Consider the following 57,671-nt stretch of genomic DNA (forward strand, 5'->3'; position numbering starts at 1 on the left):
CCGTCCCCAAACATCCATGACGCCGTCGAGCACGCCGGCAACGCCGCCCGAGCGTTCCTTCAATGTCGAGAAAAATCGCGAAAGCACGTTGTTTTGCGCCGTCGCGTCATCGGGCGCCAGCACCGCGGCAGAGATAGCACCGCGATCGCCAAGCCTAACTGCCGTGTTAAACGAGGAGTTAAGTTGATCGGGGCTGGTAATATCACCCGAAACTGCAAATGCGACCACGCCGTTGCGTCCAGGTGGGGCGATACGCGGGCGCTCGCCGGAAAGCGCTTTAATGGCCTGGTCAAACGCATTGCCTGCACGGTCGGCCTCGTCCTCGGTCTGACGCTCGAGCTCGAACTCCTTGTTGCGGCATTCGACGTAGTCTTCCAGGGCCTCTTTGAACTTATCGAAGTGGTACTCGAAGCCCCTTTCGACAGAAGTCGTTGCAATCGCAACGTACCCTAAAGACGACACACCGAAATGGCATTCGCTACACGTTTCGTGACCGTCAAAATCTGCGACGGATGCCAGCCCACCCGGCTTTCCTTTTTTGTAATTTGGACAGTCAGTCCCATAATGCAAATAGGTAACTTTATCTACTTCACTCGTGGGCCAACACGCATCGGTATAGAGTTCAGTCGCCCGCGCCTCATCTGGATTTCGCGGAAGGAAAGGGGTGTGGGCGGAAACTTTGCCGTCCTTTTCAGTTATATATGCCCGCTCGACTTCTTCGCTCGCATAAGCGAAGAACACCTTTCGTGCAGCAGAATCTGCCTGTTTTTCCGGACCCTCGCCAAGCGGTTTCTCATTTGCCAGGCGCTGGCGATAGTAGGCCTTCGCGCGATCGAGCGCCACTTGCGGTTCCCACGTAACGCTCGAAGCGTAATGTGGATTTTGAGCACCAGAGAGATCCGTTAGGCTTTTCGCACGCTCCCACATACACGAGTACTTGCCAATCGAACTCTCGTCCGACCCGCCACAATCCGCCAGCCAAGCGCGCTCTTTAGCCTTCGCCGTGTCCTCAGAAGCCTTCCGCAGCTCCTCGGCCGCACGCTCTAAATCATCTGATGTGTCTTTAATGGTATCGGTCGAGATCTCTGACCCTTTGAGCGCAGCGAAGTCCGACTCGGATGTCCTGGGCACGGCAAGCGCCGTACCGGTATAGGTCACGCTATCGGTATCCTGCGCCGACACCGCCTGCGTGGCACGCGCGGCGATCAGATACGGCAGAGCCGTCTCGATTTTCTGTAAGCCTTCCGATGCGCTTTTGGCAAACTTGTTGCGCGTTTTAATGATCTCAATCCCGGTGTCGACCATATTGCCGGCAACTGGTTCGGCACCCGGGATGAGGATGGCGACCAGGCCCGTCCCGATTGTGGCAAACCCCGCCAGCCCCAGACTCAAGATGCTCGCATCAACCACCGTGGCAGCCGTGTGATAGGACGACACTACGTTGGCACCCGCCAGCGCGCCGCTATCGGCCGCCACCTGGGTATCCCCGGCACGCGACATGCTCCATATCGCCGCGGTCGACGAAAACAACAACGTGAGCACCACTAGGATGACCACGGCAGAAGAAAGCGTGGTGTAGGCACCGTCTTCGATAAACAGGTCGACACCGGCACGGCCCATAAAGCCGCCTCGCTTGCGATGGCAGCTCGGACGGCGCGTCAAAACGCATCTAGACCAGAAACGCTTAATCCCATGCAGCAATCCACGAATCATAATCTCCCTCCAGCCATTCGGGACGCGATTGATACGAGACATCGACCTTGAGCTCAACGTAGCCGCCCTCGGCGGTACCACCCATAGCCCGCGCAAACGCACCGATCACAGGCAACGGCTTGACCTTGCCGGAAACGGACACGGCCGAGACGCCACCCGCACCGGCCCGGCCAAGCTCGATATCCCACGACAACGGCCCGCCGGCATGAAAGATCGAAACGTTGGGCACTGCGGCAAGCCGGCGGCGGGTGAACTCCTTAAGATCGTCGTCCTCCGCCGTCGTCGTGGTCATGAGCCGCGCGGTCTCGGCGGCGGCAGACTCCATGACCGCGCGCGTATAAAGCAGGCACACCGGTTGCAGTGCGAGAAGGATGAGCGTCAGAAACGTCGGCAGCAAAAAAGCGGCCTCGACCGTAGACTGCGCCCGGTCCTCACGCGCGATATCAATACAACGCGATGTCCTTAGCACCCGCAGCGGCGTCGATAACCGACGTCGAGGCAACGCCATGGGATGCCGCCCGCTCAACCAGCGCCGCCAAGCGCCCATCGGTGCCAGCACGCCAAAGCCCCGCGATCGCCAGCACGATCGATAACAGCGCCACCGTGACGATGGCGTATTCCACAGTCGCTTGGGCAACCTCTTCACGCAGAACGCCATGCATTTCACGATCCCTCCTTTGAGCTTATTGTTTGCGGGACCAAGCGCACGGCGCGCAGACGACACGAAGCATCGCCAGTATCCGCGGCAACCGTCACCATATCGACCCAGCCGCGCCCATCGCGCACGATGGCGCCCCATACGTTGCCCTTAATATCGAGATAGCCGCTCAGGGCGAGCTGGGACGTTGGCACCTCGCGGTAGGCGCGTAACATATCCGCCGCTGCCTCGGTCATCGGTCGGTCCTCGGACCATGCAAGCCGGACCGCAATCGCGTTGTCCTCAGGCAAATCCGTCGCAGTGCCAGACCGCTTGTCGAGCGTCCGCAGAAAGGTTTGCGCCGTGACAGCGACATCCGAATCGTCCGCATCTCGCATCTCATCTTTTTGAGACGCCACCGCCGAATCTGAGCCCGAATCGAAGGCGGCCCCAGGACGCTGCTGCCGCGCGGCGTTAAGCCCCCAAAGCACCGCCGCTATCGCCACGGTCAGGCAAGCAAACACCAGCAGCACCCCGATGGGGCGCTCGCCCTCTACAGGCTGTTGATGCCCTCGCTGATCGCATCCCATAGCTCTTTAACCTTGCCCTTAAATGCGACGATGGCGATAATCGCGATCACCACGAGCACGCCGACCAAGATGGCATACTCGGTGGTACCCTGTGCACTCTCCTCCTGCAGTAGCTCCTTGGCGCGTTGACGAACATGTGCCGCCCGGCAAAACGCCCAGCCCTGGACCTTGCCAGCAGCGTCAGTCATCGTGTTCATGTATTCCTCCCTACATCATCCCGCCTGCTCCCAGCAGCGGGCCCAATATGGACAGAAGCAACGCCGGCAAGATGAGCGTGCCGGTGGGAATCAGCAGCTTGACGGGCGCACGCTCGATCTCGCGCTCGACCGCAGCGCGATGAGCCGCACGGATCTCGCGACTTTGAGCGGCCAGCGTCTCGGCAAGTGGGGCACCCAGGGCGAGCGCCTGCCCCACCGTGATGGCAAAGGTCTCGAGCGCTCGCACGTCCAGGTCGCGCGCGGCGGCCAACAACTCGTCCTCACGCGTGCCCACGCCCACCTGCCACGCCATGCAGGCCCGCTCAAGGCGAAGAGCCAGCACTGACCGGCGGTTGGCGCAGAAAATCTCAAGCGCCGCATCAAACGAAAGACCGGCCGAAAGACCCAAGCGCACAACATCGATCATCTCGGACACTTCGCCGAGCGACACTCGCGCCGGGCCGCCCACTCCAACCGCGCCCTTCACTCGCGCGGTCAGGGCATCGACCACTGAGCGACCCGCGGCAGCGACCAGCACCGCCTCGCGCTTGCAGGCCCCTGCGATCTTGCGTGCATCCGCCCGATCCAAACCCGTCGCGACAAATACACTCAGGGCGCACAGGCAAGCCGCAACTGCAACCGGGGCGCTCATAGCTCCACCCGCATAATGCGTCGGATAACCACCAGGGCAACGGCATTGAGGGCAAGACCCAGCACCACAGCGCCCACGCCGGCAGGCGTCGCAAGACCGCGACGAAAATCTGCCGAAAGCAGCGCCAACACCGCGCACATGCCCGCCGGCATCGCCGCGACCATATGCGCAGACATGCGAGCCTGCGACGTCTTGACATCCAGGCGGCGCTTGAGCTCAATGCGCTCCCCCACCATGCTCGACGCCTCGGACAGTAAGTCGGCAAGCGGAGCACCGGTGCGCTGAGACACCTTAAGCGCCAAGGTCACAAGCGAAAGGCCGGGAGCGTCGATGCGCACGAGCAAGTCATCGAGCGCGTCGGTCGCCGAGATACCGCAATCGATCGCCGCCGCCACCCGCAAAAACTCGGTATGCACCGGTTCTTGCGCATGAGCGCCCACAAAGCGCATGCCCTGGGCCAGCGAATGTCCCGAGGCAAGCGACATGGAAAGTGCGGTAAACGCCTCGGGCATTGCCTCTTCTGCATCGTGTTGCTCGCGCCGGCTCTCAAAGCCATCCCGAGCGGCGCCAGCGGCAATCGGAGCAACAAGTCCCAAGGCAAACCCGAGGGGCGATAACGACACCATCGTTAGTAAAACGCAGCAGACACCGCTCGATAGCAGTAGAAATGCCAAACGCCCCGAAGCATCTTCGATCACGAGGCCAAGGCGATGCGCCGGAGCCAGCGATGTCCACGAACGGGCGATCTTTTTCAGCAGATCGTTTTCCACCAGCTCACGCGGCAGCCTCTCTGCCACCGTCTCGAGCGCCTGACGCGCCAGCTCCGCCGGCGGCACCTGCGGCACACGAGGTTCCGCCCCGCACGCCGTCGCAACAGAAAACCCTGCCAAACCCCCTACGACGAGGGGCACAGCGACCTCCATTCGTCCACCTCCTCTTGTGTGAGCGTCCCCGACCGCAGGCCTTCTGCGATAAACGGCGGCTCGCGGTCAAGCGTCCAGGTGCGCTCGGCGGCATCGAAAGTCACATAGCGCTCGAGCTCTACGCCGCCCGACGCGGCGCGACGCACCCCCGAATACGAGGAGACGAAACGCCTGCCATCGGCGTGGCGCTCGGACATCACGATGCCGTCGAGCGCCATGGCAATCTGCTCCTCGATGAGCTCGCTCGGCAGATCGATGCCATAACGTGCAAGCAATGTCAGACGCACCACGGTCTCCTGTTCTGAACCCGCATGAAGTGTGGTGAGCGACCCGTCGTGGCCCGTGTTCATGGCCTGCAACATGTCGCAGCACTCGGCACCACGCACCTCGCCCACCACGATGCGGTCGGGGCGCATGCGCAGGGCATTAGTTACTAGGTCGCGAATCGTCACCGCACCCTCACCCTCAATTGAAGCCTCGCGCGCCTCTAGGCGCACCACGTGCGGATGATGCGCAAACTTGAGCTCGGCAGAGTCCTCGATCGTCACGATGCGCTCGCCGGTGGAAATCTCGCATGACAACGCGTTGAGCAGGGTGGTCTTACCAGATCCCGTGCCTCCCGCAACCGCCAGGTCCTGTCGCAGCGACACCGCGCACGACAGCAGCTGCGCATACCAAAGCGGCAGCGACCCCAGCCCCACAAGCTCGTCCAGTGAGCAGATGCGGTCCGAGAACTTTCGGATGGTGAGAATCGGTCCGTCAATCGCCACAGGCGGAATCACCGCGTTGACGCGATAGCCCGTTTTGAGGCGGGCGTTGACGATGGGGCTGCGTTCGTCGATACGGCGGCCAAGTGGCGAGATGATGCGGTCGATAAGCACACGGATCTGCTCATCATCCTCAAACGCATGCTCGATGGGGTACAAGACGCCACCACGTTCAAAGAAAGCCGAGCGGCAGCCGTTGATCATGATCTCGGTAACGGTGTCGTCCTCGATGAGCGGCTGCAACGGCCCCAAGCCCACCACGTCATCCAAAATCTCGTCGATGATGGTCTCGCGCTCGGGCGTCGCGAGATCGGTCGGTTCCTCAACATTGAGCGCCGCCTCCACCGCGGGACGCAATTCCGAGCGGGCAAGTGCCGGGTCGATATAGGCGCTGATACGCGCCACTTCGTCGTAACCCATGCGGTCCATCACGGCGCGCTTGGTGCGTCGTTTCACCGCGCGGCGACGCCCCGCATCTACAGGCGCTGCCGCCGCTGCAGCGCCGGCAGCCTTAATCCTCGTTTGCAGACTCATCGCTGATCACCCTCGCGCGACCAGGGAAGGCGGATACGCGGGCGCTCGGTACGCGTTGCACGGTCGGCGACCATATCGCTCCAAGGGCCGACGGCGCACCCCAGTTCCACGAGCATCTCGCGCGTAGCCTCGCGCACGCTGGTCGCAAAAGCGCTGGTCTGCCCCACTGCCTCGTCAGCGCGTCCAAACGCCATGAGCGCGGCGAGATCCTGCCCGCCATCGGCGATATGAATCTTGGAGCTCAACGCACAGGCAATCTCAAAGCGCATGGCGACGTCCTCGTCTGCCCCGCGCGCACCGAACCGGTTGAACACGGCGCTCATGCGCGTGCGCGGCACACCTACTCGACTTGCCAGTTCAATGACGCGCGACGCCGATGTCGCGGACGACACCGCCGCATCGCCAACGACCAGGCAACGGTCGCTCGCCGCCACCGCAGCCGCCACGGCATCGCCCCAAAAGACCGAGGTATCGATAAAGACCACGTCGGATTCGCGACGCAGGACATCGAGCAGCAGCTCCACCGGACGTGCCATGAGCTCAGCTTGCTCGGGCGCCGCGACGGGACCCCAGAGCGTAACGCCCGGGGCGACGCGCATCGATGCGGCCACGATATCCGGCTCGGTGAGCGTGCCCGCCGCCGACGGCTCGATAAGTGCCGCCATATCGTGCGGAGCATCGACGCCTAACAAGTCGTAAAGGTTTCCAAACATCAGGTCCAGGTCGAGCACGGCGGCACGCAAGCCCAACAGCGACGATGTGTGTGCCATGGTGGCAACGATCGTCGACTTGCCGCAACCGCCCGAACCCGAAATGGCGCAGATGACCGGAGCTCGATGCGGCGAAGCGGCAGCGTCTGCCGGCGGCATCGGAGGCGGCGGGGCGGGCGTCGGTGACAGCGTCCCCGTCTCCCCCGCCGCAACTACACGCTGCGTCCAAGCCGGCATGGCGGCTTGTTCGGTCTGCGAGGCAGGCTCGTTCTGCGCAATCTGCTCATGCTGCATCAGCGACAACTCGCCGCACCCGGCAAAGCCCTCAACTTCGTCGAGTTCATCCGCCAGATTCACGCCGCGCACGTATCCCATATCTACAGCCGGGGAGTCGCCAGCATGCTGCGCCGGTCCTCCAGCGTCATCGTATACAAGGGGGTTCCGGGGGCGCCGACCATGCTCGGCTTCCGCTTTTCCATAATCATCAACACGCGGGCCTCTTGTAGCGCGAGGCGCCCCGGGTTCCCTATCAACAAAAGCATCGGGCTCAATCGTCATGCGCCGATCGGAATCAACCGCTCCCTCGCCCGCTCGCCCGTTGCCGCATATACTGTGCGCAGCGATGACCTCGGTCGCCCCTGCGCGAAACAGCCCCTCGATATCCGACGGATCGAGTGCTTCTATCAACACGACCACGCGACTCACGCGGCCTTCGGCCGTCAGGCGCGCAACAGTCTTGCGCACATCTTCGGTATCAAACAGAGACGCCGCGATGATGGCAGCTCCGCGGCGCGACGGAAACGCCCGCGCCATGGAAACCAGCCCGTCCAGGTCACCCACGCGAAGCACCTGTGCACCCGTATCACGGCCCTCGACTTCCCGCTGCAACAGCCCGTAATCGCCGCACGCGCAGCACGCAAGCCAGATCGCCTTCATCACTCGTCGCCTCCGCTCTTTTTGCCGCGCGCCGTGGCGGGAATCGTCAAGCTGACCGTTCCCTTGCCCGAGGCTCCCAGCAGTTCCTTGACGTCTTCGGGGTCAGCCGCCAGCGTCACCCATTCGATCTTGCCCTCGCGCGTGGCACCGGAATCCTCACTGGTATCGATCACGTACGCGCCGCACAGTCGATCGGTTACGCCGTCTTTTTGCACATACACATCCACGTAGCTGCCCACGCCCGTAGCACCGCCGACCGAGTGCTCGGCATCGACCGCCACCGAAACGGCGACCTTGCCCTTAGGCACCTCGAGCTTGTGGCTCTCGGCCTTGGTGTAGACATTGCAGATCACGGCGTTTTTGGGAATACGCGAAGTCGTCACGTCGCCGCGCACCTGGCGCAGCTCGGTCGCCGCGTCACGCGGCAGCAGACTCGTCAGCCATTCCTGGGTTATGACATTGGTCTCATCGAGGGTCTCGCCCACATCGATATCGCGCGCCGCGACGCATACCTCGGCGCGATCGCCACCGTACTTGGCCAAGGTCTCAGCCTGGACCTGTTCGGCTTGCGAGCGAATCGACGAGCCGTAAACCATGCAGAGCAGCGCAGCGAGCACGCCCGCGACCAGACTGATGGCGATGCGCTTGCTCTTGTTCACGGCCGCTCCTCTCATGGCAGTGCCGGGCGAATGCCCGTACCACCATTGTCTGGGTGGTCAGAGTGCAAAGCGGCGCAATCGCGATCTCGGTTTTCGATGTCAAACCAATCGCTGACCAAAAACTAACCAGCCCGTCAAGCTCGTGGCAAGGTTTTGGTCAGCACGTCAGCAAACTGCATGTTTCGAGGCTTTTTCGCAGCAAAAAAGCCGTCTCCCGAACAGTTGGAAGACGGCTGTCATAGGAAAAATCAATTACAGGTGGACATCGGGATCGAGCATTTGAGCACTCACGCGCATGGATGACGCCAGGTTTTGGAACGTTTCCAAACGCAGGCTGTCGATCTGCCCGGCGTCCTCGGCCTCGCGAACGGCACAACCCGGCTCATGGGTATGCGTGCAATCGCCAAACCGGCACGCGCGCGATGCCTCGACAATCTCGGGGAAGGCGCGCGCCAGACCCCGCTCGTGACCCACGAGCGGTAAGCTGCGCAGGCCCGGGGCATCGGCGATCACGCCGGCGTCGCCCGGCAGTGCCACCATCACGCGCGCGACGGTAGTGTGACGGCCCTGGTCGTCGCGTTCGCGCACACCGCCAGTCGCCAACGTATCGTGGCCCAGCAGCGCATTGAGCAGCGTCGACTTGCCGGCACCCGACTCGCCCAGAATCATGGCGCAGCTCCCGGCAGGCACGCAGGAACGAACCTCGTCCAGGCCGCGCCCCTCGGCAGAGGACGTCACGATCACGCGCACGTCCGGACCCACCAGGCGGCGCACGCGGTCCAGATCGCGCTCGAGCTCCTCGGCATCGCAGCGATCAGCTTTGGTGAGCACCACCACCGGTTCGGCATCGCAGTCGAGCGCCAACACCAGCGAGCGCGCCACGCGGTCGAGCAGCACCTCACCGGCACCGAGCGCCTGCACGATTAGCACGCAATCCACGTTGGAGCAGAGCACCTGACGCTCTCCGCGGGCACGGCCGCGCCAACGCTCAAAGCTCGTACGGCGCGGCAGCACGCACTCAATCACGCCCATATCGTGCCCGGGAGCGCGGCGCACCGCCACACGGTCGCCCACGGCAGGCAGCAGGACCTCGTCCTCGCCGCGCGACTTGGCAAACCCCACGGCATGCTCGGCGCGGAAGGTGTCGTCGGCAGTCGCCACCAGCGGAAACCCGCGATCCAAGCGCACCACGGCGCCAAGCTGCATCTGCTCGGGCTCCTCGGTATGTGCGCAAAAGTCGTCAAATGCCGCCTGCTGAGCTTCATCGACCGGCAGGTCATCGAACGCCGGAACATCCTGCAGCGCGTCAAGTCCCGGCACGTTTGCCAGCAGCTCCTCGGCAGACGCGGGGGCTTCGGTCGCGAGCTTCCGACGACGATCGCGCTTAGCCCGCGCCCCCGTCGTCTTTTTCTTCGCCTTAGCCTTCGCCTTGCCCACAAGCGCCTCCCAGCACCATAAATCACAACTGAGCAGGTATTTTAAATCAAAAAGAGCTGGCCGGGCAAAGCCCGACCAGCTCACAAACTTTTCCTCAGCTTACGGTCCCGAGAGGTCATCCGAAGGCCCGCCCGCCGGGAGGGGTTTCTTCTGAGCGATCCCGCAGCGCGAAGCGCGAGGACCAGCGAAGAAGAAACCCCGCAGGCGGTCGGGCCGGTGGGAAGGATGGCCTTTCGACCTACTCCTTCTCGACCGCGCGCATGATCGCCTTGTAGATCTCCATCAGCGGGATGATCAGGAAGGCCAGGCCCAGCGCGGCAAGAACGCCCTTGAGCTCAAGCGTCACGGGGCCAAAGAACATCTCGGCAAGCGTCGGCTGCACGGTCACGATCACCGTCAGCACCAGTGCCAGCGCGGCAGAAGCCCACAGCCACTTGTTCTGCTTCTTCATGGTGAACAGCGACGCACGACGGCTGCGCATATTGAAGCAGTGGAAAATCTCGACCATGTTGAGCGTGATGAACGCCATCATCACGCCTTCCTCGTCGGCATTGCCGGCGATCATATCGACGATGTGGATGTAGCCCATGTCAAAGTACACGCCCACAAAGAAGCTCGCCAGCACCAGCACGGTGATGATCAGACCCTGGACCACGCAGTCCAGGCCCATGTGACCGGCAAAGACACCGTCCTTGGCGTTGCGCGGCTTGCGCTTCATGATGTCGCCCTCGGCGTCCTCCATGCCCAGCGCGAGCGCGGGGAAGCAGTCGGTGACCAGGTTCACCCACAGCAGCTGCACCGGCTGGAAGATGGTAAAGCCGATGAGCGTGGCGATAAACACCGAGAACACCTCGGCAAGGTTGGCCGAAAGCAGGAACTGGATGACCTTGCGGATGTTGTCGTAGATGCGACGGCCCTCTTCGCAGGCACCGATGATGGTGGCGAAGTTGTCGTCGGCAAGCACCATGTCGGCAACGTTCTTGGTGACGTCGGTGCCGGTGATGCCCATACCGACGCCGATGTCGGCGCGCTTGATGGACGGGGCGTCGTTGACGCCGTCGCCGGTCATGGCGACGATCTGGTCGCGCGACTTCCAGGCCTCGACGATGCGCGTCTTGTGCTCGGGCTGGACGCGGGCGTACACGCCGTAGTCCTCGATGTGCGCGTCGAGCTCCTCGTCGCTCATGCGGTCGAGGTCGGCACCGGTAATGGCATGGCTGCGATCGGTGACGATTCCCAGCTGCTTGGCAATGGCCACGGCGGTGTCGATATGGTCGCCCGTGATCATGACGGTGCGAATACCGGCGTCGTGGGCCTCGCGGATGGCGTCGGAGACCTCGGGGCGGACAGGGTCAATCATGCCGGACAGGCCGCAGAAGACCAGGTCGTGCTCGAGCGCAGCGGGGCTGCAGTCGCTCGGGACCTCGGTGTAGGTGCGGCTTGCCAGCGCCAGCACGCGCAGGGCCTCGTCGGCCATGGCCTTGTTGGCGGCCACGAGCTCGGCGCGACGCTCCTCGGTCAGCGGAACGACCCTGTCGCCGTCGTAGATATGGGTGCACAGGCCGATCACCACGTCGGGCGCGCCCTTGGTGTACTGCTCATACTCGCCGTCCAGGGTCTCGACGACCACGGACATCATCTTACGGCCCGAGTCGAACGGGGCCTCGCCCACGCGCGGGTGCTCGGCAGTCAGGCCAGTAAGACCAGCCTTGCCGGCATCGTTGACGAGCGCGCACTCAGTCGGCTCACCAACGGCCTCGCCCAGGTCCTCGTCCCACTGGGCATCGGAGCACAGCGCCATACCGGCCAGGAACTTCTCCTTAGGCGCAGCGAGCTCGTGCTTGACGACGGTCATCTTGTTTTGGGTAAGGGTACCGGTCTTGTCGGAGCAGATGGTCTGCGTGCAGCCAAGGGTCTCGACGGCAGAGAGCTTGCGGATAATCGCCTGGCGCTTGGCCATTTTGGTCACGCCGAGCGAAAGCACGATAGTCACGACGGCAACCAGACCCTCAGGGATGGCGGCGACGGCAAGCGAGACAGCGACCATAAAGGTATCGAGCAGCGCGGTCGGGTCGGTGAGAACGTTGCCCACGCCGTGGCGGATGATGTCGACGCCAAAGATAACGACGCAGATGACGATAACCATGATAGTGAGGATGCGGCTGAGCTCGGCAAGCTTCACCTGCAGCGGCGTGAGCTCTTCCTTGGCCTCGGCCAGGGCGCCGGCGATCTTACCCATCTCGGTGTTCATACCGGTACCGACTACGACGGCGCGGCCACGGCCGTACACCACGGTGGAGCCCATGTAGCACATGTTCTTGCGGTCGCCGAGCGGCACGTCGTCGGTGCCGGCGGCGAGCTCGATCACGTTGGCATGCTTCTCGACGGGCACGGACTCGCCGGTAAGGGCGGCCTCCTCGATCTTCATCGTGGCGCTCTCGAGCACGCGGCAGTCGGCCGGGACGGAGTCGCCCGCCTCGAGCATGATCACGTCACCGGGCACGAGCTCGGCGCTCGGCAGGTGCACGAGCTTGCCGTCGCGCAGCACCTTGGACTGCGCCGCGCTCATCTCCTGCAGGGCCTCGAGAGCCTCCTCGCTTTTAGCCTCCTGGACCACGCCCAGCACCGAGTTGACGATAACGACGAACATGATGATGGCGACATCGGCAAAGTCCGCCTCGCCCTTGACCATGCCCGTGAGCGCGCTGATGACGGCGGCAACGATCAGCATGATGACCATGGGGTCGGCCATCTGCTCAAAGAAGCGCTTCCACAGCGGCGTCTTCTCGGCTTCCTCGAGCTTGTTAGGGCCTGTCTTAGCGAGGCGCGACGACGCCTCGTCGTCGCTCAGGCCGAGGTTCTCATCGACACCTTGGTCGCTGAGCACCTCCGCCGCGGCGGACAGGTATTCCTTTTGCATATAGAGTCCCCTCCTGGGATTCGGGCCACTCAGCAGATTGATGCCCGATCATAATTCCCAGGAGAAGGGCAAGGGCTCATCAAGGCTGCCGTGCTGAGCGGCAGTTGATAGTGGAGCTATGGTACCCCAAAGCAACGCGTCTAGCCAAAACAATCCATTTGGAAATATGGTCCATAAGCAACGGTGCAGACCGTGTGATGCTCCATACTGATAAAACGTTTTTTCTTCGGCGCATCATCAAATTGAAATATCGCCCAGATAGCAGCGGTTAGAACGGTTGGTAAAGTTTTTGCATATACCGTTTTCCGCAAAAAATGAACTTCTAATTCGGCATACGGTCGATTTTTTGGGGTATTCGGACGCCATTTCGTTATAATCAACTCGGTTTTATTTCTTATGGTTTATCTATCAGCGCAAGACGATGTCAGATGGAGGTCTGAATGTACAAGCGCACCAAGATTGTATGCACCATGGGTCCCGCCTGCGATAGCGACGAGACCATCCGCGAGATGATCAAGGCGGGCATGAACGTCGCCCGTTTTAACTTCTCGCACGGCTCCTACGACGAGCACCACGGTCGCATCGAGCGCGTCCGTCGTATTTCCAAGGAGCTCGGTATGCCCGTCGGCATCCTGCTCGACACCAAGGGCCCCGAGGTCCGCACCGGCCTTCTGGTCGACGGCAAGAAGGTTGCCGTCAAGACCGGCGACAAGATCGTCGTCACCGCTCAGCCCACGACCGAGGATTTCCACGGCACCTCTGAGCACATCTCCCTCGACTACCTGGCTCTGCCCTCCGAGGTCGAGAAGGGCTCCCTCATCCTGATCGATGACGGCCTGGTTGCCCTCGAGGTCGAGTCCGTCGACGGCCAGGACATGACCTGCGTCGTTAAGAACGACGGCCTGATCGGCGAGCGCAAGGGCGTCAACATGCCCAACGTCAACATCTCGCTGCCCGCCATCACCGAGCGCGATCGTCAGGACATCCTCTTTGGCCTGACCGAGAACATCGACTACATCGCCGCTTCCTTCATCCGCGACGGCGAGTCCGTCCGCGGCATCCGCGAGCTTTGCCGCGAGAACGGCGGCGAGCACGTGACGATCTTCCCGAAGATCGAGTGCGCCCTGGGCGTCGAGAACTTCGACGAGATCCTCGAGGCTTCCGACGGCATCATGGTCGCCCGTGGCGACCTGGGCATCGAGATCAAGCCCGAGCTCGTTCCGCACATCCAGAAGGAGATCATCGCCAAGTGCAACGCGGCCTACAAGCCCGTTATCACCGCTACGCAGATGCTCGACTCCATGCAGCAGAACCCGCGCCCGACGCGCGCCGAGGTTGCCGACGTTGCTAACGCCATTTACGACGGCACCGACGCCGTTATGCTGTCCGGCGAGTCCGCTGCCGGTAAGTACCCGGTCGAGGCCGTCAAGATGCAGGCCAGCATTGCTCTCGAGACCGAGAAGTACCTCCCGGCTCACGCTCCGCTCGAGGTTCCGGCTGACGCTCACGGCACCCGCGTTGTCAACAACGTTGTGGGTATGTCCGCTGTGAACATGGCCACCACCGTTGGCGCCAAGTGCATCACCGTGCCGACGACCACCGGCCGTACTGCTCGCCTGATCTCGCACTTCCGTCCCAACATGCCGATCTGCGCGTTCTCCCGCCACGAGTGGGCCGTCCAGCAGATGATCATGTACTGGGGCGTTATCCCGCACCAGGCCGAGATTACCCAGGGCACCGTCAACGGCACGATCGTCAAGGCGATCGAGACCGCTAAGGAGCTCGGCTACGTCGAGGCCGGCGACCTGACCGTCGCCACCGCTGGCGATCCCCGCATGAGCGTCCAGCTCGAGGACAAGGTCTCCTCGACCAACGTCGCTTACGTCGCTCAGGTGCGCTAAGTCGTACTTGCAAGCACACTTGCATCGCAAAGGGCCCGGAAGGCGAAGCCTTCCGGGCCCTTTTTCTGTGCCAATGCCGGTGCACGGCAAAACACACACTCATTTCTTTACCAAAAGCGCGAAATCCACCCTTCGAGACCCAATGAATAAAGTCCCAAGCGCTAAAAGTGTTCGCCCGGTGGCAAACCCACACCTTAACCGACGCTGCTAAATCGTTTTAGCAAGAGCCGGATTGACCTGCTTTTCGGAAGTATGCGGCAAATTCTGATACCTCCGAGCACACCCCGTTTTTTCGCAACAAAATGCCTGATAAACTAGCCTCAAAAGCCAGGTCTGCTCACAAGGTTTAGATTTTGCCGCATACTTCCGAATTGACACTGGCATCGCACGGTCCAAAAGCATATTTCGACCAGGAGGACGTCATGGACCTGACGCTATGCGGTCAATCCGCTTTTTACTATCACCGTATCCCGCCACAGATATTAGGCCTTTACCCTGCCATTAGCCTTGGCAATATGGATCGCAGATGTTGCGGCCTCGGAAGTCATGCAGTTGTAAAAGACCTGCTTCACGCACCGCTTCACAGGATTGTATTCACTCGGGCACAATCCGGGTCGCGAAGCCTGTTTAAATCGCACCTCCTGACCCAAGAGCCGCCTCCCGGGTCGTTTAGGCAAACCGAGCATGGGTTTGATGTCACATCGCCCGAGTTCACACTGCTCAACCTTGCTACGCAGGTCTCACGCAACCAGCTGCTTATGGCGTGTTATGAGATGTGCAGCTCGTTTGCTGTGTATACACCCTGCAAACGAGCGCAACGGCAACTTGATGAAGCTATTTCGCTTAAGCTCATTCCACCCAACTGCGGCTGGGAGCGGGTTATCGACGTCAACGGCAAGGATACCAACCTGTGGAAGCGCACGCCGCTTCTTTCCGCAGCGGATATCGCCGCGTTCGCCAAGCAGGCCGCAGGCCTGCGCGGTGTTAAGCAGCTCCGCTGGGCCGCCGAACGCATGACAGGACAGACCGCCTCGCCCTTCGAAGTACAGACCTCCATGCTTATCTCGCTCCCCCGCGACGAGGGCGGCATGGGCATCAACATCGCAAACAACGTGCGCATCCCACTCAGCGACGCCGCGCGCTCGCTGTATGACAAAACCTGCTGCTACGCCGATATCCTCATCGAAAGCGCCACCGACAGCATGGGTGTCATCCTTGAATGCCAAGGCCGCTCCGCCCACGACAGCGAAGCCGCGAGCCTCTCCGATGCCGAGCGCGCCACCGCGCTCACAAGCATGGGCTACGACGTCATCCAAATTACCTTTGGCCAGATTAAGGATAAGAAGAGCTTCGACCACATAGCCGAGCTCATCCATAAAAAGGCTGGACTTTCCTACACCCCAAAGACCAAACAGGAGCGCGCCGCCGAAGTCACCCTGCGGCAAGAGCTACTTGTCAATTGGGTTGAGCTATTCACCGCCAAGCCGGCCAGCTAGCAGCTAGCAATCAGGGGAAGCGCAGGCATATCGGGCGATTCGACGCGAGCCGCAAATCCCGCCTCGGTTAGCTCGATGACCTCGGTAAACGTTGTATCGAAAAACTCCTCGGTTAGCAGGCGATACGGCGGATGATCGGACTCGCCGGGGTTTTCGCGTACAATCTCGTGCATAACGCCGATGGTCTTGAGCACATACTCCTTATGGATGGGATACTGACCAAAACGGGTCGCCGCAGTATACAGGCGATCGGTCGCGCGCGGTATCGAAACGATGCCGAGTGTCTTGCCAAACCAGTCAAAGTCGCCTTGCTTTTTAATGCGGAATTCCTCGCACGGCTTGCCGCCGTGCGCCTCCAGGTACTGATTCACACGCGTATTCCATACGGTATCGGCCACCAGATGCGACCAAACGCCCAGCGTCAGATCGAGCAGCGACTGCGCCACGTCATCGGGCGCGAGCGAAAGCTCGCTAGCACCGGGACCGGCGACCGGCTCGGCGTCCTTGTAACGTTGGGGATAATGCACGCGATTCAGTCGCTCGCGCTCCTCGACAATCGAGGTAGCCGCGGCTGGCGCACCGGTGGGCGAACTTTTAAGCAACGGTGCCACATAGGTATCCCAGAACTCATGCTCACGAGGCTTAGGGATAGGCTCGGGCTTTGCAAAGTGCGTAATGCGGTACGGGATGGGATCGGCGATGCCAGGGACCATATAGCCCACGAAGATATCCGGAACCACGCAGCCAAACAAAAAGGCATTGCGGTCGCGCACGCTATTGGCAAGTGCACCGGTGCGCTCCAGCAAACGCTCCGTCTGAGCGATATGAATGTTCCAACTTGGCATAGCCACCCCCATAAAAAACCTGGATAACTATACCATCACGGCAAAGCCGCGCGGGCGGCTACGCACGCTCTACGCAGCAACTAGTCCGTAGTACCGCTTTCGGTTCCATACGACGGCGAAGGCGCCTCGACCACATGGTGATATCGATCGATATAGATTGCACGGGCACCCAGGCGTCGCACCAAATCCTGGTGATGCGTGCTCATCAAGACCGTCTTACCCGCCGCGACGTAGGCCAGCAAGAAGTTGACCACGATGTCGCATGAATCCTCGTCGAGCCCATTGGTGGGCTCATCGAGCACTAGGATATCGGGGTTCATCGATACAACTGCCGCCAGCGCCACACGCTTCTTTTGCCCGCCCGAGAGCTGATAGGGAGAGGCGTCGGCAAGGTCGGCAACCTGGAACAGCCCCATGGCATCGCGCACGCGGCGCTCGAGCTCGTCTGCCGGCAGCCCCATCTGCGCGGGACCAAAAGCAACTTCCTCGTCCACCGTGGCGCAGAACAGCTGGGCATCGGCGTTTTGGAACACGAAGCCCACGCGCTGGTGGAACTTCTGAGCAGCAGCAGAATCCTTCAGATACGCCGCATCGACCACGTGCCCGTCAAACAGGTATGCCCCTGCGTCCGCGAGTTCAAGGCCGTTAATAAGACGCATAATCGTCGTCTTGCCGCAGCCGTTGGGACCGAGCAGGGCAACGAGTTCACCACGATCGACCTGCAGCGACACGCCATCGACAACCGTATGCCCCGCATAGGAGAACACCACGTCGCGCAGCTCGATGAGCGGAACGACCTCGGCGCCGCCCACACCGTTCGTGCCCGCCGCACTATTCATATCGATCGTCAAAACGTCGCCCTTCCCCATTTGCATCCCCAGTCGGAACCAGCAGCGCCTACAGCACGGCGCACAACACTGTCAGCAGCGCCACGCCGGCCGCATAGGCCGCATCGCGCCAGCCAAACCTGGCGCGCGCGGGAGCCGGATACGCACCGGCAAAGCCGCGGCAAAGCATAGCCTCGTCCATCGCGCGGCTGCATTTCATCGCCTTGATAAAGGTCATGCCCATGATACCCGCGATCGAATCGGTACGCGAAAATCCCTCGGGCGCACGGCCAACGCTGCGCAGCATGACCGATTCGCACAGATCGTGCGCCGTACGACCCAGCACCTCGATGTGCTTGAGCGCCATATCAAACGTAAAGATAACTTCGTCGGGTAGATGCAGCATCTTGAGCGCCGCCGACATGCGGCTCCACGTGAGGGTCCACGAAGCGCCCAGCACCAGCGACACATTAATGAAGGTCTTGAGCGCAATCTTGAGCATGGCGCCCGTAGCGGAAGCACCCAGCAGCAGGGCAGGCAGCGCCAAAACCACTGCGAGCCCCGCGGCGCCAAGCGCCGGCACAAAGGTCGCGCGCAGCCCGCGTATGGGACGCACGGCAACGAGCACCAGCGCAATGGCCGCCATCAACATGAGGTACAGCGGGCTTTGTGTCAGGCACACGCACAGGACGCAAACGAATATCCCCACCAGGCGCACCGGAGCCGAAACGCAAGAAAGGGCGCGGTCGACCATCGACCCGCCCTCGTGCGCGCCTCCACCCAGGCGAACCCGCTCAAGCAGGCTCGCCAGGTGCAGGACGTTCTTTTGCATCACGCGATGACGAGCGCCCGTGGGCTCGTATCGCTCCTCGGCCGCAAGCCAGCTAGGCAGCTCGACCATCGCCATGGGCTCCGCTTTCCTTGACCGTCAGCGAGATCAGACGGAATGCGATGGTGAGCACCGCCACGCCAATCACGCCGGACAAGATATACATGGCAGCCTGACCGGCAAAGCCGAGACCCTGCTCCTCGGAATAGGCCTGCAGGTAATCACCCGTAGGCAGAGCGTCGGCAAAGGTCGGGGTGTCGAGACCGACCGAAGCCTGCAGGCTGTCGTCGCCAGCCTCCTGAACGGCGGTCGCGGCGCCCTCGGCGTCCCACTCACCCCAGGCGTCACCCGTGGCCAGCAGGCCCAGCGGCGTGGCCACGACAAGCACGGCAACCAAGATGAGCGTGGGGACCAGCGAGGTCTTCTTTGCAGCAGCGCCCTCGGCAGCAAGCTGTCCATCGGCGGCTTCGGGGCCGACGATAACGCTCGGCGCCGTCTTCTTGATAAAGCCGTAGATCGCGGCAGTCGCCACGCCCTCGACCACGCCGGCTACCAACATATGCGGGATCATCATGGCCGGAATGGCAATGGACAGCGGGAAGGGGCAGTACAGCGGAGCGCCCGAAGCATTCGTGAAAAGCATCGGCTGAATACCAAACTCGATTGCTGCGCACAGGGCCGCCAGGCACAGGCCGACCCAGCCGCTTACGATGGCCGAAACCGAGGTGCCCCAGCTCTTGTCGTGCAAACGGCTGTTAAGCGCGCGGAACACGATGGCTGCGGCAAACGGCAACACGAAGGCCATGTTAAAGCAGTTAGCGCCAAAGGACAGGATGCCGCCGTCGCCAAACAGCAGCGCTTGCAGCGCCAGCGCGACCGAAACCGCGATAGCCGCGGCCTCGGGGCCCAGCAGCAGCGCGATGAGTGCGCCACCAACGGCGTGGCCAGTGGTGCCGCCGGGCAGCGGCACGTTGAACATCATAAGCAAGAAGGAAAATGCGGCGCAGATGCCCAGGAAAGCCATGTGCTCGCGATCGAGCGTGGCGCGCACCTTCTTGATACAGTGAGCCCAGACGGGCACCATCGCCACCGCCATGACGGCATCGGTCTGCGGGGACAGATAATTATCTGGAATGTGCATGTACGCCTCCCGGTTATCGGCGCACGGAATTGCAACGCCGCTTGAATCACCTTTCCAGTGTTACGTAATGTCAGATTCGTAACACGCCGCGGGCTATCATAGCAAAACGGCGCACTGCCGACAAAGCAGCACGCCGTTATGTAATGCGCGTGTCATATATGCAGGCTCAACGGTGCCTTATACCGAAAACAGCAGTCACGTAGGACTCGGCAGCAGCCACCGCTGACCCATACCCCAGCGCAGGACCTAGCCGCGGACCTCGCCGTTTACGCCCTTGCACACCTTGGTGACGATCTTCTGGTGCGCCTTTTCGACCTCTTCGCTGGTAAGCGTGTGGTCGTCGGAGCGATACGTAAGCGCAAAGGCCATGGACTTCTTGCCCGCTCCGATGCGGATGGGATCGCGGTAGACGTCGAACAGACGCACATCCTCGAGCAGCTTGCCTCCGGCGCTGGTAATACGGCGCTCAAGATCCTCGCAGGTCACAGTGTTGTCGACCACGATAGCAAGGTCGTGCTCAACGGCCGGGTACTGCGAGAACTCACGGTAGTTCTCCTGGTTGCGGGCGCCCTTGATCAGCTTGTCCAGGTCGAGCTCAAAGGCAACGACAACCTCGTCAATGCCCATAGCCTCGCGCGCCTCGGGGTGAATCTCGCCAACCCAGCCCAGCACGGTACCGCCGGACAGAACCTCGGCGGCGCGACCCGGCTGCAAGAAGGCATAGCCCTCGCCCTCGACGGGACGGAAGCGAACCTTCTCGATGCGCAGCTGAGCAAGCAGCTCCTCGACAATGCCCTTGCCAAAGAAGAAGCGCAGCTTACGGTACTTCATGTTCCAGGACTGCTCGCTCCACTGGCCCGAGAGCACGCCCGCCACGGACTTGGTCTCCTTGGGCAGGCTGGCGTTCTCGCGGCCATGGAACAGGCTGCCGACCTCGTACAGGTGCACGTTGGGCGTGCCGTGGGCCTCGTTGTAGGCCACAGACTGCAGCAGACCCGGCAGCAGCGAGCGGCGCATCTCGGTCTGCTCGGCCACCAGCGGGTTCATGAGAACCACGGGGCAGCCGCGGCCCTCGGTGGACATACCAATCTTCTCCAGGTCGCCCGGGGCGGCAAAGCCAAAGGTCGTGGTCTCGTTGAGGCCGCAGGCGCGCAGGATCTCGCCGACCTTACGGGTGAGCTTCTGCTCGCGGGTCAGGCCGCCGATGTGGTTCTTGGCAGCCGGGATGGTCGCCGTAACGCGGCCCATGCCCCATAGGCGCAGGACCTCCTCGATCAGGTCGATCTCACGCGGCAGGTCGGGACGGAAGCTCGGCGGGGTGACCATGAAGTCCTCGCCGTCGCGCTCGACGGTGCAGCCCAGGCGGGTGAGCGAACGCTCGATAAAGTCGGGCTCGATGTCGGCACCGCAGATGGCACGCACGCGGGCCAGGCGCAGCTTAATGCTGTCGATGGTCTTGGGCGCGGGGAACACGTCCACATAGCCGGGAGCAACCTCGCCGCCGGCGATCTCCTCGATCAGCGCGCACGTCACATTGGCGACGTCCACGCAGCCGGTCTCGTCGACCTGGCGCTCAAAGCGAATGGAGGCGTCGGAGATCAGCGACAGATCGCGGCTGGTGTGCGAGGTGCGACCGGCGTTGAAGCAGGCGCTCTCGACCATCACGTCGACGGTGTCGTCCTCGATCTCGGAATCCATGCCGCCCATTACGCCGGCCAGCGCCACGGGACGCTCGCCGTCGGTGATGAGGCCCATGCCGGCGTCGAGCACGCGCTCCTCGCCGTCGAGCGTCGTGAACTTCTCGTCCTGCTGGGCGGCACGAACCACCACACGACGGTGGCCATCGCGCTCGGCAAAGGTGTCCAGGTCAAAGGCGTGCAGCGGCTGACCGGTGAGCATCATCATGTAGTTGGTGATGTCGACGATGTTGTTGTGCGGGCGCACGCCCAGGGCGTTGAGGCGCTTGACCATCCAGTCTGGCGACGGGCCGACCTTGACGTTGCGCACGATGCGGGCAACGTAGCGGTCGCACAGGCCCTCGTCGGCGATCTCGACGGAAAGCTCGTCGTCGGTCGCGCGGCCGGTCTCGACCTTGATAGCGGGCAGCTCAACGTGGAAATCGCGGTCGAAGATGGCGCCGGTCTCGCGGGCCATGCCGATCATGGACAGGCAGTCGGGACGGTTGGGCGTGATCTCACAGTCGAGCACGGTGTCGCTCGAGCCCACGTACTCGGCAAACGGCATGCCGCAGGGCGTATCCTCGGGCAGGATCATGATGCCGGAGTGGTCGCCACCCAGGCCGAGCTCGCGCGCGGAGCAGTTCATGCCCATGGACACGACGCCGCGAAGCTTGCTCTTCTTGATCTTAACGTCGCCGGGAAGCACGGCGCCAATCATGGCCGTGACGATGTGGTCGCCGGCCTCGAAGTTCTGCGCGCCGCAGACGATCTGCAGCGGAGCGGGGTTGCCGTCGGCGTCGAGGTTCTTGTCACCCACGTCGACCGAGCACACATACATGTGGTCGCTATCGGGGTGCGGGGTCTTGGTGAGCACCTTGGCGGTCACCACGTGGTCGAAGGACTCGCCCACGGTGTCGATCGCCTCGACCTCGGTGCCGGTACGGATATATTCGTCCGAAAGGGTCTTGGGATCCTCCGGAATATCGATCATGGTCTTGAGCCAGTCGTAAGAAACGCGCATCTAACTGGTCTCCTTTCATAAATGCGGCTTTGAGCCGGAAACTGCAACTAAGAAGAAAGCGTTCTAGAACTGGTTCAAGAACCTCATGTCACCAGTCATCAACGTGCGCAGGTCGGGCAGGTCGTAGCGCAGGGCCGCGACGCGCTCGGCGCCAATACCAAAGGCGAAGCCGGTGTACTTCTCGGGGTCGATACCGCAGTTGATCAGGACGTTGGGGTCGACCATGCCGCAGCCCAGGATCTCGATCCAGCCGCTGTGTTTGCAGAAGTTGCAGCCCTTGCCGCCGCACACATGGCAGCTCACGTCCACCTCGCAGGAAGGCTCAGTGAAGGGGAAGAAGTGCGGGCGGTAACGCGTCTTGCGGTCCTCGCCAAACATGCACTTAACAAAGTAGTCGAGCGTGCCCTTAAGATCGCCAAAGGTGATGCCCTCGTCGACGACCAGGCCCTCGATCTGGTTGAACTGCGGCAGGTGGCAGGCGTCGGCCGTGTCGGGACGATAGACGGTGCCCGGGCAGATCATGTAGATGGGCGGCTTCTGCGACTCCATGGTGTGGATCTGCACGCCCGAGGTCTGGGTGCGCAGCAGCACGTCGGACTCGCCGTGGGCGTGAGCCTCGGGGTGTGCGACGCTGCCGGGGTTGTTGTCGACCACGTAGAAGGTGTCGCGGGCCGAGCGGCTCGGGTGATCCATGGGGGCGTTGAGCGCGGTGAAGTTGTAGTAGGAGGTGTCGACCATGGGACCGGACTCGACGGTGTAGCCGATGCCGCAGAAGATGTCCTCGGCCTCCTCGATGATCTGCTTGATCAGGTGCTGGTGACCGATCTGCGGACGGATGCCCGGCAGCGTGATATCGACGGCCTCGTGCTCGAGTGTGTGCTTGAGGGCGGCGGCCTTCATCTCGGTGGTGCGCTCGTCGAGCATGCCCTCAATCAGCTGGCGCATCTCGTTGGCGCGCTTGCCCATCATGGGACGATCCTCGGGGGCGAGCTTGCCCATCATGCGCATCAGGCCAGTGATGCGGCCCTTGCGGCCGAGCAGCTCAACGCGCGCGGCCTCGAGCTTTGCGGCGTCGTCGGCGCCCGCGACGAGCTCCTTGGCCTCTTCCTCGAGTTTGACCAGATCATCAATCAGACTCATGTCTTCCCTTTCGTCTCTCGCGCTCCCCGCTTGCCGAGGCGGCTGCCGCCGTCTGACGTTGCGAAAACGCGGCCCGGTTCGGTAACAAAAAACCGCCCTCGGGCATGTGCATTGCCCAAGGACGGTTGAATTCCGCGGTACCACCTTGTTTGACCCGGCGGATGTCTGGCCCGCCGTGCCCACTCTGCGCCCCTTATCGCGAGGCTCACGGCTTCCCTACTGGGGCTTCGCCGCCGCTGGCCGCGCGCCCGTTGAGGTCGCTGCTCGGGAGTGAACGCTTGGCCCTTGCCACCGCAGGAAGGCTTTCAGCCCATGACCTTCCCTCTCTTGCCGGCGACGCGGCGGGCAAAACCCTCTCCGTCAACGCATTGGGCTATAGGATACCACATTGTGCGAGCGTATCGCCGCGTTCCGTTTTGTTCGCGCTGGGTACAAGACGGGTAGCTGTGCAAACTGGCCGTGCGCCCAAAGGCGGCGCGGCCTGCGAGATTAAGGATATGGTATGGGAAAGAAACTCGATAAGAAGGCCAAGGCCGCCGTGGCAAAAGCCGCCAAGGGCGTCAAGGCCGACAAGGCCGTCAAGAAGTTCCGCAAGCTCGAGGGCAAGCTGTGGACCCGCGAGTACCTACTCAAGATTGCCGAGTTTGACGGCGCGACCATTGCTCCCGCCAACGGTGCCGCCGCCCGTGCCGACGCCATGGGCACCCTTGCCGGCGAGCACCACAAGCTCCTGACCAGCGAAAAGTCTGTCGAACTTGTGCGCTCGCTGGCACGCGAGACCGTCGCCGGCGGAAAGATCGACGACCCGCAGTTGCTTGACGAGATTCGCGTGCTCGGCCGCGACCAGCGCGAGGCAAGCGTCATCCCCACCGAGGAGGCCGAGGCCTGGACCAGGCTCACCTGCGAGGCCGACGCCGTGTGGCACAAGGCCAAAGCGGCCAACGACTGGGCGAGCTTTGAGCCCTATGTGGACAAAATCGTCAGCCAGCTCAAGCATCAGGCCGAGCTCATGGACCCCAAGCGCGACCCATACGACGTGTGGCTCGACCAGTACGAGCGCGGCCTTTCCACCGAGAGCTTCGATGCGTTTTGCGACGAGGTTAAGGCCACGGTCGTGCCGCTCGTGCACGCCATCGGCGAACGCGGCCAGCAGCCCGCTGCCGACTTTTTGCACGCCCGCGTGCCCGAGGCCGCCCAGCGCGCCATGAGCTTTGACCTGATGAAACTCGTCGGCCTGGACCTGGACGACACCACGCTTGCCTTTACCGAGCATCCGTTTAGCGAGGGCTTCTCGGTGGGCGACGCGCGCATCGCCACGCACATCTACGAGGACGATTGCATCTCCAACGTCTACAGCATCATCCACGAGGCGGGACACGCCATGTACGAGCTGGGCGTCAATCCCGCCTATGCGCGCACCTGCCTGGAGGGCGGCACCTCCATGGGCATCCACGAGAGCCAGAGCCGCTTTTTCGAGAACACCGTGGGCCGCAGTCGTGCCTTTATGGGACCGCTGCTCGAGGTACTGCGCCGCCACGCGCCCGAGGTCTACGGCGACGTTGGCGAGGACACGCTCTACCGCGCCGTGAACATCGCGCAGCCGTCGTTGATCCGTACCGAGGCCGACGAGCTCACCTACCCCCTGCATATTATGGTGCGCTACCAGATCGAGCGCATGCTGTTTGCCGGCGAGGCCACGGCCAAGGACATCCCCGCGCTTTGGAATCGCTTTATGGACGAGTACCTGGGTATTCCCGTTCCCGACGACACGCGCGGCTGTCTGCAGGATACGCACTGGAGCGGCGGCTCGTTTGGCTACTTCCCCACGTATGCGCTGGGTAGCGCCTACGATGCCATGTTTGTGCCGGCCATGTGCCGCGACGGCGTTGACCTTAACGGCGCCTGCGCGAGCGGCGATCTGGCGCCCGTCCGAGCCTGGCTGGGCGAGCACATTTGGCAGTGGGGCCGCGCCAAGGACGCGCCGGAACTCATCAAGGGCGCATGCGGCATGGCGTTCGATGCCCGCTACTACTGCAGCTACCTGCAGGACAAGTTCACCACGCTCTACGAGCTGTAAGGCATAACCGACACGTCAACGCAAAGGGGACGCCGCGGAACCAATCCGCGGCGCCCCCTTTCCACCTAGTTGTTTAAGAACGTCCCCAATGACTACCTTACAGAGCCTCGAGCGCGTTGGCGATGCGCTTCATGGCGGCATCGGCGGATGCTTGGTCGGGCGCCTCGGCCAGCACGCGGATAACCGACTCGGTTCCGCTCTTGCGCACGAGCACGCGGCCCTCGCCTGCCAGCGCAGCCTCGGCCTCGGCGATGGCGTTCTGCACGCCCATGTTCTCGAGCGCGGCGTCCTTGTCCGCCACGTGCACGGCCACCTGCGCCTGCGGCAGCAGCTTGCACGGAGCCGTGAGCTGCGAGAGCGTCTCGCGCTCGGCACGAATCACTTCCATCACGCGCAGCGAGGTCATAATGCCGTCGCCCGTGCGCTCGATATCGCCAAAGATCGTATGGCCCGTCTGCTCGCCACCCAGGCTGTAGCCGCCCTCGCGCATCTTGGCATACACGTGACGGTCGCCCACGCCGCTGGTCACGGCGCTCAGACCGGCAAGCTCCAGCGACTTGACCAGGCCAAAGTTGCTGGCAATCGTCGGCACCACGGTACCGCCCGAGAGTCGCCCGTGCTTGTTCAGATACACGCCGCACACGTACAGGATCTGGTCGCCGTCTACCACGCGACCGCGCTCATCCACGGCCAGGCAGCGGTCGGCATCGCCGTCGTAGGCAAAACCCACGTCCAGGCCCTGCTCCACCACATGGCGCTGCAGACGCTCCATATGCGTGGAGCCGCAGTCGACGTTGATGTTAAAACCATCGGGCGCGGCGTTGATCACGCGCACGTCAGCGCCCAGCGAGTCGAACACCGGCTTGGCCACCGAGGAAGCCGAGCCGTTGGCGCAGTCGATACCGATCTTGACGCCCTGCAGCGAAAAGTTCACGCTGGCGATGAGCGAAGCAATGTAGCGGTTGCGGCCCTGCATGTAGTCCACCGTGGCGCCGATGTGGTTGCCCGTGGCCAGCGGCACCTCGCTCTTGCCATCGATGTAGTCCTCGATGAGCTCCAGTACGTCCTCGTCCATCTTAAAGCCGTCGCTGTTGACGAGCTTAATGCCGTTATCGCAAAACGGGTTGTGGCTCGCGCTGATCATGATGCCGCAATCGAAGCAGCCCTCCACGGTCTGATGCGCCACGCCCGGCGTGGGGATCACGTGCAGCATATAGGCGTCCGCACCGCTCGCGACCAGACCGCTCACCAGCGCCGCCTCGAACATATAACTCGAGCGACGCGTGTCCTTGCCCACGATGACGCGTGCCTTGCGCTCGCGGTTGGCGCCGTAATACCAGCCCACAAAACGGCCAATCTTATAAGCATGCTCTACCGTCAGCCCAACGTTGGCCTCACCGCGAAAGCCGTCGGTGCCAAAGTACTTCATGCGCTCTCCTTACAAAATAGGGGCGGACAGATTGCCTGTCCGCCCCAAAATGGTACTCGATTATCTGCGCTACCAGAAAAACCCTACGCCGACGCGCTGTCGCGAGCCGCCTGGCATGTAGGGGTCTGACGCAGCGTAAGAGGCTTGTCCCCCGCCTCGGCCGACGTGGTCAGCGTATACGTGATCGTCGTCGTCTCGCCAGCATGCAGGTCAACGGTGCCCGAATAGAAGGGGATTCCATGCCACGTAGCGGCACCAAGACCAAACTGGGTACCCTCAACCGTAAGGTCACTGATGTTGCCACCCGTCGGGGCAAACAACGAGACATTCAGACGCTCGTCGTCACGCGCGGCATCGGGCGCGCTCGCCGCAACGTAGTCGGGCAGCTTGCCAGCCTCCTCCTGCGTCATGATGTTCGTCAGGGTAACGGTGATGTGATAGGAGCACGTGCCGTCGCCGTTCTTCACGCCCTGACCAATCTGAGTGTCGGCGTTCAGATACCAGTCGAGCTTGGAGAAGCTCAGGTTGTTAAAGTAAACGCCGGCAACGGGATCGGCACTCGGATCATCCGGATCGGGCAGCGAAGCGTCAATGCTCGTCTCTTTGATGGCATTCTGCTCATCATCGTTTCTCATCCACGCGATCAGGCGGCCCTCTTCGGCACCGCGCTCAACGGCGCTGACAAGCTTCGTAACATCGACATCGCCGATACCGCCAAGGACCTTGTCGAAGGCAGCGCTGGCGACGGATGCAAAGATGCCGTCCGACTCCTCGACCGGATAGTTCCAGTACACATCGTGCATGAGGACCTTTGCGGCGTTGGTGCCGTCGACAACCGTTCCGTCGGGCAGTGACACGTTACCGACCAGGCCCAGCAGATACTGCAGGAACACCGGGTCGATACCGATGACGCCATCAACGTCCTGTCCATACTGGGACTTCCACAGCGCGGCGACACGCTGCGAGTTGCGGGGCCAATCAGGCGAATAGGTATTGCCCGAGTTGTACAGGTTGCTGTGGTTGCCGAACAGCGCCTCATCCTCTTCGTCGACGCTCTCGACCGCCTCATCCTCGCTGAGTCCAATGCGGGGAACAAACTCGCCAATCGACATCTGACCGTCGGTGACCGAAATCAGGCCCTGCGAACCGCCAAAGCCGCCGCAGGCACGAATCTCGACGTTGTTCATGGCGTACATAAGGTAGTTGCGCGTCTGGCCGTTGGCGCCGAGCATCTGGGGAAGGACGGGGGCGACCTTCTCCGCCGCGTCAACCGCGCCGTTGAGGGTGGCAAAGCCGTCCTTGGCCTTATCGACCAGCTCGGTCACCTGGGAAATATGAGTATCGCCAATGCCCTGGACCTTCTCGTTGGCGCTCTTGAACACCTTCGAGCTGCTGGAAAGCGAATCGGCGACCGCCTGCAGCGCGGACACGTTAATCATGCCGTCCTGGAACAGCTTGCCGGGCGTAGCCTGCGAAAGGTTATCGGCCATGGGAACCAGCGCATTGCTCGAGACATCGGACAGGGCGTCAATCATGGTGCGGGCCGCATTGATATCGCTGCCATACACCGGGATAAACGAAGCCGCCGTCCACAGCGGGCTCGAGGTCTCCGCCTTCATGCTGTTACAGAGCTCATCGATCTTCTTCGCGTCGTCAGGCAGCGTCGAAAAATCGCCCGACGTGACCTTGTCCTTAAGGCCACCGACGATCTCGACAGCCTCCTTCGCTTCGCTCTTTACGGTCTTTGCCGAGTTAAGCAGCATAAAGCCGCTTGCGCCAAGCGCAACGAGAAGCACCGCGACTACAGCGGCAATAATGGCGCCGGTGTGACGCTTTTTGCGCTCGCCCTTGCGATGGCGATGACGGACCAGACCGTCAGAGGTCGAACTCGACGAAGCATCGCTACCGTAGTTCAAGCCAAAATCGTAATAATCTTCCTTGGAACCCGAGCCCGCAAACTCGGCACCGCTATCATCCAGGCGGGCGAACGTGCCTGTCTCGGAGGCGCCGGTGTAAATCGTGCCGAGGTTACCCGTAAGCCCCGCGCCACCGGCAGAGGGAGTATTGTTGTCGGCCTTGCCGGCATTAACGTTGCCGGCGCCATTCGCGGCGTTGGCAGCACCTGCGTTGTTCGCAGGTACCGAAGGAGCCCCGCTCGGCTGCGACGCAGAGGTTGCACCGCCCGCAAAGACATTTCCTCTTGCACGGCCGGTCTTTTTTGCCTTTTGAGACTGCTCGTACAGAGCGGTAAACATCGCCGTCTCGCCCGGGGACACGCGCTTACCGGAACCGCCCTGTCCAGCGCCGCCCGGCGTGCCGGCCTTACCAGCCCCGTTCGGACGCGGCGGAACTGCAGGGCGGCCGCTATCGCTGCCCTTAAAGTGATTACCAGCCATAAAGAAATCCTCGCAATTGAGTCGCAATGAAAAAGTCCATAACGTTACTAGTTTATGGCATTTTGAGCATCGACAGCTAAACTCCAGACACGGACATCAATTGGCGAAAATGCGGCACAACACCTTTTCCGTCTTGGCAGCGGCGCTAGCTACACCGTGAGGAACATCATCACGATGATCATGACAAAGCCGATAAGGTCGGTCGGCAAAAACACCGTCCCCAGCATAACGGCGCTGGTGATGGTCGCCGAAACCGGCTCCACAGTTCCGATGAGGCTCGCGCGCACCGAGCCGATGTCCTTAACGCCCTGCATATAAAGCATGTAAGCAAAAAACGAGCCGATAACCACGAACACCGCGAGCGCCTCGATGCCGGCAGCGTCGAGCGCCGGCATATGCGCCCAGGGCTGCACGAAGACGCACGAGACCACGCCCGCCGTGAGCATTGCCGAGCCCGTGACGATGGGGCTGCCGTATTCGGGCAGGATCTTGGCGGGAATCACCGCCATACACGCGGCGCTGACCGCACACATAAGACCTGCTGCCAGGCCAAGCGGCGAGATATTCAGGCTGGTGGGGTCGCCGCCGGTGGCGATTAAAAAGGTTCCACCCAGAGCCAGGCCAATGCCGATGACTTCGCGAGTACGCGGCATACGGCGATCGGTCACGCAGGCGTAGCCCATGATGATAACGAGCTGCAGGCACTGGAGCACCGTCGCGGTTCCGGCGTTCGTCAGGCGCACGGCCGAAAGATAGCAAAACTGGTTGAACAGCAGGCCAAAAGCGGTAAAGAGCAGCAGCTGCTTGCGATCAGCGGGCGTCGTCCAAAGCTTGACCAGGCGTGCGCGGTCGCGCGTGACAACCACAGCCATAAAGAGCAGGCCGGCGAGAATCTGACGCACGCTCATAAGCCACAGCGTATCGACATGGTAGGTATCGAACAAAAAACTCGCGCTGGTGCCCGAGAAGCCCCAAAACGAACCGCCCACCAGCGTAGCCAAGACGCCCGTGATCATCTTGCGCGTCGAAGCGCTGTTCAGGCGGTCGCGCCATGCGCGACGGGTGTTGCGGCTGAGCTCGTCGGTGCCCTCGGGCACATCAATGTTCGATATATCGGTCATCGGCACCGAAGCCCCTGCGCCTTCGACCTGCTCGACACACTCTTTGCTCATTCCACTCCCCCGAAACAGCCTGGAAACAATTCGGCTTACCTTACCACGGCGAAGTCACCAGCTGGAGGCTTGTCCGCTTATCGGTAGGACAATTCCGCAGGCGTCTTTCCATAGCTCGATACCGCAATGGCCTTGCATTATGCGACAGCCAAATCGCGGCAGCAGGCTCTTTTGAAATGGATGCGACAAAGCCCCCGAATTCCACAATGTAAGCGATTTTTAAAAATGTTCTTGCCACCGAGTTCAGGCTCCGTTATATTATCCCTTGCGCGCTTGCGCACCCTTGATCGGGCGTTTAGCTCAGGGGGAGAGCGCTTCCCTGACACGGAAGAGGTCAGAAGTTCAAATCTTCTAACGCCCACCAAATGTTCGCAGCTCAGAGGCTATGTCCTCTGGGCTGTTTTGTTTTATGTCGCCAAATCAGCTGGCAGCTCCAACCGCCCAACTAGCCAAAAGCCGACCATCTACTTGCCGATCTATTCATCGGCATAACCAATCAGTCCGCACCGCAACTTCTCAGCAAAACGCCGCGATGTCTGCGCCCTGCGGTATCCTTGAGCCACTTGCACCTGCAGCACCAAGGAGCCGCCATGCGCACCGAGCTCGATGTCCCCTTTTCGCACAAAGAAGAAGCCAAGGCGCTGGGCGCCAAATGGGACCGGACCAAGAAGATCTGGTATGTACCCAGCGGCGTCAACCCCGAGCCCTTTGCCGAGTGGCTGCCCGGTGTTGACCGATCCGACCCCTCAGCGCCGTATATATATCTAGTACTGGGCAAGCGCGAGTGCTGGAAGTGTCACAAAGAGACCTCGGTCGCAGCCTTCGGCATTCCCTATCGAACCGATAACGACGAGAGCATCGCCATCGCGCACGCGCCCAACGAAGCCGGGTACATTGCCATCGACACGGCCAACGCCAACGCACTCGCCATCGTGCCCGCTCTTGGCTGCGTACCGGGCGAGATCCGCGACTACCTTCATAAGCGCTGCGGCTACAAGCCCGTAGGCGCGCGAGCCTCCAAAGCCCCGTCGCTCGGCAACACGTGCACCAGTTGCGACGCGCTGCAAGGCAGCCGCTATCTGTTCGAGGAGCCCTCGTCCCCGTTTGCCCTCACTGCCATCAACAAGCTGCCGGCACTGGAGTTTATACGCGTCGAAGTTGCCGGCGTCTTTGGCGTCCCGGTCACGCGTACCGACTTTGACCAGGCGCTCTTTACCTGGGCACGCGACCATCACGCCGAGTTCCACAAGCAACTCGGTGAGGGGATTTATTTGTAGAGGCAAAAGACACTCACAGCCAACTCCTCCGCATCACCTATCCCTCGTCGCCGGCGTCGTACACGATATCGAGGCCACAAACAGGGCATTTCTCCGGATACACCGGCATATGAACGCCTGTCCGTTTTCTCACTTCGTCGCTGAGTCTGTCGCGCGCATCGATAAACCGAATGTCGAGACACGGTATTTGCGAGCCGCAGCAAGGGCAGGTGACGACAAACGACGCGCAATCAACCTCTACGCTCGGAAACATATTGTTGTCTATAAGGGCACACGGCAGTTTTCCGTACTTCCCCATCGCAATATCGCCTCGCCAGCTCATATACGCTCCCCTCTCGCTATACAAATCAGGAAGAGCATGCACCGGCGGGCGTGCGCGAGATTGCATCGCCACGCGATCCGATCAAACAACACGATCGTCAAAGAATGCCAAAGCCAAATACGCTAATACGGCAGAAGCCCCGCCTTTTCACGCTTCTTTTCCGAGCGATCGAACTCAATGCGATGGGCCTCAAGAAACACCGTATCGGGTCGCCACTGACGCTCATCCGGCTGCCTTAGCGTCGCACCCGCAAAGGAAGCGTAGTCGGTCTTATCCAGCAGGTACGATCCGCACAGCCGATATTCGCCGCAAACAGGCTCAAACGAAATCAGGTGAGCATCAAATAGGGAATGAAGATCGCGCCGAAGCAGAATACCGTTGCTGGCAACCTGCGATTTGGGTCCCGAGTAATTCTCGATATGTGCAGCCTCCAGAGCTTCACTGACGCCGCAGTCCGACACCGCGCAACGGCCATCATAGGCGGCAACGAGCTGCTTGCGGAACCATTGCTGCCCCAATCGCTCGCGCCTTAACGCATAGCGGACCTTTTCGTCGTCGGTCGCACCCTGTCCGGCAAACTCAATATCGACGGGTATGTGCTTCAGATAACTCATGTCGGGCGCAAAACGAGGGTCCGGTCCGCCTTTATGAACAGGACCGTGCAGAACAAACCATCCATTTTCGGGCTCGAACCGCTCAACAAACGCAAGGCCGAGCACCTTATAGCCCACCTCGGTTGCAAATATGACTCCGACTGGGACGCCACATTCCATGCAGTTGAGCATTTTACGGTTGTAATTCTGGTCTCGAGAACCAACGGCTCCTGGCGCTTGGACCGAATACTTAATGACCCACGTACCGTCATCCAAATAGAGCGGAGGCACATCGGTGTAGAAGCTCTTTTTAGAGTTATGGACCGAAAGCGCAAAGATCTTATTGGGATCTTGCTTCACCCGATCCTGGCCCGGCCAGAAGATCCCTGAATCCCGCGTTACGGGAAAGAAGTCCGAGCCAATTCTCAAACGGTACTGATACTGAGGACTATCTTCCTTGGTGTGGTGCGGAAGGCTGGTCCAAACGCCGCCGCGCTGTTCCTCACCCAGAAACCACTCCCATGCCTCAACGTATTCGGAAGGCACGAGACTGCAGGCGCGGTCATAGCTTGGTCCATCCATCAACGGAACAGCAAGGTCAATGTCGTTCATCGCCAGCACCTACAACCATACGAACGCGAGTCATGCCCCTCAATAATATGGCCGAGAGTCAATTATTACGAGATCTCATTCCGCGATCGGCACATCGTTGATGCTCTCGGTTTGCCGCTGGCGCGCTTGTACCCCGCTACCCCACTTCCCTGTATACTGATGTAGCACGTGTTTCATCCGGGCTTGTTGGGCCGGGTCGTTCATGGGAGGTTCTTGTGGCTGTTTCGAATCCGCCTAAGGGAAGCGTTTCTTCTTCGTCCATCAAGCCGGTTACGCGCAAGGCCGTGCGTTGCCAGCGCGAGGTCGCTTGGCTTGTCACGCAGGCGGCGGGCAGGCTTGTGGCGACCACTCAGGACGTCAATGCGCCTACGCCGAGCTTTGTGTTAGCGGCGGCGCTGGATTTTGTGCGCCAATTGGAGGTTGCCGCGCAGGATGCCAACGGCCACCTCGACTACCAGAACGTTATGGCGCCCGACCTGCAAACGTTCTGCCACATGGCCAAGTTGCCTGCCGCGCCCAATGCGCTTTCGGACGCAGGCTACATGTTTACGCTCTCGGGCGCGGACCTTATCCGCGACATCTATGCATACTGCAGCGAGCTCGCCGAGCGCCACGTCTTTGACGCGGCAGAAGTCAAACCGGGAAATGTCATCAAGCTGGTTCTTAGGCTGTTCCTGATAGACGGGTTCGGGGCCATGCCGGCGTAAGCCGAGTCTTTAGCATCACCGTCGACTGGGCAACAACCGCTTTACCTTAATGGACGCCAATCGAGGGTCGATTATTGGGTCGCCTCGTCCACTAACGCATCTATCCCACGCGCTCCGACAGTCGATACTTGCGGTTGCGGCTCGTCGCCGGCGCCGTGGGCTCAAGCTCGCCTTGAGCAATGAGCGCGTTGACGCGCGACCTAACCTGGGAAATTGTGAGCCCTGTGTGCTCTGCCAGCTCGCGCGTCCCCAGCTCGCCGTAGTGTTTGAGTGCCGTCACAATTAAGCCCCCGCCATGATCGACCGGCTCGATCTTTGAACGGTAAAGTACGACCTTGAACCGATCGAATCCCGGGCAGAACAGGGGCCCGGCCAGACCATGCGCGCGCATGGCATCGATCATCATCGGGATGCCCGAGCCATTGCCCTCAGCCGGCGAACCTGCGCCATCCGGCAGCGGGACAATCGACATGAGCTTCACAAGCGTCGCGTTACGGCATCGGGAGCTGCCGTCAAACAAGTTCTCGCGAGTCTTTCCCCCGTAAAGGCCGCCAGGATTTGTCACCTCGACACGATCATCAAAGACGTCGACGGCAATCGATTGTCCACAGAACCGATCCCCGTATTCTCGATGGATTACGGCGTTGGCGATTGCCTCGCGCAGAACCTCCTCGGGAATCTCAAGCGAGTCGACACGCGAGACGCCTTGGACGGTCGAGGTTCGCCGCAAATTCTTGGCGACGGCTGCGACGGCATCCGAGATCATCTCGCCCAACGTTCCCTCACAGATTGTGCGGTCCATGAACCTCAGCGACCCCGCCATGCCCTTCTGAGTTCCCGCATGGACAGCCACGTCAATGAAGAGCTTGGGATAGAACTGCTGAGGGTAGGTGCCCACAACTAGGAGTCCAGCCTTGGTGACATTGCCCTGGGAATCAAGGATATTTAGGCGCTCCAGCTTCGTTTGTTTGTCCGGCGCGCCGCGCATTGCCCGGGGCGTCAACGAGAAAGCCCGATCTATCGTACGGTCGACCAGCGTCTCGTCGAGATTGTCCGCGCCCGCACCCGCCACCGCGTCCCGATCGCTCGGAGTCGCTCGACCGTATGACGCCAATGCGAGCACCTCGGTCGATGAAAGCGGCACATCTTTGTCATCGATGCGCTTGTAGCTGCCGCCCTGGGCGCCCCGCTCTATGACATAGCAGGGCTTGCTCGACGGATCGAGCTCCTCAATCGTAATGACGAGAACGATGACGTCCTGAAGCTCCACTCGCTCGATCGTGTATTTAGGCGGATTGGCCAGCTTTCCTCGACCGCCCGCATCACCCATGCCTGACACAAATTGGTTGAGCACTTTCTCGGTCTCGAAGTTCTCAACCGGGACAAAACCTGCGCGCTCACTCACTCCGAGCACGATGATTCCGCCGGCAGTGTTCGCGAATGCGCTCACCGTTTCCCACACATCGCGGGAAAGCGTCGTGGCGCTCTCCTTCACTTCGACGTTAAGATCATCCGAGCCCATACGCCTTAAAGACTCAAGCAGACCGGTCAGCTCGTTTTCGTTCATCTGCACGTCCTTTCGCTCGGTCCTGCGGAGAATGCCGCGGATAGATTTCCCTCGTCTCTCAGTTATCTCTCGAAATTATCTCTCATCTATCTCTCTATCTCTCGGCTTAGAGATAGAGAGATAGATGAGAGATGGAATGTCTACCATTTGCTTCATTTATACATATTTTTGCTGGTAGAACAATTGGTATTGAGACAATACCATGATTGCCTGTCTCTTTGCTGCTCAGTTATCTCTCATATTTTTCTCTCATCTTCCTGTCATCTCTCATATTAGAGACGAATGAGGGACGAGAGATACGCGAGTGATGGACGAGCGAGGATTTTCGGACGGTCGGATATCGAGAGTGGATATTTGGACGGTTTTTGGGGCTTTTGCGGCAAATTCCGTCCAAATATCCACTCTCGTTCGATAGGTATCCGGAAATCCTCGCTCGTCCGTCCGAATATCCACTCTCGTTTGGCGAGTGTCCAATTTTCCACGCTCGTGCGGCGGGCACGCGAGCCCTTCGCCCAATCCGCTGGCATCGTCTCCAGTTCGCCGCAGGGTCGCGGCCCCATATGGGTATACTCTCGAGGATTCGACTCGATTCGCCCCCGCTGGGGCGTCAAAGGAGACTGCATATGCCCACCACCTCAACCGACCCGCGCGCCGCAGCCGCTGCACTGCTGGTGCCCGGCACTACCTGCCACGGCTTTGCCGTCGAGCGCCGCGAGACCGTGCCCGAGCTCGACTCGGACGCTTACGTGCTGCGACACACTGCCTCGGGCGCTCGTCTGCTGTACCTGGCGTGCGACGACGAAAACAAGGCCTTTGCCATTGGCTTTAAGACGCCGCCGGCCGATTCCACCGGCGTGTTCCATATTCTTGAGCACTCGGTGCTGTGCGGATCGGCCAAGTTTCCCGTCAAGGAGCCGTTTGTCGACCTGATCAAGAGCTCCATGCAGACGTTCCTCAACGCCATGACCTACCCCGACAAGACCATCTACCCCGTTGCCACCACCAACGAGCAGGATCTGTACAACCTGATGGACGTGTACCTGGACGCGGTGTTCAACCCGGCCATCTATACCAAGCCCACCATTTTTGAGCAGGAGGGCTGGCACTACGAACTGGACCTGCCGGAGGGCGACGGCGACAGCAGCGCCGCGAGCCTGCACGAGGGCACGCTGCGTTATAACGGCGTGGTGTTCAACGAGATGAAGGGCGCGCTGTCCGATCCCATGAGCGTGCTGGACGATGCCGTCAACGCCGCGCTCTATCCCGACACCGCCTATGCGCACGAGAGCGGCGGCGACCCGCGTGCGATTCCCGCGCTCACCTACGAGCAGTTCCTGGACACGCACGCGCGACACTACAATCCCTCCAACTCCTACATCACGCTCTACGGCGACCTGGACGTGGACCGCGCACTGGCCTTTTTGGACGAGCGCTATCTGTCGCAGCCGAGTGCCGCGAGCCGCCGCATGGACGCTGCCGTTGCCGCCGGCGAGGACCCGTCCACGCTGGCGCCCAATCCGTTGGACGCGCAGGCGCCCGTGACCTGCGAGTACAAGCGCATCGAGATGGCCACCACACCCGAGAACGCCCTGGTGGGCCTGGGCCTTGTGCTGGGCAGCGCGCTCGACCGCAAGCGCACGATCGCGGCGGATATCCTGTTCGAGGCGCTGCTGGGCTCCAACGAAGCGCCGGTTAAGAAGGCCATTCTGGCCGCCGGCCTGGGCGGCAACGTGGTGAGCTACACCGCGGCCGAGAGCCTGCAGCCCTACGAGCTCATCATGCTGCAAAACGCACAGCCCGGTGTGGCGCGCGAGCTGCGTCGCGTGTTCCAGGACGCCTGCCGCGACCTGTGCGAGCACGGAGTTCCGCGCGAGCGTCTGGAAGCCATCATCAGCAGCAACGAGTACGACCTGCGCCAGCGTGACTATGGCATCGCCGACGGCGTGGCCATTGCGTGCGACGCGCTGAGCACCTGGCTCTACGATGACGACGCCGCGACGCTGGCGCTCAAGTACGGCCCGGTGTACGAGGAGCTGCGCAGCGAGCTGGACGGCAGCTATTTTGAGGACCTGCTGCGCGAGCTGGTGCTGGAAAACGACCACATGGCACTGGTCGAGCTGGTGCCGGTGGACGCCGCCGAGGGTGCGGAGAGCGCCGAGGCCGCAGAGCTTGCCGTCAAGCGTGACGCCATGACCGACGCCGAGCTGACCAATGTGGTTGAGCGCACGGCCGCGCTGCGCGCCGCACAGGAGGCCGAGGACACGCCCGAGGCCAAGGCCACGCTGCCGCGCCTGCGCGTGTCCGACATTGGCGAGGCGCGCTCCGAGCCGCCGCTCGTTGTGGACACGACCGCGCCCATCCCCTGTCTGCGCCACGGCATCCCCACCAACCGCCTGGCCTACGCCATGCAGTACTTCGACCTGAGCAGCGTCGCATTTGAGGACCTGCCCTATGTGACGTTGCTCTGCCGCCTGCTTAAGCAGCTGCCCACGCGCGAGCACTCGGCAGAGGAACTCGACAACCTGCTTGCCGGCAAGCTGGGCTTTTTGAGCTTTACGACCGAGGTCATGACGCAGCCCGACGTGGACGGCGTGCGCCCCTACCTGCTGGTGAGCGCCGGCGCCCTGTCCGAGAAGATCGATGCGCTGGCGAGCCTGCCGCGCGAGGTGTGGTCGAGCACACTTTTGGCGGACGCCGACGCCGACCGCGTGCGCGACGTGCTCACGCAGATTCGTATTGGACTCGAGCAGGGCTTCATTAACAACGGCCACTCGGCGGCGCTGGGCCGCGCGATGAGCTACAGCTCGCCTTCGGCCGTGGTGCGTGAGCAGCTCTCGGGCGTAGACTTCTACCTGTTCCTGCGCGATTTGCTCGACCACTTTGACGAGCGCCTGGACGGCCTGCGTGCCAAGCTTGCCGAGCTGGCAGGCCGCATCTTTGTGGCCGACGGCTGCCTGGCGAGCTTTACCGGCAGCGATGAGGACTTTAACGCGTACTGGGCCGCCGCGGGCGACTTGGGACTGGGAGCTGGCGACGGCGCCGATGCCGGCCGCGACGCGCTCGTGGTGCCGACGCCGTGCGACCGCCACGAGGCTTTTGTCATCCCCAGCGACATCTGCTTTGCGGCAAGCGCATGCGACCCGCGTCGCTTGGGCATTGACGTGACGGGCGCCTGGGCGGTTGCCGCCAACGCACTCTCCTACGACTACCTGTGGAACGAGATCCGCGTGAAGGGCGGCGCGTACGGCTGCGGATTCCGCGCGGCCGGCGAGCGTCAGGCGGCGTTCTACACCTACCGCGACCCGGCAATCGATCCTTCGATTGAGCGCGTGGAGCGCGCAGGCGAATGGCTCGGCAGCTTTGAGCCCGACGAGGCCGCCTTTGAGGGCTTTATCGTGAGCTGCGTGAGCGGCATGGACGCGCCGGTGAAGCCGTACGCACTCACCAAGCGCCGCAACACGACCTACCTGGCCGGGCTCGATCCGCATGCGCGCGAGGAGCGTCGCGCCCAGATGCTCGCCGCCACGCCCGGTGAGCTGCGCTCGCTCGGCGCCGATGTGACGCGCATCGCAGCCGAGTCGCCCACCTGCGTCTTTGGCGGCCGCGAAGTCATCGCCAAGAGCAACGCCGGCTTTAACGTCGTCGACCTGCTGGGCTAACGCACAAAGGTAGATTTTTGGGACATGCCCGGAAATCTACCTTTTTCTTTTGCCGCAGTCTGCCGGTTTGTCTCGATCTGTAACATCTAGACGGTAATATTGGATCCAGATGTTACAAATCGAGACGTTTTCGGATGATGCCGGCCCTTTGTCTCAATCTGTAACATCTAGGTCAGATTTTGCAGAGTTACTGTTACAGATCGAGACAAACCGCCGCAGACGCCCATCACAGCACAGACCACCACAAAGGTGCCTGTCCCCTTTCTCAGTGGTGATTCGAACGCTTGTTCTATACGTACACATGTTCTATATTATGAGTGTTTGCATCGGACTTAAATTGCAACTAGAATATAGTTGCAGAATGTGAGGCGGGATGACTCGATCCGATAAACTCATCGCCCAGCTGCTTAGCTGTCCTTCAACGTATAGATTTGCTGACTTTCTTAAAGTTATGGCTTCATATGGCTTTGAAATGGACAGCAAAGGCAAGACGTCCGGATCGCGCGTTCGCTTCTACAGGCCATCAGATGGCAGGATGTTCGTAATGCACGCGCCTCATCCATCTGACGAATTGACAGCGGGGACCATTCGAAACATCGTTCGCTTTCTGCAAGATGTCGGAGGTAGTCATGAGTAACGTTTTGGCATACAAGGGTTATTTCGCCCCGGTCGAGTTCGATGCCGAACAGCATGTGCTAACAGGTATGGTCGCCGGCATTAGGGACGCAATCGTATTTGAAGGCTCCACGGCTGAAGAAGTGGAGCAATGCTTCCACGACGCCGTCGACGATTACCTTGAGTTTTGCGCCGAGAAGGGCAAGGAACCCGAGCGGGCTTTTAAGGGCTCGTTCAACGTAAGAACGGGCTCTGAGCTCCACAAGCAAGCAGCGCTGGCAGCGGCAAAGAAGGGTGAGTCACTCAATAAGTTTGTGACTGAAGCGATCGCTGCGGCGCTGTGAAGCCAACGTCGAGTCGAAGCCGCCACACAGGGCGCCTTTGTGGCGGCTTCGACGTTTGCCCAGATAAAACCAGCCAAAATAAGCCTGTCACTTTTTGGCAGGTTTGCTAGAGGAGGTTGGGATGGACAAGGCTGAGTTGCGGCGGGCGGTGATTGCCCAGCGCGATGCTCTTGATTTGGACTTGCGGGCGGCGAAGTCTGCTGATATCTGTGCGCGGCTGGTTGAGCTGCTGGGCCGCTTGGATGCCGCGGCGCCGCGCATCGTTGCCGTCTATGCCGCGATGGGTTCCGAGGCAGACCCTGCCGCGTTTGCCGCTGCGGCCGCCGTGCGCGGCTGGCGCGTAGCCTATCCGTGCATGCTCTCGGCAATTGATGCCGCAGCTTGTGGCCAGCGCATGTGTATGCGGGCAGTTGCCGCCGACGATGCGTCCGCGGCTCCGTTTATCGCCCACCCTACGCGGGCCTTTGCGGCCACGGACATCGACAGCGACCGCTTCCCCATCGTGCCTGCCGAGGCTCTCGACATGATTGTTGTGCCGCTCGTGTCCTTCGACCAAACCGGCGCGCGCCTGGGCTACGGCGGCGGTTGCTATGACCGCTATCTGCCCATGCTCTCGCCCGCATGCCAAATCATCGGCATCGCCTTTGACGAGCAGCGTGTCGACCGCGTTCCCACCGACGCTCACGACCTGCCGCTACCCCACATCATCAGCGCCTAATCGCCGCCATATCAGCCACGGCTACAGCAGTACCATCGCAGCCTAGTGCTCCTCGCCGGCGCAGGCCAGGTCGTAGGGCGTGGTCTGGTAGACGTAGTAGTTGAGCCAGTTGGTGTAGAACAGCTGAGCTTGGCTGCGCCAGACGTTGCGCGGCTCGGCGGAGGGGTCGTCACCCGGAAAGTAGTGCGCCGGCACCTCCGGGTTGAGCCCGCGCTTCACATCGCGCTCGTACTCCAGGCGCAGCGTATCGGTGTCGTACTCGGGATGGCCAAAGACAAAGAAGCGACGGCTGTCGGTCGACTTGACGATGTACAGGCCCACCTCGTCGGACACGGCCACGACCTCAAGCTGCGGCTCGGCCTCCACGTCCTCGCGGCGCACGTCGGTGTTGCGCGAATGTACGGCATAGAAGCGGTCGTCAAAGCCGCGGACCAGCGGGCTTTGCGGCTTCACCAGATAATGCTCGAACACGCCGCTCGCCTTTGCCGGCAGGTCGTACTTCTGGATGCCGTAATGATGGTACAGCCCTGCCTGCGCGCCCCAACAAATGTGCAGCGTAGAGTGCACGTGCGTGGTGGACCAATCCATGATCTGGCAGAGCTCGGGCCAGTAGTCGACCTCCTCGAACGGCATCTGCTCCACCGGCGCGCCCGTGATGATCAGGCCGTCGTAGTGGATGTCGCGGATGTCGTCGAACGTGCGGTAGAACGTCTCCAGGTGGCCGGCGCTCACGTGCGTGGCCTCGTGCGTCTTGGTGCGCAGCAGGTCCACCTCCACCTGCAGCGGCGTGTTGGAGAGCTTGCGCATGATCTGCGTCTCAGTGGCGATCTTAGTGGGCATGAGGTTGAGGATGAGCACGCGCAGCGGACGGATGTCCTGGTGCAGCGCGCGGTACTCGGTCATGACAAAGATGTTCTCGCTCTCGAGCTGCGCGGCTGCAGGGAGAGCGTCGGGGATACGAATGGGCATGGATGCTCCTTACGAGTCAGTTACAGCTATGGTACAACGACCGGCCCCATCCGCGCGAGCGCATCGCCCAGCGATGCCGTCAACGGCCCAAATCACTCCAAAAGTAGAGATTAAGGCATGTCCCAAAATCTACGGCACTTTAGCCTAGCAAAGTAACAGCAGGACGCTACAATGGTTCGACGCGAAAAACTCGGCCGAAAGGATACATATATGTACCAGACGCGTAAGATCGGTGTGGTCGGCCAGGGCCACGTAGGAGCACATGTTGCCAACAGTCTGCTCATGCAGGGCATTGCCGATGAGCTGTACCTGTGCGATATCAACCAGGCCAAGGTGACGTCCGAGGTCCAGGACCTGCGCGACTCCCTTTCGTTTGTCCCGTACAACACCAAGATCGTCAACTGCTACGACCACTACGAGGAGCTTGCCTGCTGCGACGTCATCGTCAACGCCGCCGGCAAGGTCGCGCTGGCCGCCGGCAACCGCGACGGCGAGCTGTTCTTTACCACCGACGCCGCCCGCACCTTTGCCAAGCGCATCGTCGACGCCGGCTTTGATGGCATCTTCGTGAGCATCTCCAACCCCTGCGACGTCGTGTGCACCGAGCTGTGGCACCTGACCGGCTACGATCCCAAGAAGATCATCGGCTCGGGCTGCGGCCTGGACTCCGCCCGCCTGCGCACCGAGATCTCCAAGAAGGTCGGCGTGAGCCCCAAGTCCATCGACGCCTACATGATCGGCGAGCACGGCTTTAGCCAGCTGGCCGCCTTTAAGGCCGCAACCATCGCCGGCAAGAGCCTTAACGAGCTTCAGGCCGAGAACCCCGACAAGTACGCCTTTGACCACATGGAGGTCGAGGAGCTCGCGCGCAAGGGCGGCTACGTAACCTACCAGGGCAAACAGTGCACCGAGTACGCCGTCGCCAACTCCGCCGCGCGCGTTTGCGCCGCCGTGCTGCATAACGAGCACGCCGTGCTTTCCGCCTCCACGCTCATGACCGGCCAGTATGGCGAGGAGGGCATCTTCACCTCCCTGCCGTGCGCGATCGGTGCCGAGGGCGTCGAGGAGGTCTACACGCTGGACCTGTCCGAGCACGAGCTCGAGGGCTTCCACAAGAGCTGCCAGCACATCCGCGACAACATCGCCCAGCTCGACTGGTGGGACGCCGAGGCCTACGACGCGAAGTAGGCCGCCGCTTGACGCGACACCTCGCTCATACGGACGCTATGCAAAGCGGGCCGCGCCGGAAATCCCCGGCACGGCCCGCTTTTTGGCTCATGCGACACGCTCGCGAATCGAAGGTGAATGCTTTTCCCGTTACCTAGTACTGCTCGATGCCCATGTAGCGACGAATCTCGGGGCTGTGGTCGAACACCTTGCCGCGGGCGGCGCGCAGCTCGCAGCTCATGTTGTAGAAGAAGATCGGCTCCAGGAACGAACGCACGCTGGCAGGCACTTCGCCCACGCCGTACTCGAGCGCATCGAGCACCATGACTGTATCGGTGTGCGTGTTGAGGAACGCCAGCGCGCGCTCCTCCATGGGGCGGCACTCGCCCGATCCGAGCTGCACAAAGTAGAACACGCCGGGCTCGGTGGCTTCGAACGGGCCGTGGAAGTACTCGCCGGAGTGGATGTAGCAGCAGTGCTGCCACTGCATCTCCATGAGCGAGCAGATCGCCATGGCATAGGTCTGGCTAAAGTTGGGACCGGAGCCCAGGATATAGAAGAACTTGTGCTGCTGGCAGAGCTCGGCAAAGCGGGCGCCCAGCTCGGCGTTGACCTTCTCACGGGCGGCGGGCAGCAGCGCATCCATCTGCTTGAGGCCCTCATACATGTCGGCGAGTGACTCGTAGCCTTCCTGCTGGTCGAGCAACTCGGCGGCGATCAGAGCGCCAATGCCCTGCGGCACCTCGGCCTGCGACACGCCCTCACCCCACGGATAGACCCAGGTAGTCCACTTGCCGTTGTCGATCTTTGAGCCCTCGCAGTCGGTAAGGGCAATGACCTCGGCACCGGCGGCCAGCGCCATCTCGCAGCCGTCGACGACCTCCTGCGTGTTGCCGCTGTGGCTGCAGGCGATGACGAGCGACTTCTCGCCAAGACTCTTGGGAGCCATCAGGCAAAACTCGCGTGCCGTGTAGACCGTCGAGGTAAACGTGGTGGCCTCACGCTTGAGCAGCTCGTTGGCCGGCATGAGATCGATCATCGAACCGCCGCAAGCGATCCAAAAGACGTTCTCGATCTTGCCCTTGCGCTCGATAATTTCCTGAATCAGATCATGTGCGTTCATGCTGATGCCCCTCCTTGTGTGGCGGCTTTTGGCGACGGCTGCTCGTACCTGCTGTCGTTCTATGTTGTTCTATATATACCACGCATGCAGCCACGGTGGAAGCCATTGCGGTAAATTTGTTCCATGTTGTTCTATTCGTGAACGTTAGATGTCGAACACGTAGCGCGAGCCCACGATCTTTTGACGACCGAGCAGCAGGGGCCGCTCGTCCTCATCGGTAAAGTAGGCCTCCATATAGAAGAGCGGCTCGCCGACCGGCACCTCCAGCAGCGGGGCCGTCTGAGTATCGGCAAGCGCAATCTCCACGGTGCAGGGGTCGGACTTGAGCGGCGCGCGACCCGAATGCTCGGCAACGAGCGCAAAGATTGAGTTATCGGTGAGGTCCTCGTCGGCCAGCGTCTGCAGGTAGGGATGGTCGGCGAGCACAAAGGCGTTGTTCTCGAGCATGACGGGGATGCCGTCGGCCGTGCGCACGCGCTCGACCACGATAAGCTCGCAGCCGGGCTCCACGCCAAAGAACGCCGCATCCTCGTGCGTCGCCGCGACCACCGTGCGCGACACCAGACGCGCACCCGGCACCATGTCGTTGGCAGCACAACCCTCAGTAAAGCTCTGGACGTCACCCTTCTGGCGAATCTTGCGCTTGAGCTTGGGGGCGCACACAAACGTGCCCCTCCCCTGCTGGCGGTTGAGATACCCCGCGCGCGACAGCTCCTCGATGGCACGGCGCACGGTGATGCGCCCCACGCCGTAGGACTTCGCGAGCTCCATCTCGGAAGGAATGCGCGAGCCGGCCGCGTACACGCCGCGTGCGATCTCGCCTTTCAGGTCGTCCATAACCTGCTGATACAGCGGCACGGCGGATGCGCCAGAGCGGTCGGTTTTATCGTCGAATGCCATCGTTATGCTCCATTCCGTGCATGCTCGGACTCAAACTCTTCAATCGCCGCCATAAACTGCTCGCCAAAGGCGTCGGCCTTTTTCTCGCCGATGCCGTTGACCTGGATAAGCTCGTCGCGCGTCTGTGGGCGTAGGCGGCACAGGCCGCGCAGGGCCTTGTCGGAAAAGACCATGTACGGCGCCATCTCCAGCTCCGTCGAGATCTCCTTGCGGAGGGCACGCAGGCGCTCGAACAGCTCGGCATCGTCGCCAACACGCGGGCGCTGATCCAGCTCGGCCTCCTCGCGCAGCAGATCGACGGCGCGGCGGGCGCGGGCCGAGGCCTTGCGCTTGGACGCACGACGCTTAACGGTAAAGGCAAACACCTCGTCCTCGACCTCGCCGGCGCGCGGGCCCAGTCCCACGACCGGGTACTGCCCCTGCGAGGTAGCCAAATAGCCGCGCCCGCACAGCTGCCCGATGATGTCCTTAATGCGTCCGACCGATTCGCTCGACAGCTCACCATAGCCACTGTCCTGATCCAGGTTCATCTGGCGAATGCGCTCGGTGTTGCCGCCGTGGAGCACGTCGGCGATCAGCGACTTGCCAAAGCGCATGGGGCGCGTGGCCACATAGCGCACGGCGGCGCGGGCCATGTCGGTGACGTCCTCGACCTCGAACTGCGTGAGGCAATTGCTGCAGTTGCCGCAGCCCTCGGCGTCATCCGTGGCGGTGGCGCCCGCACCAGCCGCAGCAGCATGCTCGGCCGCGGCCTCGTCGCCAAAGTAGCGCAGCATGTATTCGCGCAGACAGCCGGTGGTATTACAGTAGCCCTCCATCTGGCTGAGCAGGCGATATCGATTCTGGAGTGCCCACGCGCGCTGCTCATCGTCAAGCGCCTCGTCGGCAGCGTCGCCGCGATCGATCAAAAAGCGGCGCATGCGAAAATCGTTGCCGTTCCACAGCAAATGGCAGCTGGCCGGGTCGCCATCGCGACCGGCGCGGCCCGCCTCCTGGTAGTAGGCCTCGATGCTCTCGGGCACGTTGTTATGGATCACGTAGCGCACGTTAGGCTTGTCGATACCCATGCCAAAGGCGTTGGTGGCAACCATCACCTGGGTATCGTCGTCGATAAAGGCGCGCTGGCTTTGACGACGGGCGTCGTTGCCCATGCCGGCATGGTAGCGGCCAACGCGAATGCCGCTGGGGCCCAGCGCCTCGGCAAGCTCACCTGCCAGCGCATCGACCGTCTTGCGGGTCGAGCAATACACGATGCCGCTCTCGCTCGAATGCGCAATCACATAGTCGCGCACCCACGCGGCCTTGGCCTTGTCGCCCATCTCCTCGCAGCCAAAGTAGAGGTTCTTGCGATCGAAGCCCGTCACCACCGTCGCGGGGTTTTGCAGGCCGAGCATCTGCTGAATGTCCGCACGCACGCGCTCGGTCGCCGTGGCGGTAAAGGCCGCCACGATGGGGCGCTGCGGCAGGGAATCGATGAACTCGCGAATCTGCAGGTAGGCGGGGCGGAAATCCTGGCCCCATTGACTCACGCAGTGGGCCTCGTCAATGGCCACGAGCGGCACGCCAATGCCGGCAGAACTCGCGGCCTCCTGCGCAAAGGCTAAAAAGCGCGGCTCGAGCAAGCGCTCGGGCGCCACGTACATAAGCTGGTAGCGGCCCTCGCGCGCCCGCTTGAGCACAGTGTTTTGCTGGGCCGGAGTAAGACTGGAGTTGAGATAGCTGGGCCGCGCGCCCGCCGCAAGCAACGCACGGGTCTGGTCCTCCATAAGCGACAGCAGCGGACTCACCACAAAGGTGATGCCGGGCAGCATGAGCGCGGGCACCTGGTAGCAAATGGACTTGCCGGCGCCCGTGGGCATAACACCCAGCGCATCGCGACCGGCAAGGATCGCATCGACCATGCGGTCCTGTCCCGGGCGAAACGAGGTGTAGCCAAAATAGGCGCCGAGCGTGTCGAGCGCCATCTGCTGCATGTTATCGGTCATGGTTTCCTAACGTCCAAGTCATCTGCCGCCGATTATACGCCGCCACGCGGACAGCAGCACACGGCCGCCGCCCAGACTAGTCGTTTAAGAACGCCCCCAACGGCTAAGGAGTGTCCCCAGGTGCCGACAGAAAAGGAACGTCCCCAAGTGCCGGCCCGGCAACGCCGATGTTTTGGCGCGGACAGACACTATGACCCAATCCAAGGGCACTGAAAAGATAGGAGCCCCCGCTCGTGACCGCGGGTCGGGGCTGCGACAATGATGTTGAAGTGCCATAGGCGCAGCCGCGCCGCAACGAGGTTGGGAGGCTCCCATGCCAAAGTATTCTACCGCGTTCGGGATGGACGTCCACCTGAGGTCGACCACCGTCTGCGCCCTCGACGCGGACACCGGCGAGGCCGTGACGAGGAGGTTCCCCGGCAACCCCTGGGGCGAGATCGCCGGGTGGATGGATGGGTTCCCCGGGCCGTCGCTCGCGGCCTACGAGAGCGGCTACCTCGGCTTCGCCCCGCAAAGGGAGCTCGCCGGGCTCGGCGTCGAGTGCGTCGTCGCCGCGGTCTCGAAGATCCCCAGGTCGGCCGCCGACTCGGCCTCCAAGAACGACAGGAACGACGCCGCCAGGATGGCCAAGGCGATACTCGCCCACGACATCTCCCCCGTATGGGTCCCCTCCCCCGAGGTCGAAGGCATCAGGGACCTCGCCGGCGCCTACGACGGGGCGACCGCGCGCCTGGCGACCGCCAAGCAGCGGCTGCTCGCCTTCCTCGCAAGGCGGGGGTTCGTCTACGGCGGCACCACGCCCGCCGGCAACCCGAGGAAGTACTGGACCTACGACTTCCTGAGGTGGCTCGACAAGGTCAGGCCGGAGGACGATGGCGGGGCTCGGACGCTCGCCGCCCTGAGGAACGAGGTCGAGGCCGCGGCGGAGGCCCGGGCGGACCTGCTCTCCGAGTACAGGGCGGCCGTGGATGCCAGCCCGATCGCCGCGGAGGTGGCCGCCCTCCAGTCGATCAAGGGCTGCGCCTTCGCGCTGGCCGCGGCCTTCTCGGCCGAGGTCGGCGACTTCGCGAGGTTCCGCTCCGGAAGGCAGGTCACGGCCTATTTCGGCCTCGCGCCGAGCCAGAGGTCGAGCGGCGACTCCGTCCGGCTCGGAGGCATCAGCGGTGCGGGCAACGCGCTCGTGAGGAAGCTGGCCGTTGAGGGTTCATGGTGCTACGCCGCGGCACGGCACCAGCCGAAGCTCATGCCGAGGGACACGGGCGTGCCCCTCGAGATAAGGGTGCACGGGAGGAAGGGGTCCGAGCGGCTCCTGCGGCGGCGCGAGGAGATGCTCGCCCGCGGCATGCCCGCGGCGAAGGCCAACGCGGCCACCGCGGCCGAGCTCGTGAGGTGGCTCTGGGCCCTCGGGATGATGTGCCGGGAGGGCGCGGAATAGACATAGCCCCCGTCCCGGCGAGCCGGGCGGCCTTCGGGGATACCCCCTATTTCGCTGTGCGCGCGGAGCCCTCCGCATGCGCCTCGACAGACTTGGGGAACCCCGCCGAAGGAATGGAGTGCGGGCCGACAGAACGGTATCCGCGGATATGAGACTGAGCCGAAGGCGTCGATGACATGCCGGGGGCGGACCGGGACGGGTTAACGGCAGGCCCCGCCGACCGATTGCAAGCGGTCGGCGGGGCCATTGTGGCTCTTGACAGCGGATTGGGTCATATGAGCGAAAGCCCGCCAGAGCGAGCAAGGTGCCTTGAAACGAGGCGGCATTGACCTTCTGGTCATGCCGCCGAAGTTGAAAGGCAGATTGCCGCTCTGGCGGGCTTGCAGCGTCGAGCCGTTGCGCGGTTTGGAAAACCGCGCAACTAGAGCTACATGACCATAACGTAGCGCGATCCCACGTAGTACTGCTTACCCATCAGGACCGGCTCGCCATTGGGGCCCGTGAAGCCGGCACGCAGGTTGAGCAGCGGATCGTGCGGAGCAATGCCCAGCTCGGCCGCCTGCTCGGTATTGGCACGAACGGCCTCGACCGTGCGGTAGTCAACCGAAACAATCGGCGTTCCGCCAACACGCTCGACCTCGGCAAAAATCGACTTGTCCTCAAGATCGGCCGTCAACAGCTCACGGTAGGCATCAAACGGCACAAAGATGTTCTCCTCAAAGATGGGCTCGCCGTCGGCCGTACGCACGCGCTTGATATGCAGCAGCAGCGCATCCTTCTGCAGGCCAAAGAACTCCATCTCGTTTTGGCGCGCCGGAACGATCTGGCGATCGATCACGTGCGCACCGGCCTTCATGCCGTTGCCGGCACACAGCGCGGTAAACGTCTGCAGCGTCGAGGCGTGAAACTGGCGATTGATGTGCGGCGTGGAGACAAAGGTGCCACGGCCCTGCTGCTTAACCAGGTAGCCGTCGGAGCACAGCTCCTCGACAGCGCGGCGCACCGTAATACGGCTCACCTCGTACTGCTCGGCTAGTTCAAGCTCGGACGGAATACGCTCCTTGGGTGCATAAACACCTTTCTCGATCGCATCCTTGATTTCGTCATAAATCTGCTGGTAAAGCGGTGCATTTTTGGGCGCAGGCATATCTGATCACTCTTATCAAAATAGCTAAATTTCTAATACGTATATAACGTCTAGTTTCATGTTACCTCATATTGATAAAACGATACACCCTCCCTACCAAAAAGCGACAGCTTCATTTTGGTAGGTTTTATCTGGGCAAACGAGAGCCCTCGAAAGCAACGGGGCTTTCGGGGGGGGCTCGTTCGGATGGGTTGCGCAGGACCGGCAAAATGCCAATACCCTACTTGCCGTCGTCCTGCTGCAGGCTGTCCTGTTCGCTGAGGCGCGCCTGCCTGCTGGCCATGCGTGCGGGCTTGTCGGGATCGGGAACGGCCGTGGGCATGGGCTCGTCGACATGACCGCCCCACCAGCCGCCCACAAAGTTGAGCGTGTGGAACACGTTGATCACGGCGCCGGGATCAACGTCGCACACCAACTTGATAATGTCCTGGCTCTCGTAGGTCGAAACAACGGTGTTCAGCAGGTACATCTTTTCGCGGCTGTATCCGCCGACGACCTCGGCGCAGCTAATGCCGTGCTGAAAATGGTTTACGTAGGCAGTCATGACCTCGTCTGCCTTGCGCGTCGTAATCTGCAGCGTCACGCGATCGTAGCGACGATAGAAACTGTCGATGGTCTTGGTCGAAATAAACTGGAACACGATGGAATACGCCGCCTTGTCCCAGCCAAACATAAAGCCAAAGATCGCCAGGATAAAGCAGTTGAAACCAAAGATGACGCCCCAGATGGTCTTGCCCGTGTGGTTGGAAACCCACAGCGCGATAAAGTCGGTGCCGCCGGTGGATGCGCCGGATTTAAGTGCGATGGCAGCGCCCAGACCCGAGACCACGCCGCCAAAAATGATGAGCATGATCTTGTCGCCCAAAAATGGAGCGAAGTGAAAGACGTTGAGGAACAGCGACGAGAGCACGACCTGCATCATCGAGAAGATGACGAAGCGCTTGCTAATGCCGCTCCAGCATAGGAGCGCCACGGGGATGTTGAGCGCGAGCATACCGAGCGAAATGTCGATGTGAACGCCGCCCAGCGAGGTAACGCGATCGAGCAGGACCGCAACGCCGGTGAGGCCGCTCGGAAGCAGGTCGGCGGGCTGAATGAACGCCTGGATCAGGAATGTCTGGAGGACGGCAGAAATTGTGACCGCCACGGCAGTAATGGCACGGCGGACGATGGTGAGGCGGCCGAGCATGAGCACGCGGTCCGTGAGCTGATCGATGGCGTTCGCCACGTAGGCTCCTTTCGAAGGCAGATGTGGTTGTGGGGCATGCCCGCGATTGTAGCATGGAGCGTGCGGGGGCGCTTCAATTCAACCTCCCTCGACAACCAAAACGGGACCAGCAACCCCCACGACCAAAGGGCAAAATTCCAAGTGAGTAGACTTTTTACGATCTGCCGAGCACACCCAAAACCGCCACCCCTGTGACCTGCGGTTTTACAAAGGAAGATATGCATTGTGCTCGGCCTGCGCCAAAAAGTCTACTCACTTAGTCCGAATCGAAGCCAAACGGATCAAAATCGAAACCAAATTGAGCCAGTCCACCGCAAAAAACGTTTGAACCCGTGCTTCTCGCGGCGGATTGACACTACAAAGCGGCCAAAATGTCGGTCAGATTATCAATAACGGCATCGGCTCGCGATTGATCGAGGTTGACGCCCTCGTGCGGACGCAGTGCCAGGACGCGGGCGCCGGAACGTTTGCCAGCCTCGATCCCCAAAGGCGAATCCTCGATAACCAGGCACTCGGCAGGCTCCACCCCCAGCGCCTCCATGGCACGCAGGTAGATCTCGGGGTCGGGCTTAAACGCGCTGCACTCGTGACCGCTGATGGTGTAGTCCAGCACGCCGGCGATACCGGCAATCCCCACCAGCTCGTCGATCAGCTCGCGATAGGACGAGCTCGCGATGGCGCACTTCACGCCGCGCTCGTGCAGCTTGCGCATCACCGGCTCCGTCTGCTCATTGAGCAGCTCGGCATACGGAACGGGATGGTCCGGGCTGTAGACCTGCTTATACTCCACGCGCAGGCGCTCGCGCAGCTCAACATCGTCGGGCACCAGCGCCTCCCAAATGGCAGGCTCGTTAGACCCCGAAAGATCGGGGATCTCGTCAAAGTGGAACCCCTTCTCTTCCATAAACGCCACGCGGCGACGGTTGTAGAACCACTCGGTATCGACCAGCACTCCGTCCATGTCAAACAGCACTGCCTTGATCATACGCATCTCCTCCCACCTGCCAAAAAGGGACAGGTTTATTTTGGTAGGTTTTATCCGGGGTTTTATGGCGCGACAGACACGCCTTCCCCAGAGCAAAAAAGGGGATGGGGCACAAACCCCATCCCCTCTCAATCAACCCGTAAGGTCTACTTACTTGTGATTAGTAGGAAAGCTTCCACATGTAGCGACGCATGGTCAGCGGGTGCTGACGGGCCTCGGCGATCTGGTTGCCGTACTCGCGCATAACGGCGAGGTGCAGCAGCGGGTTGAAGTAGGTGACGACGCTCGCGGGCACGGCGTCAGCCAGGCCGTAGTCCTTGGAGTCGATCAGAGCGACCTTGGCGCCCATGCGCTCAAGGAAGGTGAGGGCGCGGGCGTCCATCGGACGGGTAGCGCCATCGGACATGAAGAAGACGTAGGGCTTACCCTCGGTGGAAACCTCGAACGGGCCGTGGAAGTACTCGCCGGTGTTGTAGGCGGCGGCGTCGATCCACTGCATCTCGGTGAACAGGAAGGCGGCGTGAGAATAAGCCATCTTCTCGGAGGCACCGGAAGCCATGAAGTAGATCATCTTGTCGTCCTTGAAGTCCTCGGCGAACTTCTTGGCGAGCTTCTTGCAGGACTGAGCGGCGTTCTCGCAGAGCTCGAAGACGTTGGTGAGGCCGGTGATCATGTCCTCGTAGTGGTCATAACCCTCGGTCTGCTGAAGGATCTCGACAGCAAGAGCGATGGCGTAGCCGGGCTTCTCGCACTTGGCAGCGAAGTTGGCGTGGAAGCCGTGAACGATGACATAGTCAGCGTCGACGGTCAGAGCGGAGCCAGCCTTGTTGGTGAGGGAGACGACCGGGCAGTTGTGCTTCTTGGCGGTCTTGTTGGCCTCGACGGTCTCGGGCGTGGAGCCACCGAGGGAGCAGGTGATCACGAAGGTGTGCTCGTTGACCCAGGAAGGCGTGTCGTAGTTGAACTCGTTAGCAGTGAAGATCTGAACGTTCAGCTTGTCCGTGTTGTTGGCCAGGAAGTACTTGGCGGGGTAAAGGTCGGACATGGAAGCACCGCAGCCGACGAAAGCGACGCTGTGGATCTCGTGGTTGGACAGGACGTCAGCGACGATCTGCTTAGGGAGGTTAAGGTCGATCTCGTACATCTGACACATTCCTTTCAATTTTTGCGGCGCCACATTGCCGGGCGCTCGCAGGGTTACCGTGGTTTGGACCGAGTCGCCGGCCCGTTGAGGATGCGACAAAGGGACTGTCCCATTGTCGCATTTTGGGGATGGAAGCCTGCCTGGGGTATGGGATGCCAGGCAGGCCCCCGGGGGAAAGCGGTTAGACGCTTGGTCGCGACTAGGCCAGGATGCCGGCCGCGGAGAGGGCGATGCCGCCCACGATGGCGATCACGAGAAGCCAACCGGTGTTGACGTTCTTCTTGATGAGCCAGTACATAAGGCCGGTGAGGCCAAGGGAGATCATCTGGGGCATCATGCCGTCCAGGATGTCCTGGATAACGACGGTGCCCTCAGCGAACTGCAGCGGGGTGGTGGCGCCGATCAGCGTGGCGATCATGCCGCCTACGGACATAAGACCCACGATGCCGCAGACATACATGAGCTTCTCCATGAGGTCGCCGCCCTGAAGCTTGCTCAGGTACTCGTGGCCGCCCTGATAGCCCATCTTGGCTGCGAACCAAGTGATCAGCACAGAGGGGACGATGGAGATGAGCATGGCCAGGATCGGGCCCATGATGGAGCCCTGCTGAGCCAGCTGAACGCCCAGACCAAAGGCGATAACACGAATGGTGCCCTGGAAGAAGGAGTCACCGATGCCGGAAAGCGGGCCCATAAGGGAGGTCTTGACCGCGTTAATCGAATCGGGGTTGAAGTTCTCGGGATCCTTGGCGTACTCCTCCTCCATGGAGGCGGTGAGGCCCAGGATAAAGGCGCTCGTCTGCGGGGTGCAGTTGTAGAACGCCATGTGACGGTGGTAAGCCTCTTTCTTAGCAGCGAGCTGCTTGGGGTCGGACTCGTCCGGATAGAGGCGGTCGAGCGTGGGAACCATGCCGTAGAGGAAGCCCATGTTCATCTGACGCTCGTAGTTCCAAGAGGCCTGGATGGCCCAGGAGCGCCAGAAGAACTGGCTGACCTTCTTGTTCAGGGACACGTCCTTGGTTGCGGTTGCCATAGTGTGTTCCTCCTTAGTCTTCGTCGTCTTCGAGCGGATCGTAGTCGGAATCGACACCGGCAGCTGCATGGGACCCGTTGAACTTGAAGCCCATGAAGACGACAGCCAGGCACACACCGATCAGAGCGACCGCGATGACGGACAGGTTGAGGTAAGCGGCGAGCAGGAAACCGATGAACAGGAACGGAGTCATACCCTTCTTGATCATCATGGTGAGCAGCAGGGCCAAGCCGTAGGCGGTCATGATCTTGGTCGAAACGTTAAGACCAGTGGACAGCCACTCGGGAACCATGTTGACGATGGCCTGAACCAGGTCGGTGCCAACAAAGACGGCGAGGAAGATCGGCAGGAAGTACATGATGGCGTACAGACCGGAGCCGGCGCAGATGTGCATACGATAGGCGGTCTTGAACTTTCCGTTATCGATCGCGCTATCTGCCACATGGGTGAGGGCGGCGATGATGGAACGGAACACGATGCCGAGGAGCTGACCCAGGACGGCGACCGGGATGGCGATCGTCATGGCGGTCTCGGCAGAAGCATCGGTCAGGCACGCAAAGGCAGCGGCCACGATGCCGCCCAGGACCATATCGGGCGGAACGGCGGCGCCGACCTGCACCAGGCCCATGGACACGAGCTCGACGGCGGCACCGACGGCAAGGCCGGTGGGCACATCGCCCAGCAGCAGACCGACGAGCGTAGCGCCAACGAGGGGCTGCTCGAAGTTAAGACGACCGAGCAGGCGGGAGTCCCACATGCAGAACACGCCGACGAGGCCGACGAGCACCGCACTGATGAACGTATTCATACCCTTCTCCTTTCAGTCAGGCAAAAGCCTGGTTGATTACAGCTTGGCGTCGATGTCGACGCTCTGATACGTAGGGGTCTGCTGGACATAGAGCTTGATGCCCATGTCGAGCAGCTGGTTGACGTCGGCCTTCTGGGTGGCGTCGAGGAAGACGGAGCTGTCCTTGCCGCCGACCTGATCGGCACCGTCGTGGTTGGCGGTGGCGCCCAGGTTGATGGCGTCGAGCTTGTAGCCCTGACAGAACTGCAGCATCTCGGCAGTGTTGCCAAAGACGAACATGACGCGCTCGCCGAGGGTGTTGAGCTTATCCATCTTGGCGAGGGCACGCTCGACGGTGAAGACGTTCAGGCGCACGCCCTGGGGCTTGGCCAGCTTAAGAGCGCCCTTCTTGATGTCATCGTTGGCGGCAGCGTTGTCGACGACGATGATGCGCTCGGCCTGAACCTTGGTGGTCCAAGTAAAGACGACCTGGCCGTGCAGCAGACGGTAGTCAAGACGTGCGAGGACGATCTTGGCGGGACCGGAGCTGTGACGGGACGCCTTGGCCTTCTTGGCGGGAGCCGCGGCGGCCTCGACCGGTGCGTTGGGGTTGGTCAGACCGGTGCGGGCCTCATTGATGAGGGCCGCGAGCTCGGCGCCCTTGACGGGGGCGGGGCTCATAGCAAGCGTGAGCGCCAACGGGATGTTGAAACCGCTGACAACCGTGAACTTCGTGCCGTTCTTGGAAAGCTCGACCATGTTGTTGTTGACCGAGCTGCCGAGCATATCGGTCAGCACATAGACGGTGTCGTCCGCGTTGAACGTGGCGATCATAGCCTCAACCTTATTGGTGATGGGCTCCTTGTCGTCACGAGCAAGCGACACGACGTGGACGTTCGACACGTCGCCGAGAACCATCTCGAGCGTGTCTTTGGCGCCTGCGGCCAGGCCGCCATGAGATGCGAGAATGATCTGATTCATCTTGCCTCCTCCTTTTCGTTATGGTCATTATAACGTCTTATACGTTGCTTATATTGCTAATTAGTATAAAGACCGTTCGCGGGTGAAAATCGACCGTTGACGGGTTTAACGTACTCGAAACGTTGGACTGGGTAGGCCGGCGCTAGCTGGATAACCCCAGGTCAGACCCTGCGCGCAATCCCCTATCGCACGAAGTACCAGGGGCTTTCCTGTACGGTGGGTTCCAGCGCAATGCCGGTGCGTTCCTTAAACAGATCCATGTCCTGAGATTTTTCGGTCCACCACGCGTTGGGCTTAAAGGTCATGCTCTCAATGACATGACCGACAAACACACTGTTGCGCAGCTTGGAGAAGTCGGTGTTCATAATCAGGATGGACGCGAGCACCAACACGATGCCCAGGACCTTAATCGCGCCGGCGGGCTCGGCGTAGACACCAATGCCCACCAGTACGGTGACGACCGTCTCGAAAGACATTACGACGGGAACTTTCGATGTCTCGAGCCCCATGGACAGACCCTGCATATATAAGATGTAAGCAACGGCTGTGGGGATGAGTCCAAAGCCAAGGAACAGCAGCAGCAGCTGTGGCGACATTGCCGCGGCGACATCCGGCCACGGAGCCGCGATAGCTGCCATAACCGCACCGCCAAAAACAAAGCCCCAAAACGTGACAGCCAGCGGGTGGACCGTCTTGGTTGCTATTCGGCTAAACACCGCGAGCGACGCACCACAAAGGCCTGCAATCACGCCCGACGTGACGCCCCAAACCGAAAAATGAAAACCGGAAAGGTCGCCATTGGTCACTGCAAGCACGCAGCCTACGATGTTAAAGACAATGGCAACGAGCTTGTTGGGGGTCACGTCCTCGCGATAAAGCACGCGGCCGAGCATGACGCCAAACACCGGCGAGGTGTAGAGCAGCACCGAGGCCGTGGACATGCCCACCTCGCCCATGCACTCGTAATAACAGGTGTTGGCGGCGGCCAAACCGACGATGCCGACAAGCGCACAGGGAACAAGCTCTTTAGGGCTTGCCTTGAACAGGGCCAGCGGACCCTGAGCCACGGTAGACCCCTCACCCGGACGGCAGCCCATAAACATCAGGACCGGCGCCAAGATAAGCGCTCCGACCAACAAGCGAAAGGCAGCCATGCTCTGGGACGAAACGCCCATGGCCGAGATGCCGTTTACAAAGATTCCGATGCTGCCCCACATAAGCGCGGCGATCAGCACCAGCACATAGCCCAGATTGCTTTTCTTCAACGCAGCCTCCTCGGTATTGTTTCCAATATGTTTCATACTACGTTATAGTCGTTATATACATTTTTCAAGACACAAATCGGCGAGCGGATAAGTGATCCGTTTTCCTCCGCCCCCAGCGGATTACTGGGCGGTTGCGGTGAAATAGTTCCTAAATAGAGGCTTCAAGCCCCCAAGCAGGAACTATTCCACCGCAACTTATGAGGACATCGAGCTGTTAGGCCGCTCTATCCCCTAGTAGTCCAGCTTCCACATGTAGCGGCGCGTCATGTAGTCCTTGTGGGTGACGGCAGAGAGCGCACGCATGTACACGTTGTTGAGGATCGGGGCAAAGATCAGGTGATTGAAGTACTCGCTCACGCTGTCCTTGATGTCGTTGAGGCCGAGCTCCTTGGCGTCGAGCTGATAGACGCGCTCGCCACCGTACTGGTTGACGAAGCGGATGCCGCGCTCGTCGTTGCAGCGGCTGCGGCCGACGCTGAT

At 61.4% G+C, this 57,671-nt stretch carries 46 protein-coding genes and 1 tRNA gene (2 of these 47 cut by a window edge); 11 read left to right on the forward strand and 36 right to left on the reverse strand.

Features of this window, described 5'->3' with window-relative positions; translation table 11 throughout:
- The 12 genes from OIL77_03260 to OIL77_03315 form a co-directional block, all read right to left on the reverse strand.
- Positions 1 to 1,713: the 5' portion of a hypothetical protein gene (locus tag OIL77_03260; protein HJI44437.1), read on the reverse strand. Its footprint begins 441 nt before the window's first position; 1,713 of the gene's 2,154 nt are visible here — the first part of the coding sequence; the start codon lies at positions 1,711 to 1,713; its stop codon lies beyond the left edge, outside the window.
- The gene (locus OIL77_03265; protein ID HJI44438.1) at positions 1,685 to 2,182 is read right to left on the reverse strand and encodes a pilus assembly protein; all 498 of its coding nucleotides are present in this window, start codon (positions 2,180 to 2,182) and stop codon (positions 1,685 to 1,687) included. The genes OIL77_03260 and OIL77_03265 overlap by 29 nt, the downstream gene beginning before the upstream one ends.
- On the reverse strand, positions 2,157 to 2,375 hold the full coding sequence (locus OIL77_03270; GenBank protein HJI44439.1) for a hypothetical protein: 219 nt from the start codon (positions 2,373 to 2,375) through the stop codon (positions 2,157 to 2,159). Before OIL77_03270 ends, OIL77_03265 begins: the two co-directional genes overlap by 26 nt.
- 1 nt (position 2,376) lies before the next feature.
- On the reverse strand, positions 2,377 to 2,940 hold the full coding sequence (locus tag OIL77_03275; protein ID HJI44440.1) for a hypothetical protein: 564 nt from the start codon (positions 2,938 to 2,940) through the stop codon (positions 2,377 to 2,379).
- Positions 2,904 to 3,137 carry a hypothetical protein gene (locus OIL77_03280; protein HJI44441.1) on the reverse strand — a complete coding sequence of 78 codons (234 nt, stop codon included), beginning with the start codon at positions 3,135 to 3,137 and terminating at the stop codon, positions 2,904 to 2,906. Before OIL77_03280 ends, OIL77_03275 begins: the two co-directional genes overlap by 37 nt.
- 10 nt (positions 3,138 to 3,147) lie before the next feature.
- Positions 3,148 to 3,789, reverse strand: a complete 642-nt coding sequence (locus tag OIL77_03285; protein HJI44442.1) for a type II secretion system F family protein — start codon at positions 3,787 to 3,789, stop codon at positions 3,148 to 3,150.
- Positions 3,786 to 4,679, reverse strand: a complete 894-nt coding sequence (locus OIL77_03290) for a type II secretion system F family protein (protein HJI44443.1) — start codon at positions 4,677 to 4,679, stop codon at positions 3,786 to 3,788. Before OIL77_03290 ends, OIL77_03285 begins: the two co-directional genes overlap by 4 nt.
- Before the next feature lie 5 nt (positions 4,680 to 4,684).
- The gene (locus OIL77_03295; GenBank protein ID HJI44444.1) at positions 4,685 to 6,013 is read right to left on the reverse strand and encodes a CpaF family protein; all 1,329 of its coding nucleotides are present in this window, start codon (positions 6,011 to 6,013) and stop codon (positions 4,685 to 4,687) included.
- Complete coding sequence (locus OIL77_03300) at positions 6,010 to 7,659, reverse strand: P-loop NTPase (GenBank protein HJI44445.1); 1,650 nt, start codon at positions 7,657 to 7,659, stop codon at positions 6,010 to 6,012. Before OIL77_03300 ends, OIL77_03295 begins: the two co-directional genes overlap by 4 nt.
- Positions 7,659 to 8,318 (reverse strand): Flp pilus assembly protein CpaB, encoded by a 660-nt coding sequence (gene cpaB, locus OIL77_03305; protein HJI44446.1) that lies wholly within the window; start codon positions 8,316 to 8,318, stop codon positions 7,659 to 7,661. The genes OIL77_03300 and cpaB overlap by 1 nt, the downstream gene beginning before the upstream one ends.
- A gap of 252 nt (positions 8,319 to 8,570) precedes the next feature.
- Entirely contained in the window at positions 8,571 to 9,650 is a 1,080-nt protein-coding gene (gene rsgA / locus OIL77_03310) for a ribosome small subunit-dependent GTPase A (protein ID HJI44447.1), read from the reverse strand.
- Positions 9,651 to 9,993: 343 nt separating this feature from the next.
- Positions 9,994 to 12,675 carry a cation-translocating P-type ATPase gene (locus OIL77_03315; protein HJI44448.1) on the reverse strand — a complete coding sequence of 894 codons (2,682 nt, stop codon included), beginning with the start codon at positions 12,673 to 12,675 and terminating at the stop codon, positions 9,994 to 9,996.
- Between the two features lie 440 nt (positions 12,676 to 13,115).
- Between OIL77_03315 and pyk the strand changes: the two genes are divergently transcribed.
- Complete coding sequence (gene pyk / locus OIL77_03320) at positions 13,116 to 14,576, forward strand: pyruvate kinase (GenBank protein ID HJI44449.1); 1,461 nt, start codon at positions 13,116 to 13,118, stop codon at positions 14,574 to 14,576.
- A 758-nt stretch (positions 14,577 to 15,334) separates the two neighbouring features.
- Complete coding sequence (locus tag OIL77_03325) at positions 15,335 to 16,072, forward strand: hypothetical protein (protein HJI44450.1); 738 nt, start codon at positions 15,335 to 15,337, stop codon at positions 16,070 to 16,072.
- Here the strand turns inward: OIL77_03325 and OIL77_03330 are convergent.
- The 6 genes from OIL77_03330 to pheS all read right to left on the reverse strand — a co-directional run bounded on the left by OIL77_03330 (position 16,069) and on the right by pheS (position 23,554).
- The gene (locus OIL77_03330; protein ID HJI44451.1) at positions 16,069 to 16,917 is read right to left on the reverse strand and encodes a hypothetical protein; all 849 of its coding nucleotides are present in this window, start codon (positions 16,915 to 16,917) and stop codon (positions 16,069 to 16,071) included. The two genes, OIL77_03325 and OIL77_03330, sit on opposite strands and share 4 nt — an antisense overlap.
- An 80-nt stretch (positions 16,918 to 16,997) precedes the next feature.
- Entirely contained in the window at positions 16,998 to 17,756 is a 759-nt protein-coding gene (locus OIL77_03335; protein ID HJI44452.1) for an energy-coupling factor ABC transporter ATP-binding protein, read from the reverse strand.
- Between the two features lie 58 nt (positions 17,757 to 17,814).
- Positions 17,815 to 18,651 (reverse strand): energy-coupling factor transporter transmembrane protein EcfT, encoded by an 837-nt coding sequence (locus tag OIL77_03340; protein ID HJI44453.1) that lies wholly within the window; start codon positions 18,649 to 18,651, stop codon positions 17,815 to 17,817.
- Positions 18,629 to 19,714, reverse strand: coding sequence for a cobalt transporter CbiM (cbiM, locus tag OIL77_03345; protein HJI44454.1), 1,086 nt, complete (start codon positions 19,712 to 19,714; stop codon positions 18,629 to 18,631). The genes OIL77_03340 and cbiM overlap by 23 nt, the downstream gene beginning before the upstream one ends.
- Positions 19,715 to 19,960: 246 nt before the next feature.
- Positions 19,961 to 22,414, reverse strand: a complete 2,454-nt coding sequence (gene pheT / locus OIL77_03350; GenBank protein HJI44455.1) for a phenylalanine--tRNA ligase subunit beta — start codon at positions 22,412 to 22,414, stop codon at positions 19,961 to 19,963.
- 63 nt (positions 22,415 to 22,477) lie between these two features.
- Entirely contained in the window at positions 22,478 to 23,554 is a 1,077-nt protein-coding gene (pheS, locus tag OIL77_03355; protein HJI44456.1) for a phenylalanine--tRNA ligase subunit alpha, read from the reverse strand.
- Between the two features lie 502 nt (positions 23,555 to 24,056).
- On the opposite strand from pheS, the gene OIL77_03360 reads away from it, so the two are divergent.
- Positions 24,057 to 25,631: a carboxypeptidase M32 gene (locus tag OIL77_03360; GenBank protein HJI44457.1), complete on the forward strand. Its 1,575-nt coding sequence runs from the start codon at positions 24,057 to 24,059 to the stop codon at positions 25,629 to 25,631.
- A 97-nt stretch (positions 25,632 to 25,728) separates the two neighbouring features.
- On the opposite strand, the gene glmM is transcribed toward OIL77_03360, so the two are convergent.
- From glmM to OIL77_03375, 3 genes are all read right to left on the reverse strand, one after another.
- A complete protein-coding gene (gene glmM, locus OIL77_03365; protein ID HJI44458.1) occupies positions 25,729 to 27,060 on the reverse strand; it encodes a phosphoglucosamine mutase in 1,332 nt (443 codons plus the stop codon).
- Between the two features lie 83 nt (positions 27,061 to 27,143).
- Positions 27,144 to 29,456: a DUF4012 domain-containing protein gene (locus OIL77_03370; GenBank protein HJI44459.1), complete on the reverse strand. Its 2,313-nt coding sequence runs from the start codon at positions 29,454 to 29,456 to the stop codon at positions 27,144 to 27,146.
- A 149-nt stretch (positions 29,457 to 29,605) separates the two neighbouring features.
- Positions 29,606 to 30,628 (reverse strand): EamA family transporter, encoded by a 1,023-nt coding sequence (locus OIL77_03375; protein HJI44460.1) that lies wholly within the window; start codon positions 30,626 to 30,628, stop codon positions 29,606 to 29,608.
- A gap of 289 nt (positions 30,629 to 30,917) precedes the next feature.
- Between OIL77_03375 and OIL77_03380 the strand changes: the two genes are divergently transcribed.
- Both OIL77_03380 and OIL77_03385 read left to right on the forward strand, forming a co-directional pair.
- Positions 30,918 to 30,992, forward strand: a tRNA-Val gene (locus OIL77_03380).
- A gap of 226 nt (positions 30,993 to 31,218) precedes the next feature.
- Complete coding sequence (locus tag OIL77_03385) at positions 31,219 to 31,905, forward strand: DUF5710 domain-containing protein (GenBank protein ID HJI44461.1); 687 nt, start codon at positions 31,219 to 31,221, stop codon at positions 31,903 to 31,905.
- A 444-nt stretch (positions 31,906 to 32,349) separates the two neighbouring features.
- On the opposite strand, the gene OIL77_03390 is transcribed toward OIL77_03385, so the two are convergent.
- Complete coding sequence (locus tag OIL77_03390) at positions 32,350 to 33,432, reverse strand: HNH endonuclease (GenBank protein HJI44462.1); 1,083 nt, start codon at positions 33,430 to 33,432, stop codon at positions 32,350 to 32,352.
- A 215-nt stretch (positions 33,433 to 33,647) separates the two neighbouring features.
- Between OIL77_03390 and OIL77_03395 the strand changes: the two genes are divergently transcribed.
- A complete protein-coding gene (locus OIL77_03395) occupies positions 33,648 to 34,139 on the forward strand; it encodes a hypothetical protein (GenBank protein ID HJI44463.1) in 492 nt (163 codons plus the stop codon).
- 100 nt (positions 34,140 to 34,239) lie between these two features.
- Here the strand turns inward: OIL77_03395 and OIL77_03400 are convergent, their stop codons facing one another.
- The gene (locus OIL77_03400; GenBank protein HJI44464.1) at positions 34,240 to 35,706 is read right to left on the reverse strand and encodes a putative DNA binding domain-containing protein; all 1,467 of its coding nucleotides are present in this window, start codon (positions 35,704 to 35,706) and stop codon (positions 34,240 to 34,242) included.
- A gap of 623 nt (positions 35,707 to 36,329) precedes the next feature.
- Between OIL77_03400 and OIL77_03405 the strand changes: the two genes are divergently transcribed.
- The 3 genes from OIL77_03405 to OIL77_03415 all read left to right on the forward strand — a co-directional run bounded on the left by OIL77_03405 (position 36,330) and on the right by OIL77_03415 (position 41,042).
- Positions 36,330 to 39,365, forward strand: coding sequence for an insulinase family protein (locus OIL77_03405; GenBank protein HJI44465.1), 3,036 nt, complete (start codon positions 36,330 to 36,332; stop codon positions 39,363 to 39,365).
- A 629-nt stretch (positions 39,366 to 39,994) separates the two neighbouring features.
- The gene (locus OIL77_03410; protein ID HJI44466.1) at positions 39,995 to 40,324 is read left to right on the forward strand and encodes a type II toxin-antitoxin system HicB family antitoxin; all 330 of its coding nucleotides are present in this window, start codon (positions 39,995 to 39,997) and stop codon (positions 40,322 to 40,324) included.
- Between the two features lie 121 nt (positions 40,325 to 40,445).
- Complete coding sequence (locus OIL77_03415; protein ID HJI44467.1) at positions 40,446 to 41,042, forward strand: 5-formyltetrahydrofolate cyclo-ligase; 597 nt, start codon at positions 40,446 to 40,448, stop codon at positions 41,040 to 41,042.
- Positions 41,043 to 41,084: 42 nt separating this feature from the next.
- On the opposite strand, the gene metA is transcribed toward OIL77_03415, so the two are convergent.
- Positions 41,085 to 42,011 carry a homoserine O-succinyltransferase gene (metA, locus tag OIL77_03420; GenBank protein HJI44468.1) on the reverse strand — a complete coding sequence of 309 codons (927 nt, stop codon included), beginning with the start codon at positions 42,009 to 42,011 and terminating at the stop codon, positions 41,085 to 41,087.
- 210 nt (positions 42,012 to 42,221) lie between these two features.
- Here metA and OIL77_03425 point away from each other — a divergent pair, with 210 nt between their 5' ends.
- Positions 42,222 to 43,199: an L-lactate dehydrogenase gene (locus OIL77_03425; GenBank protein ID HJI44469.1), complete on the forward strand. Its 978-nt coding sequence runs from the start codon at positions 42,222 to 42,224 to the stop codon at positions 43,197 to 43,199.
- 133 nt (positions 43,200 to 43,332) lie between these two features.
- Here the strand turns inward: OIL77_03425 and OIL77_03430 are convergent, their stop codons facing one another.
- From OIL77_03430 to OIL77_03440, 3 genes are all read right to left on the reverse strand, one after another.
- Positions 43,333 to 44,301 (reverse strand): SIS domain-containing protein, encoded by a 969-nt coding sequence (locus OIL77_03430; GenBank protein ID HJI44470.1) that lies wholly within the window; start codon positions 44,299 to 44,301, stop codon positions 43,333 to 43,335.
- A 144-nt stretch (positions 44,302 to 44,445) separates the two neighbouring features.
- Positions 44,446 to 45,201, reverse strand: coding sequence for a GntR family transcriptional regulator (locus OIL77_03435; GenBank protein HJI44471.1), 756 nt, complete (start codon positions 45,199 to 45,201; stop codon positions 44,446 to 44,448).
- 2 nt (positions 45,202 to 45,203) lie between these two features.
- Complete coding sequence (locus OIL77_03440) at positions 45,204 to 47,186, reverse strand: ATP-dependent DNA helicase (GenBank protein ID HJI44472.1); 1,983 nt, start codon at positions 47,184 to 47,186, stop codon at positions 45,204 to 45,206.
- A 313-nt stretch (positions 47,187 to 47,499) separates the two neighbouring features.
- Between OIL77_03440 and OIL77_03445 the strand changes: the two genes are divergently transcribed.
- The gene (locus tag OIL77_03445) at positions 47,500 to 48,621 is read left to right on the forward strand and encodes an IS110 family transposase (protein HJI44473.1); all 1,122 of its coding nucleotides are present in this window, start codon (positions 47,500 to 47,502) and stop codon (positions 48,619 to 48,621) included.
- A 427-nt stretch (positions 48,622 to 49,048) separates the two neighbouring features.
- Here OIL77_03445 and OIL77_03450 read toward each other — a convergent pair whose 3' ends face one another.
- The 9 genes from OIL77_03450 to OIL77_03490 form a co-directional block, all read right to left on the reverse strand.
- Complete coding sequence (locus OIL77_03450) at positions 49,049 to 49,768, reverse strand: GntR family transcriptional regulator (protein ID HJI44474.1); 720 nt, start codon at positions 49,766 to 49,768, stop codon at positions 49,049 to 49,051.
- Positions 49,769 to 49,988: 220 nt separating this feature from the next.
- The gene (locus OIL77_03455; GenBank protein ID HJI44475.1) at positions 49,989 to 50,996 is read right to left on the reverse strand and encodes a YitT family protein; all 1,008 of its coding nucleotides are present in this window, start codon (positions 50,994 to 50,996) and stop codon (positions 49,989 to 49,991) included.
- 355 nt (positions 50,997 to 51,351) lie between these two features.
- The gene (locus tag OIL77_03460) at positions 51,352 to 51,981 is read right to left on the reverse strand and encodes an HAD family phosphatase (GenBank protein HJI44476.1); all 630 of its coding nucleotides are present in this window, start codon (positions 51,979 to 51,981) and stop codon (positions 51,352 to 51,354) included.
- A 160-nt stretch (positions 51,982 to 52,141) separates the two neighbouring features.
- Entirely contained in the window at positions 52,142 to 53,125 is a 984-nt protein-coding gene (locus OIL77_03465; protein HJI44477.1) for an SIS domain-containing protein, read from the reverse strand.
- Between the two features lie 199 nt (positions 53,126 to 53,324).
- Complete coding sequence (locus OIL77_03470) at positions 53,325 to 54,158, reverse strand: PTS system mannose/fructose/sorbose family transporter subunit IID (GenBank protein ID HJI44478.1); 834 nt, start codon at positions 54,156 to 54,158, stop codon at positions 53,325 to 53,327.
- A 13-nt stretch (positions 54,159 to 54,171) separates the two neighbouring features.
- Positions 54,172 to 54,966, reverse strand: coding sequence for a PTS sugar transporter subunit IIC (locus OIL77_03475; protein HJI44479.1), 795 nt, complete (start codon positions 54,964 to 54,966; stop codon positions 54,172 to 54,174).
- Between the two features lie 36 nt (positions 54,967 to 55,002).
- Entirely contained in the window at positions 55,003 to 55,926 is a 924-nt protein-coding gene (locus OIL77_03480; protein ID HJI44480.1) for a PTS mannose/fructose/sorbose transporter subunit IIAB, read from the reverse strand.
- 182 nt (positions 55,927 to 56,108) lie between these two features.
- The gene (locus tag OIL77_03485; GenBank protein ID HJI44481.1) at positions 56,109 to 57,191 is read right to left on the reverse strand and encodes a DMT family transporter; all 1,083 of its coding nucleotides are present in this window, start codon (positions 57,189 to 57,191) and stop codon (positions 56,109 to 56,111) included.
- A gap of 231 nt (positions 57,192 to 57,422) precedes the next feature.
- Positions 57,423 to 57,671 carry the final stretch of an SIS domain-containing protein gene (locus OIL77_03490; GenBank protein HJI44482.1) on the reverse strand. The gene runs 744 nt beyond the window's last position, so only the last 249 of its 993 coding nucleotides appear in the window; its start codon lies off the right edge, out of view; its stop codon occupies positions 57,423 to 57,425.

The sequence above is a fragment of the Coriobacteriaceae bacterium genome (assembly GCA_025993015.1).
Classification (GTDB): Bacteria; Actinomycetota; Coriobacteriia; order Coriobacteriales; family Coriobacteriaceae; genus Collinsella.

What these genes read in the sequence shown, in the direction of transcription:
- OIL77_03360 (HJI44457.1), top strand. Translation starts at nt 24,057, where the DNA reads ATGGGAAAGAAACTCGATAAGAAGGCCAAGGCCGCCGTGGCAAAAGCC.
- OIL77_03445 (HJI44473.1), top strand. Translation starts at nt 47,500, where the DNA reads ATGCCAAAGTATTCTACCGCGTTCGGGATGGACGTCCACCTGAGGTCG.
- OIL77_03385 (HJI44461.1), top strand. Translation starts at nt 31,219, where the DNA reads ATGCGCACCGAGCTCGATGTCCCCTTTTCGCACAAAGAAGAAGCCAAG.
- OIL77_03270 (HJI44439.1), bottom strand. Translation starts at nt 2,375, where the DNA reads ATGCATGGCGTTCTGCGTGAAGAGGTTGCCCAAGCGACTGTGGAATAC.
- OIL77_03405 (HJI44465.1), top strand. Translation starts at nt 36,330, where the DNA reads ATGCCCACCACCTCAACCGACCCGCGCGCCGCAGCCGCTGCACTGCTG.
- OIL77_03315 (HJI44448.1), bottom strand. Translation starts at nt 12,675, where the DNA reads ATGCAAAAGGAATACCTGTCCGCCGCGGCGGAGGTGCTCAGCGACCAA.
- OIL77_03275 (HJI44440.1), bottom strand. Translation starts at nt 2,940, where the DNA reads ATGGGATGCGATCAGCGAGGGCATCAACAGCCTGTAGAGGGCGAGCGC.
- OIL77_03335 (HJI44452.1), bottom strand. Translation starts at nt 17,756, where the DNA reads ATGAATAGTGCGGCGGGCACGAACGGTGTGGGCGGCGCCGAGGTCGTT.
- OIL77_03460 (HJI44476.1), bottom strand. Translation starts at nt 51,981, where the DNA reads ATGATCAAGGCAGTGCTGTTTGACATGGACGGAGTGCTGGTCGATACC.
- metA (HJI44468.1), bottom strand. Translation starts at nt 42,011, where the DNA reads ATGCCCATTCGTATCCCCGACGCTCTCCCTGCAGCCGCGCAGCTCGAG.
- OIL77_03440 (HJI44472.1), bottom strand. Translation starts at nt 47,186, where the DNA reads ATGACCGATAACATGCAGCAGATGGCGCTCGACACGCTCGGCGCCTAT.
- OIL77_03330 (HJI44451.1), bottom strand. Translation starts at nt 16,917, where the DNA reads ATGCCAAGTTGGAACATTCATATCGCTCAGACGGAGCGTTTGCTGGAG.
- OIL77_03340 (HJI44453.1), bottom strand. Translation starts at nt 18,651, where the DNA reads ATGGCGATGGTCGAGCTGCCTAGCTGGCTTGCGGCCGAGGAGCGATAC.
- OIL77_03400 (HJI44464.1), bottom strand. Translation starts at nt 35,706, where the DNA reads ATGAACGAAAACGAGCTGACCGGTCTGCTTGAGTCTTTAAGGCGTATG.
- pheT (HJI44455.1), bottom strand. Translation starts at nt 22,414, where the DNA reads ATGCGCGTTTCTTACGACTGGCTCAAGACCATGATCGATATTCCGGAG.
- pheS (HJI44456.1), bottom strand. Translation starts at nt 23,554, where the DNA reads ATGAGTCTGATTGATGATCTGGTCAAACTCGAGGAAGAGGCCAAGGAG.
- pyk (HJI44449.1), top strand. Translation starts at nt 13,116, where the DNA reads ATGTACAAGCGCACCAAGATTGTATGCACCATGGGTCCCGCCTGCGAT.
- OIL77_03430 (HJI44470.1), bottom strand. Translation starts at nt 44,301, where the DNA reads ATGAACGCACATGATCTGATTCAGGAAATTATCGAGCGCAAGGGCAAG.
- OIL77_03410 (HJI44466.1), top strand. Translation starts at nt 39,995, where the DNA reads ATGAGTAACGTTTTGGCATACAAGGGTTATTTCGCCCCGGTCGAGTTC.
- OIL77_03325 (HJI44450.1), top strand. Translation starts at nt 15,335, where the DNA reads ATGGCGTGTTATGAGATGTGCAGCTCGTTTGCTGTGTATACACCCTGC.
- OIL77_03480 (HJI44480.1), bottom strand. Translation starts at nt 55,926, where the DNA reads ATGAATCAGATCATTCTCGCATCTCATGGCGGCCTGGCCGCAGGCGCC.
- OIL77_03470 (HJI44478.1), bottom strand. Translation starts at nt 54,158, where the DNA reads ATGGCAACCGCAACCAAGGACGTGTCCCTGAACAAGAAGGTCAGCCAG.
- OIL77_03435 (HJI44471.1), bottom strand. Translation starts at nt 45,201, where the DNA reads ATGGCATTCGACGATAAAACCGACCGCTCTGGCGCATCCGCCGTGCCG.
- OIL77_03300 (HJI44445.1), bottom strand. Translation starts at nt 7,659, where the DNA reads ATGAAGGCGATCTGGCTTGCGTGCTGCGCGTGCGGCGATTACGGGCTG.
- OIL77_03475 (HJI44479.1), bottom strand. Translation starts at nt 54,966, where the DNA reads ATGAATACGTTCATCAGTGCGGTGCTCGTCGGCCTCGTCGGCGTGTTC.
- OIL77_03415 (HJI44467.1), top strand. Translation starts at nt 40,446, where the DNA reads ATGGACAAGGCTGAGTTGCGGCGGGCGGTGATTGCCCAGCGCGATGCT.
- OIL77_03295 (HJI44444.1), bottom strand. Translation starts at nt 6,013, where the DNA reads ATGAGTCTGCAAACGAGGATTAAGGCTGCCGGCGCTGCAGCGGCGGCA.
- cbiM (HJI44454.1), bottom strand. Translation starts at nt 19,714, where the DNA reads ATGCACATTCCAGATAATTATCTGTCCCCGCAGACCGATGCCGTCATG.
- OIL77_03450 (HJI44474.1), bottom strand. Translation starts at nt 49,768, where the DNA reads ATGCCTGCGCCCAAAAATGCACCGCTTTACCAGCAGATTTATGACGAA.
- OIL77_03285 (HJI44442.1), bottom strand. Translation starts at nt 3,789, where the DNA reads ATGAGCGCCCCGGTTGCAGTTGCGGCTTGCCTGTGCGCCCTGAGTGTA.
- OIL77_03280 (HJI44441.1), bottom strand. Translation starts at nt 3,137, where the DNA reads ATGAACACGATGACTGACGCTGCTGGCAAGGTCCAGGGCTGGGCGTTT.
- OIL77_03375 (HJI44460.1), bottom strand. Translation starts at nt 30,628, where the DNA reads ATGAGCAAAGAGTGTGTCGAGCAGGTCGAAGGCGCAGGGGCTTCGGTG.
- OIL77_03370 (HJI44459.1), bottom strand. Translation starts at nt 29,456, where the DNA reads ATGGCTGGTAATCACTTTAAGGGCAGCGATAGCGGCCGCCCTGCAGTT.
- OIL77_03465 (HJI44477.1), bottom strand. Translation starts at nt 53,125, where the DNA reads ATGTACGAGATCGACCTTAACCTCCCTAAGCAGATCGTCGCTGACGTC.
- OIL77_03425 (HJI44469.1), top strand. Translation starts at nt 42,222, where the DNA reads ATGTACCAGACGCGTAAGATCGGTGTGGTCGGCCAGGGCCACGTAGGA.
- OIL77_03390 (HJI44462.1), bottom strand. Translation starts at nt 33,432, where the DNA reads ATGAACGACATTGACCTTGCTGTTCCGTTGATGGATGGACCAAGCTAT.
- glmM (HJI44458.1), bottom strand. Translation starts at nt 27,060, where the DNA reads ATGAAGTACTTTGGCACCGACGGCTTTCGCGGTGAGGCCAACGTTGGG.